Origin of the sequence: Streptomyces sp. NBC_01198, assembly GCF_036010485.1 — a bacterium.
Taxonomy (GTDB): Bacteria; Actinomycetota; Actinomycetes; order Streptomycetales; family Streptomycetaceae; genus Actinacidiphila.
In genome coordinates this window covers 6,710,435-6,767,177 of the sequence record NZ_CP108568.1, presented here as the reverse complement: position 1 = coordinate 6,767,177, position 56,743 = coordinate 6,710,435, and the positions used below count along the sequence as shown (strand labels likewise).

The window sequence follows — 56,743 nt, the reverse complement described above, 5'->3', positions numbered from 1 at the left end:
ACCATCGCCTCGCTGGCGTCGGCGTCGAGGCAGCGCACCGGGTCGGCGTCGAGCCTGGCCTGGTCGGCGGGCACCGGCAGCACGCCGTAGGGCGCCTTGGCGCCGGCCAGTTCCACCACGTGGGAGACGATCTCGATGCCCGCGGTCTCCTTGAGGTAGGAGCGGGCGACGGCGCCGAGCGCGACCCGGGCGGCGGTCTCGCGGGCGCTGGCCCGCTCCAGCACCGGGCGGGCCTCGTCCAGGTCGTACTTCTGCATGCCGGCCAGGTCGGCGTGCCCGGGGCGCGGTCGGGTCAGCGGCGCGTTGCGGGCGAGGCCGGCGAGGATCTCGGGGTCGACCGGGTCGGCGGCCATCACCTGTTCCCACTTGGGCCACTCGGTGTTGCCGACCATCACCGCCACCGGGCTGCCCATGGTCAGGCCGTGGCGTACGCCGCCGAGGAAGGTGACCTCGTCGCGCTCGAACTTCATCCGGGCGCCGCGTCCGTAGCCGAGCCGGCGGCGGGCGAGCGCGTCGGCCACCAGGTCGGTGGTGACGGGAATCCCGGAGGGCAGCCCCTCCAGCGTCGCCACGAGTGCGGGTCCGTGCGACTCCCCCGCGGTCAGCCAGCGCAACCTGCTCAACGGTGCTCCCTCGAAAACGCCCAGCCGTCTCTCGCCCCGATCCTCCCACGTTTCGCCGTCCCGCCAGGACCGGCGTCCAGGGTGCGGGACGGGTCCGCGGCGGGCCGCGGCTCAGTGCGCGCCGAGGGCCGCCTCGCCCGCAGAGCGCATCGCGGCCAGCGGTACGCCGTCGCGTCCGGTGTGCTGTTCGACCTGCAGGACGGCCTGGTGGACCAGCAGGTCGAGGCCGCTGACCACCGGGGCGCCCCGGCCGGACCAGGCGGCGGCCAGCGGGGTCGGCCAGGGGTGGTAGAGCACGTCGAAGAGGGCGCCGGGGTGGTCGGGTACGGCGGCGGCCAGGTGGTCGGTGGCGCCGGCCGGGGTGGTGGCGACGACCAGCGGCTCGGCCAGCGCCTTGGCGGCGTCGGCCCAGTCGGCGGCGCGTACGGTGACGCCGAGGCGCGTCCCCCACTGCCGCATCTCGGCGGCGCGCGCCGGACCGCGGACGTACGCCGTCACCTCGCCGGTGCAGATCCTGGCCAGCGCGGCCAGCGCGGAGGAGGCGGTGGCGCCGGCGCCAAGCACCGCGGCGGAGGGCACCGTGGTGATGCCGCGCTCCCGCAGGGCCGCGAGCATGCCGGGGATGTCGGTGTTGTCGCCGGCCCGGCGGCCGTCCGCGGCGAACACCACGGTGTTCACGGCCTCCACGGCGGCCGCGGTGTCGCTGACGGTGTCGAGCAGCGGGATCACCGCCCGCTTGAGCGGCATCGTCAGCGACAGGCCGGCCCACCCGGCCGGGTCGAGCCCGGCCAGGAAGCCGGGCAGCGCGGCCTCGTCGACCTCGAAGCGGTCGTAGTGCCAGCCGTCCAGGCCCATCGCGGCGTACGCGGCCCGGTGCAGCACCGGGGAGAGCGAGTGCGCGATGGGCGAGCCGAGGACGGCGGCGCGGCGGACCACCGTCACCCGCCGTGCTCCTTCTGGTAGTCGTTGAAGTCCTGCACGTTCTTCTGGTGCGTCGCGAAGTTGTTCGTGAAGCGGGTGTCACCGGGCTTGACCGTCACGAAGTACAGCCAGTTGCCGCTCGTCGGGTTGAGCGCCGCCTCGACGGCCTGGTGCCCGGGGCTGTCGATCGGGCCGGGCGGCAGCCCCTTGTTGTCGTAGGTGTTGTACGGCGACTTGTAGTGGATGTCGCTGTTGCTGGTGGTGAGGGTCGAGCGGCCCATCGCGTAGTTGATGGTCGAGTCGAACTGGAGCTTCATGCCCTGGTCGAGCCGGTTGTAGATGACCCGGGAGACCTTGCCGAAGTCGTCGGCCTCCTGTGCCTCGGCCTGGATGAGGCTGGCGATCTCGACGATCTCCAGGGGCGTCCTGCCCGCCTTCGACGCGGCGGCCTCGATGCCGTCCCTGGTGTACTCGGCCTGGGCCTGGTTGACCATCTGCTTGACGATGTCGACCGGCTTCATGCTCTTGCCCACGCTGTACTTGGCGGGAAAGAGGAAGCCCTCCAGGTTTCCCTTCGCCCACGCGGGCAGGCCGAGGTTGACCCCCTTGACCTGGGCGGCGGTGGTGCCCGTCTTCAGGCCGAGCTTGGAGTCGATCGCGGCGTATATCCGGGTCGCCCGCCACCCCTCGGGGATGATCATGGCGCTCTGCGACTTCGGGTCGAGCATCATCACGACGGCCGACTTGGCGGACATGTTCTTCTTCAGCGAGTAGACGCCGGCCTGGATGCTCTGGCCTTTGGGGTTGTTGCGGGCCGCGGCGGTGAAGGCGTCGACGCTCTTGACCACGCCGGCGTTCTTCAGCAGGTTGCCCATGATCACCAGGGTCGCGCCCTTGGGGACGTCGACCTGGACCGAGCCGGTGCCTTCGCCCGAGTAGTCGGGGGCCGGTCCGAAGTGGTCCTGATAGACGCCGTAGCCGTAGTAGACGGCGCCGCTGAGACCGCCGCCGAGCACCAGCAGCACGGTCAGGCAGGCGCAGCCACTGCGCCGCTTCTTGCCGCCCTTGGGCTGGTTGCGGCCGGCCCGCCGCCCGCCGGCCTCGCCGGTGGCCGGGACGTCGTCGTCATCGTCGTCGTCGTGGCCGGAGAAGAAGGCGTGCTCGCGCGGGTCGGCCTCGCCCTCCGGGTCCCACTCGCCGGTCTCGGCCGGGGCGGTCCGCAGCGGCCTGACGCCGGGCTCCTGCGGGCGGGCGCCGGGGGCGGGCTGCTGGAGTCGCCCCTGACCGGGCGCGGGCCTGCCGGGCTGGCCGGGCTGGCCGCCTTGCTGCGGCTGCTGCATGCCCGGGCCACCGGGCTGCTGCGGCTGCTGCATCCCGGGGCCGACCGGCTGCTGGCGGTACTGCTGCGGCTGCTGGGGCTGCTGCTGGTAGCCGCCGCCCTGGCCGTAGTAGTCGGGCTGCTGCTGGCCGGCGTAGGGGTCCTGGTTGCCGTAGCCGCCGGTGGAGTGCGAGCCGGTGTCGTTGCCGTAGCCGCCGGTGGAGTGCGAGCCGGTGTCGTTGCCGTAGCCGCCGGTGGAGTGCGAGCCGGTGTCGTTGCCGTAGCCGCCGGTGGAGTGCGAGCCGGTGTCGTACGTGCCGTGCGCGCCGTTGTCGTAGGGCTGCTGGGCGCCGGGATCGTAGCCGTAGCCGCCCTGCTGCGGGTACTGCTGCTGCGGGTACTGCCCCGTGCCCTGCTGCGGTTGCTGCGCCGGGTACTGCTGCTGCGGATACTGCTGCTGGTGCTGCTGGGGGTACTGGCCGGTGCCCTGCTGGGGGTACTGCTGCTGATGCTGACCGGTGGCGTACGGGTCCTGCCACTCGCCTCCCTGCGGCGGCGGAGGCTGCTGCTGCTGCGGCTGCTGGTAGCCCTGACCCCGGTCGTAGGCGTCGCCGAACAGCGGGTCGTCCGGGTGCCACGGTTCGGAGCCGGAGCCCCGGCCATAGTCAGTCATCGGTCCCCTTGCTACGCGGTCGGCATCGGGTCTGCCGACCTTGCGAAACGGGCGGCGCCAGGAGGCGCCGCCGTGCCGCGCGGAACGTTACCGTATCGCGATCAGATAGAGGATTGGACGCTCTCTCCGGGAGCTCTACCCGACACCCGTTCGGTCTCCAGCGCGCTCTGCAGGATGATGACGGCCGCTGCCTGGTCGACCACGGAGCGTCCCTTCTTCGCGTTCACGCCGGAAGCGCGCAGCCCCTGTGCGGCCGTCACGGTGGTCATCCGCTCGTCCACCAGGCGCACCGGCACCGGCGTGATGATTTTCGCCACACCCTGCGCGAAGGTCCGCACCTTGGCCGCGGCCGGTCCCTCCGAGCCGTTGAGCGACCGCGGCAGTCCCACGACGACCTCGATCGGCTCGTACTCGGTGACGATCTCGGCGAGCCTGCGCAGGGCCGCGGGGACGTCGCGGCCCGGCACCGTCTCGACCGGGGTCGCCAGGATGCCGTCGGGGTCGCAGGAGGCGACCCCGATCCTGGCGTCCCCGACGTCGACGCCGAGCCGCCGGCCCCGCCGTATGGCGGGGCGGACGGACCCGGCGCCGTCGCCTTCCGGCGTGTCGGGCACGTCAGGCCTTCCCGGTGACGAGCCGCTGCACGGCCTCGACGGCTTCCTGGACCGCGGCCGGATTCTGCCCGCCGCCCTGGGCGACGTCGTCCTTGCCGCCACCGCCGCCGCCGAGCGCCTTGGCTGCGGTGCGGACCAGCTCGCCGGCCTTGATGCCGCGCTCGCGGGCGGCCTCGTTGGTGGCGACCACGGTCAGCGGACGGCCGCCCGCCACCGTGAACAGCGCCACGACGGCCGGCCGCCCGCCGGTGACCCGCTGCCGGACGTCGAGCACCAGCCGGCGCAGGTCGTCGGCGCCGGTGCCGTCGGGCACCGAACCGGTGACCAGGGCGACGCCCTTGATGTCCTGGGCGGTCTCGGCCAGCCCGGCGGCGGCCTGCAGCACCTTCTCGGCGCGGAAGCGCTCGATCTCCTTCTCGGCGTCCTTGAGCTTGGCGAGCATGCCGGAGATCTTCTCCGGCAGCTCGTCGGGCCGGCCCTTGACCAGTTCGGTCAGCCGGGCGACGACGGTGTGCTCGCGGGCCAGGAAGTTGTAGGCGTCCACGCCGACCAGGGCCTCGACCCGGCGCACTCCTGAGCCGATCGAGGACTCGCCGAGCAGCTTGACCAGGCCGAGCTGCGCGGTGTTGTGCACGTGGGTGCCGCCGCACAGCTCCTTGGAGAAGTCGCCGATGGTGACCACCCGGACGTGCTCGCCGTACTTCTCGCCGAACTCGGCGATGGCGCCCTGCCGTTTGGCCTCGGCGATCGGCAGCACCTCGGCGGTGACGTCCAGTTCGCGGGCCAGCACCTCGTTGATCTTCTGCTCGACGTCGGTCAGCACCGTGCCGGGCACGGCGGTCGGCGAGCCGAAGTCGAAGCGGAAGCGGCCCGGGGAGTTCTCCGAGCCGGCCTGGGCGGCGGTCGGGCCGAGGGCGTCGCGCAGCGCCTGGTGGGTGAGGTGGGTGGCGCTGTGGGCGCGGGCGATGGCGCGGCGGCGTACGAGGTCGATCTGGGCGAGCGCGGTGGCGCCCACGGTGATCTCGCCGACCTGGACGACGCCCTTGTGGACGCTGACCCCGGGCACCGGCTGCTGGACGTCGCGGACCTCGACGACGGCGCCGCCCTCGACCCGGATCCGGCCGGTGTCGGCGAGCTGGCCGCCGCCCTCGGCGTAGAACGGGGTGCGGTCGAGCACGACCTCGACCTCGTCGCCCTCGGTGGCGGCCGGCGATGACAGGCCGTCGACCAGCAGGCCGACGACGGTGGCCTCGTTCTGGTCGTCGGTGTAGCCGGTGAAGAGCGTGCCGCCGGAGCGGTCGGCGACCTCGCGGTAGGCGGACAGGTCGGCGTGGCCGGTCTTCTTGGCGCGGGCGTCGGCCTTGGCGCGGTCGCGCTGCTCCTTCATCAGCCGGCGGAAGCCGTCCTCGTCCACCGACAGGCCCTGCTCGGAGGCCATCTCCAGGGTGAGGTCGATCGGGAAGCCCCAGGTGTCGTGCAGCAGGAAGGCCTGGTCGCCGGACAGCACGCTGCCGCCGGCCTGCTTGGTCTCGGTGACGGCGGTGTCGAGGATGTTGGTGCCGGCCCTGAGCGTCTTCAGGAAGGCGGCCTCCTCGGCGAGGGCGACGGTCTCGATCCGCTTGCGGTCGGTGAGCAGCTCCGGGTACTGCTCGCCCATCGACGTGAGCACCACGTCGATCAGGTCGGCGGCGACCGGGTCGTGGGCGCCGAGCAGCCGCATGTTGCGGATGGCGCGGCGCATGATCCGGCGCAGCACGTAGCCGCGGCCCTCGTTGCCGGGGGTGACGCCGTCGCCGATCAGCATCATGGAGGTGCGCATGTGGTCGGCGACGACCCGCAGGGCCACGTCGGTGTCGTGGGAGTGCCCGTAGCGGACGCCGGTCAGCTCGGTGGCCTTGTCGATCACCACCCGCAGGGTGTCGGTCTCGTACATGTTCTGCACGCCCTGCAGGATCATCGCGAGGCGTTCGAGGCCGAGGCCGGTGTCGATGTTCTTGGCGGGCAGGTCGCCGAGGATCGGGAAGTCCTCCTTGCCCTCGCCCGCGCCGCGCTCGTACTGCATGAAGACCAGGTTCCAGATCTCCACGTAGCGCTCGTCGTTGACGGCCGGGCCGCCCTCGGCGCCGAACTCGGGGCCGCGGTCGTAGTTGATCTCGGAGCAGGGGCCGCAGGGGCCGGGGACGCCCATGGACCAGAAGTTGGGGCCCATGCCGAGCCGCTGGATGCGCTCGGCGGGCACGCCGATGACGTCGCGCCAGATCTGCTCGGCCTCGTCGTCCTGCTCGTAGACGGTGATCCAGAGCTTCTCCGGCTCCAGGCCGTAACCGCCCTGGTCCTGGGGCGTGGTGAGCAGCTCCCAGGCGTAGCGGATGGCGCCTTCCTTGAAGTAGTCGCCGAAGGAGAAGTTGCCGCACATCTGGAAGAACGTGCCGTGCCTGGTGGTCTTGCCGACCTCTTCGATGTCCGGGGTGCGGACGCACTTCTGGACGCTGGTGGCGCGGGCGAAGGGCGGCTTGACCTCGCCGAGGAAGTACGGCTTGAAGGGCACCATGCCCGCCGGGACCAGCAGCAGCGTGGGGTCGTCGGCGATGAGGGACGCCGACGGCACAACGGTGTGCCCGCGCTCCTCGAAGAAGCGCAGCCAGCGGCGGCGGATTTCTGCCGACTCCATCAGTGTTCGTCCTTCCGGTCGTACGCGTTGTACGCAATGCCCCGGCGCGGTGCCGGGAGGTCGGTGTCCAGTTCCAGCGGGGCGGCGCGGCGGGTGTCGTCCGCGCCGGTCAGCCCGAGGGCGTCGTGCAGTTCCCCTTCGCGCTGTGCCATGCCGGCCTTCACGTCGTGGGCGAAGGTCCGCAGCCGCGCGCCGGTCTCCAGCGCCCGGTCCGCCGCGGTCGCGGCCAGGCTCTCCGGGCTGAGCCGGCGCAGCGCGCGGTTGACCTTGGTGGTCGCCCAGACTCCGGTGGCGGCACCGGTCAGGAACCAGAACATACGGCGGAACATGAGGCCTCAGTCCTTCGAGCGGTTGCGGCGGCGGCCGCCGCGCCGGGTGGCGGGCGCCGGCCCGGGCAGCACCTTGCCGGCGCCGCCGGCCTGCAGCCCGATCGCGCGCCGCACGCCGTAGCCGAAGGCGGCGACCTTCACCAGCGGGCCGCCGAAGGTGCTGGCGACGGTGGAGGACAGCGCGGAGGCGTTGGCGGTCACCTCTGCCATGTCCGCGGTGATCGTGTCGACCCGGTCGAGCTGGGTGTGCGCGGAGCGCAGCGCGTCGGTGGCCTCGCCGAGCAGCGGCACGGCCTGCTCGGTGATGCCGGCGACCAGCTCCGTGGTGCGCCGCAGGGTGCCTGCCAGGCGCGCGAGCACGACGGCGAGGAACGACACGAGGATCGCCCAGAACACCGCGACGACGAGGCCGGCCACGCCGGCCACTTCTCCACCGGACACCTTGCCGCGCTCCCTCTCGTCGCCAGGTCGGTTGTCTTCCGACCTTATCGCGCCCCGCGCTCGGCGCCGTACCGCTTTCCCGGGCGGCGCGCGTCCCGCGCGAGGGGCCCCGGGGGCCGGCGGCCCGCTGTACGTAGCGCTAGCGGTCAAGTACGCTCCGTGCACCATGGAGACTGCGGGTAACCTCCCGTCCGAGCTGACCGGTTTTGTCGGCAGGGTGTCGGAACTCGACCGGCTGGCACTGATGGTGACCGGTTCGCGGCTGGCGACGGTCACCGGCGCGGGCGGCGTGGGCAAGACCCGGCTCGCACTGCGCACGGCCCGGCTGTTGCAGGACCGTTTTTGCGACGGTGTCTGGCTCGTCGAGCTGATCGGTCTGCACGGCGCCGAGTTGGTGGACCACACCGTCGCCGAGGCGCTGCGGCTGCCCGACCACACCACCAGGGTGCCGCGCCAGGCGCTGGTCGAGCATCTGGCCGACCGCGAACTGCTGCTGGTGCTCGACGGGTTCGACGGTCTCGCGGAGCAGTGCGCGGGGCTGGTCGCCGATCTGCTGCGCCGGGCGCCGGGGCTGCGGGTGCTCGCGGTGGGCCGGCGGCCGCTGGGCATCACCGGTGAGCGGCTGCTGCCGCTGGAGCCGCTGCCCGCCGACTCCGAGGGGGTGCAGCTGTTCAGCGAGCGGGCCGCCGCGGTGCTGCCCGGTTTCGCCGTGACGGCGGCGAACTCCGCGGCGGTGGCCGAGCTGTGCACCCGGCTTGACGGTCTGCCGCTGGCACTGGAGCTGGCCGCGGTGCGGCTGCGCGCCCTGTCGGTGGAGCAGGTGCTCGAACGGCTCGACGACCGGTTCCGGCTGCTGACCGGCGGCGACCCGAGCGCGCCGGTGCGGCACCGGGCGCTGCGTACCGCGATCGGCTGGAGCCACGAGCTGTGCGGGCCGGCCGAGCGGCTGCTGTGGGCGCGGCTGTCGGTCTTCGCCGGGCGGTTCGACCTGGAGGCGGTCGAGTACGTGTGCGCGGGCAGCGGCCTGGCCGAGGACGAGGTTGTGGAGGCGGTCGCCGCGCTGGTCGACCAGTCGGTGCTGAGCCGGCAGGAGGGCGGCGGGGACGGGCCGGTGCGCTACCGGATGCTGGCCAGCGTCCGCGAGTACGGCGCCGGCTGGCTGGCGGCGCTGGGCGAGGAGGCCAGGGTCCGGCGCAGGCACCGGGACTGGTATCTGGGCGTCGCCACCTGGTGCGAGCTGGACTGGTTCAGCCCGCGGCAGGCGGAGGTCGCCGCGCGGGTCGCCGCGGACCTGCCGAACCTGCGGCTGGCGCTGGAGTTCAGCCTGGACGGGGTGCCGGGCGAGCCCGCGGAGGACCCGGCGGTCGGCCAGTACCTGGCGGGCACGCTGTGGTTCTGCTGGGTGGGCTGCGGGCGGCTCGCGGAGGGCAGGCACTGGCTGGGCCGGGCCCTGGAACTCCCCGCCGAGCCCTCGGAGGCCCGCGCCAAGGTGATGTGGGTGTACGGCTATGTGGCGCTGCTCCAGGGTGACTCGGCGGCGGCGCTCGCGGTGCTCCAGGAGTGCCGCGACGAGGCGCGGGCGGCGGGCAACGCGGTGGCGGAGGCCTACGCGCTGCACCGTCTCGGCTGCCTGGCGCTGGTCTCGGACGACATGCCGCGCGCCGAGCGGTTCATCGACGACGCGCTGCTGCGCTACCGCTCGATCGGCGAGCTGAACAGCAACGTGCTGATGGCGCAGGTGGAGTTGGCCATGTCGGTTGCCTTCCAGGGCGATCTGGACCAGGCGGTGCGGCTGGCCGAGGAGGTCAGGGACATCTGCCGGGACCACGGGGAGCGCTGGACGCTGGCGTACGCGCTGTACGTGCTGGGGTACGCGGCCTGGCTGGCCGGCGAGCCGGACCGGGCCAGGCGGCTGACCGAGGAGTCGCTGGCCATCGACCACGCCTTCGACGACCTGGTGGGCGCGGTGCTCGCGCTGGAACTGCTCGCGCTGATCACCGAGGCCGAGGGCGCCCCTTACGAGGCGGCGGTGTTGCAGGGCGCTGCGGGGCGGCTGTGGGAGTCGGTGGGCCTGCGGCTGTTCGGCTCGCGGTACTTCAACGCCCCGCACGCGGTGTGCGAGCAGCGGGTGCGGGCGGCGCTGGGCGAGGCGGGATACACCGCGGCGCTGGGCGAGGGCGGCCGGCTGGGCCTGGACGCGGCGGCCCGGCGGGCGCTGAACCGGCCCCGCGCCGCGGTGCGCGGCGAGCAGCGCGGCGCGGTACGGGCGCCGGCGGCGCGTACGCACAAGCCCGCCGCCTCTCCTGAGGCGGCGGGCTGAGGGAGCGGTGCGCGCGGGGTCAGCGGGGCCTCAGCGGGCGTAGAACTCCACGACCAGCTGCTCGTCGCAGATCACCGGGATCTCCTTGCGGTTCGGGTCGCGGTCCAGCCGGAAGGCCAGCGCCTGCAGGTTGACCTGCAGGTAGCGCGGCGACTCGCCGTCGCCGGCCCAGCCGCCCTCGCGGGCGACCAGGAACGGGGTCTTGTCCCGTGAGCGCTCGCGGACCTGGACGACGTCGTCGGGGCGGACCCGGAAGGAGGGCTTGTCGACCTTGCGGCCGTTGACCTCGATGTGGCCGTGGACGACCATCTGCCGGGACTGGTAGATGGTGCGGGCCAGGCCGGAGCGCAGCACGAGGGCGTCGAGGCGGCGTTCCAGCTCGATGATCAGCGCCTCGCCGGTGCGCAGGCCCGCGGCCTTCTTGGCCCGGTCGTAGGCGCGCAGCATCTGCCGCTCGCTGATGTCGTACTGCGCACGCAGCCGCTGCTTCTCCAGCAGGCGGGTCTTGTAGTCGCTGTTCTGCTTGCGACCACGGCCGTGCTCACCCGGCGGGTACGGGCGGGCCTCGAAGTACTTGACCGCCTTCGGGGTGAGCGCGATGCCCAGCGCCCTGGACTTCTTGACCTTGGGACGCGACTGATTCACGTGCGTCGAACCTCCGTGTAAATTAGGTAAGGCTTACCTTAACTGAGGAGTGCGCATGATTCGACCCGGGAACCCCGTACCCGACGTGTCCGGCCCGCAGGAGCAGGCGGAGCGGTCGCCGCACGGTCAGCCGCGTCCCGAAGTGGAGGAAGCGCCCCGGCAGCCCTCGGCCGCCGAACGCGCACGCACCCTGGTCGAGGGTAACTCGTCCCTCGCGCTGGTCGTTCCCGGTCTGGCCCCCGCCCCCACCGGCCCGCTGGTGCCGCTGCGTCACTCGGTCGGACCGGCCGGCGACGTCTTCCTGCTGTTCCCGCGCGATTCGCCCGCCGTCCGCGCGGTGCGCGCGGCGGCCGGCGACGAGGCGGCCGCTGTGCTGGAGATCACTGATGTGGCGCCCGTCGCGGTGCCGCAGCGGATCCGCGGCAGGGCGTCGGTGGCCGGCTGGCTGACGGCGGTGCCCGGCGGATCCTTCGAGGCGGGTTCCGAACTGCTGCGCCTGGAGGTCGGCGAGATCTCGCTGGACGACCTGTGGGGTGCGGCCCTGGTGGACCCCGACGAGTTCGCGGACGCCGCCGCGGACCCGCTGGCGGCGCATGAGACGGAGATCCTGCAGCACCTGGCGGCCGCGCACGCCGACGAGGTGGGAACACTGTGCACCCTGGTGTCCGGCGCGGGCCGCTGCACCACCGGGGCGGTGCCGGTCGCGCTGGACCGCTTCGGCCTGCGGGTGCGCTTCCGCGGCGAGGACGGCGCCTTCGACGCGCGCTTCGACTTCCCCGCCCCCGTCGACGGTCTCGAAGGCGCCCAGCGCGCGATGCGCGACCTCTTCGCGGCGGCCGGCCAGGACTGAGCCGGCCCCGCCGCGGTGTGCGGGCCGCGGCTATTCGCCCCGGCCCGCCAGGCGTTCGCGGACCCACTCCAGGACGTCGGCGTAGCGCGCCTCCGCCCCGTAGCGGGTCGGCTCGTAGTAGCGGCGGCCGGACAGCTCCTGCGGGAGATACTGCTGGGCGGCGACCGCGCCCGGCACGTCGTGCGGATACACGTAGCCCTGGGCGTGGCCGAGTTTGGCCGCGCCCTTGTAGTGCCCGTCGCGCAGGTGCGCCGGCACCGGGCCCGCCTTGCCGGTGCGGACGTCGGCGAGCGCGGCGCCGATCGCGGTGGTGGCGGCGTTGGACTTCGGGGCCAGCGCCAGCGCGATGGTGGCGTGCGAGAGGATCAGCGACGCCTCGGGGAAGCCGATCATCGCCACCGCCTGCGCGGCGGCGACCGCGGTGGGCAGCGCGGTGGAGTCGGCGAGCCCGATGTCCTCGCTGGCCGAGATCATCAGCCGGCGGGCGATGAAGCGCGGGTCCTCGCCGGCCTCGATCATCCGGGCCAGGTAGTGCAGCGCCGCGTCCACGTCGGAGCCGCGGATGGACTTGATCAGGGCACTGGCCACGTCGTAGTGCTGGTCGCCGTCGCGGTCGTAGCTCACCGCGGCCCGGTCGACGGACTCCTCCAGGGTGGCCAGCGTGAGGGTGTCCTCGCCCTTGGCGAGCGCCGAGCCCGCGCCGGCCTCCAGCGCGGTCAGCGCCCGGCGGGCGTCACCGCCGGCGATCCGCAGCAGGTGCTCCTCGGCGTCCTGCGGCAGGCTCACCGCCCCCGCCAGGCCCCGGTCGGAGTCCAGCGCCCGGCGCAGCACCCCGCGCAGGTCGTCGTCGGTGAGCGGTTCGAGGGTCAGCAGCAGCGAGCGGGACAGCAGCGGGGAGATCACCGAGAAGTACGGATTCTCGGTGGTCGCCGCGATCAGCGTCACCCAGCGGTTCTCCACCGCGGGCAGCAGCGAGTCCTGCTGCGCCTTGCTGAAGCGGTGGATCTCGTCGAGGAAGAGCACGGTCTCGCGCTGGTAGCCGCCGGACTGGCGCTTGGCGCTCTCGATGACCGTGCGGACCTCCTTGACGCCGGCGGTGATCGCCGAGAGCTCCACGAAGCGCTTGTTGGTGGCCTTGCTGACCACGTACGCCAGCGTGGTCTTGCCGGTGCCCGGCGGTCCCCACAGGATCACCGAGGAGGGGCCTGCCGGACCCCCGCCGCTCTCCCCCACCAGCCGGCGCAGCGGCGATCCGGCCCTGAGCAGGTGCTGCTGCCCGACGACCTCGTCCAGGACGCGCGGGCGCATCCGGACGGCGAGCGGGCTGGCCCCGGGGTCGCGCTCCCTGAGGTCCTCGGCTGCGGCGGTGAAAAGGTCTGGCTCCACAACTTGCAGCGTAGGTCACCGCTACGACAGCCGCGCCGGCCGGCCGCGGGCACCGGTCACCGGCGGGGCGCGGCAGGGGTCAGATGACGGTCTTCCAGTAGTACCAGAAGTGCACCAGGATCAGCATGGCGATCACGCCGTACCACAGCACCGGCACGACCCAGTGGAATTCGAGCACCAGGGCGCGGGCCTTGGCCGGGACCTTGATCAGGCCGTGCTTGATGTTGTGCACCGCCGTGTACCAGAACGCGGCGATCGTGACGACCCAGGCCAGGCAGCACCACAGGCAGACCGCGTTGATGTTGTAGATCGTCTGATACTGCAGCCAGGAGATGAAGCACACACCGAAAAGGCCGCCGGCCTGCAGGCCGTACCAGAACCACGGCTTGTAACGGGCGCCGGCGAACATGCCCATGGCCAGCGTCATCAGCACCGGGAAGGCGACCAGGCCGATGATCGGGTTCTGGAAGCCGAAGACGTGCGCCTGGTCGCTCTGCATGACGTCGCCGCAGGAGATCACCGGGTTGAGGCTGCAGGACAGGTGCAGCGTCTTGTGGTCGACCTTCGCCTGCAGCAGCCGGAACTTGTCGTCGGTGATGACGAAGGACGCGACCAGGCCCAGCGCACCGCAGATCAGCAGCAGCCAGCTGAAGGCCTTGCCCGCCGCGATGCCGTCGGCCGGGCGGTGCTCGCTCTCGCCGTCCGTTCGCGTCTCGTCCAGGGCGGTAGTGGTCATGATGGCCGATCTCTAGGTCCGTGGGGCGGGCACCCCTCATTGTGCACCAGGGCGGTCAGGTTGGAATAAGCCCGGACCGCCCTGATACACGGACGAGGGGTCTACGCCAGCCGCTCCTTGACGGCCGCCACGACCCCGCCGAGGGCCACCGGTTCCTGGTCCCCGCTCTCCAGGTTCTTGACCTGCACGACGCCCTCGGCCAGATCCCGGTCGCCGGCGACCAGCGCGAAGCGGGCGCCGGAGCGGTTCGCCGACTTCATCGCGTTCTTCATGCCCTTGCCGCCGTAGGCGAAGTCCGCCGCCACCCCCGCCCTGCGCAGCGCGGTGACCACGGTGAACAGCGCCCGCCTGGCCTCCTCGCCGAGCGGCACCGCGTAGACGTCGGTGACCGCGGGCAGCGCCAGGTCGACGCCCTCGGCCTTGAGCGCCAGCACGGTGCGGTCCACACCGACCGCCCAGCCCACCGACGGCAGCGACGGGCCGCCGATCATCTCCGACAGGCCGTCGTAGCGCCCGCCGCCGCCGATCGCGGCCTGCGAGCCGAGGCCGTCGTGGACGAACTCGAAGGTGGTGCGGGTGTAGTAGTCCAGGCCGCGCACCAGCCGCGGGTCGTCCTCGTACGCCACCCCGGCCGCGGCCAGCAGCTCGCGCACCTGCTCGTGGTAGGCCTTGCAGGCCTCGCACAGGTGATCGGCGATCAGCGGGGCGGCGGCGAGTTGACGCTGCACCGACTCGCGCTTGTCGTCCAGCACCCGCAGCGGGTTGATCTCGATCCGCCGGCGGGTCTCCTCGTCGAGGTCCAGGCCGCGCAGGAAGTCCTGCAGCGCGGTCCGGTAGGCGGGGCGGCACTCCCGGTCGCCGAGCGAGTTCAGCAGCAGCCGGTAGCCGCGCAGGCCGAGCGAGCGGTACGCCTCGTCGGCCAGGATGATCAGCTCGGCGTCCAGCAGGGGGTCCTCCGCGCCGATCGCCTCGGCGCCGACCTGCGAGAAGTGCCGGTAGCGGCCGGCCTGCGGGCGCTCGTAGCGGTAGTACGAGCCCGAGTACCAGAGCTTGACCGGCAGGTTGCCTGCCTTGTGCAGATTGGCCTCAAGGGCCGCGCGCAGCACCGACGCGGTGCCCTCGGGGCGCAGCGCGAGCTGGGTGCCGCCCTTGGTGGTGAGGGTGTACATCTCCTTGGTCACGATGTCGGTGGACTCGCCGACCCCGCGGGAGAACAGCTCGACGGTCTCGAAACCGGGGGTCTCGACATAGCCGTAGCCCGCGCGGCGGGCCGGGGCCGCGATCGCCTCGCGCACCGCGAGATAGACCGCGGAGTCCGGCGGCAGCAGGTCGTAGGTGCCCTTGGGGGCCTGGAACGTGCTCACGTCAGCAGTCGTCACAATCCTCGTCGTGGAGCCGCCGTGTGCGGGGCTCCTGAGCCGCGGGCCGCCTCGCCCAGGAAGGGGTTGGCGGCGCGCTCGCGGCCGATGGTCGTCTGGGGGCCGTGTCCCGACAGGACCACGGTGGAGTCGTCGAGCGGCAGGCACACCCGTGCCAGCGACTCGTACAGCTGCTCCATGGAGCCTCCGGGCAGGTCGGTGCGTCCGACGGAGCCGGCGAAGAGCAGGTCGCCGGAGAACAGCACGGACGGGATGTCCGCGGCCTCCGGCAGCCTGAAGGTCACCGACCCCCTGGTATGGCCGGGCGCGTGCGCGACGCCGAACTCCAGGCCGGCCAGCGGCAGGGTGCCGCCGTCGGCCAGCTCCCGCAGGTCGTCGGGTTCGCCGACGGTCAGCTCGCCCATCAGCGGCTCGCCGATGGCCCGGCCGAGTGCCTTCTCCGGGTCGCCGAGCATGTAGCGGTCCTCCGGGTGGATCCAGGCGGGCACGTCGTGCGCGCCGCACACCGGGATCACCGAGGCGACATGGTCGATGTGGCCGTGGCTGAGGATGACGGCGACCGGCTTGAGGCGGTGCTTGGCGAGCGCGTCCTCGACACCCTGGGTCGCGAGGTGGCCCGGGTCGATGATCACGCACTCCTCACCGGCGGCGGGGGCGACCACATAACAATTGGTCCCCCAGGCCCCGGCGGGGAACCCGGCAATGAGCACGTTCGTCCTTATGTCGTCCGCGGGCGGTGTCGGCGGTTCACGAGCCTACCGGCGAGCACATCGCGGTCGCGAACACGTATCGGGCGCGCATCGGCGCGTTGGCGGACTGGACTGGACCCGCCACCGGGCGCCAAGATTTGCGCACACACCGTGCCGCGACTCGCGACCACGACGTGCGAACACAGCGAACGCACAGCTCACATGGCCTGCGGCACAATACGCCACGGGGCGAGGGAAACCCCGCATCAGACGCATCAGACGGCAGACGACACGAGCGACCGGGAGACGGCGAAGTGGTCACCAAGGATCAGCGGCGGCGGCAGCTCGCCCGGGAGAAGTTCGAGCGGCAGCAGGCGCGCAGGGTGGATGTCCACCGCAGGTCGCGCCACCGGAACCTGTTGATCGCCGGGGTCGTCGTGGCGCTGCTCGCCGCGAGCGGCATCGCGGTGGCGGCCGGCGCCTTCGACGGCAGCAGCAAGAAGCAGGACGACGCGGCGGGCGCCACCCCCAGCGCCACGGCGCCCACCACGGCCCCGGCGGTCAAGGACCCGTGCGCCAAGCCGGCCGCGGGCAAGCCCGGCACCGCGTCGTGGAAGAAGGCACCGGCGACGACGATCGACAAGAGCGCGAAGTACACCTTCACGCTCCAGACGACCTGCGGCGCCATCCCGATCGCGCTGGACGCGGCCAAGGCGCCCGCGACGGTGAACTCCTTCAAGTTCCTCGCGGACAAGGGCTTCTTCGACCACACCCGCTGCCACCGGCTGACCACCAACGGCATCTACGTGCTCCAGTGCGGCGACCCGACCGCGACGGGCAGCGGCGGCCCCGGCTACAAGATCCCGGACGAGAACCTGACCGCGTTCGGCAAGGCCGACCCCAGCGGCAGCGTCACCTACCCGGCCGGGACGGTGGCGATGGCCAACAGCGGCCCCAACACCGGGGGCAGCCAGTTCTTCCTGGTCTACAAGGACAGCCCGCTGCAGCCCAACTACACTCCGTTCGGCACGATGAGCGCCGACGGTCTCAAGGTGCTGAACAAGATCGCCGCCGCGGGTGACAACAGCGGCGGGCAGGGCGACGGCGCTCCGAACGCCACCGCCGTGATCAACAAGGCGACCGTCACCAAATCCTGATTCCCCCCGCATCGGATGCGGACAGCCGGGGCGATGGTCGCCTATGTTGGCGTTGGACCGGCCAGTGCGCACAGCCCGGCCGGAGAGACACTGTGGACGATGCCCGCCGGCCGACGGCCGGCAGGGCATCACGTGGAGGAGGCGCTGTGAGCAGCGACCCGTGGGGCCGCGTCGATGAGACGGGGACCGTGTACGTGCGTACGGCCGACGGGGAGAGGGAGGTCGGTTCGTGGCAGGCGGGCTCTCCCGCGGAGGCGCTGGCCTACTTCGAGCGCAAGTACGAGGGGCTCGTGGTGGAGATCGGCCTCCTGGAGCGGCGGGTGCAGACCACCGACCTCGCCCCGAAGGACGCGCTGGCCGCGATCGAGCACCTGCGGGCCTCGGTGACCGAGGCGCACGCGGTGGGCGATCTCGCGGCGCTCGGCGTCCGGCTCGACGCGCTGGTCGCGCTGGTGGACTCGCGGCGCGAGGAGCGCCGGGCGGCCAAGGCCAGGCAGAGCGAGGAGGCCAAGGCGGCCAAGGAGCAACTGGTCGCCGAGGCCGAGCAGCTGGCCGAGAGCGAGCAGTGGCGCACCGCCGGCGAGCGGCTGCGGGCGCTGGTGGACACCTGGAAGGGTCTGCCGCGTCTGGACCGCAAGGCCGACGACGAGCTGTGGCACCGTTTCAGCCACGCGCGGTCGGTGTTCTCCAAGCGCCGCAAGGCGCACTTCGCGTCGCTCGACGCGCAGCGCGAGGACGCCAGGCGGGCCAAGGAGAAGCTGGTCACCGAGGCGCTGGCGCTGTCGGCTTCCACCGACTGGGGGCCGACCGCGGCCCGCTACCGGGAGCTGATGACGGAGTGGAAGGCGGCCGGGCGCGCGCAGCGCGAGGCCGAGGACGATCTGTGGAATCGTTTCCGCGGTGCCCAGGACGTCTTCTTCGCCGCCCGCGCCGAGGTGTTCGCCGAGCGCGACGGCGAGCAGCGGGACAACCTGGCGGCCAAGGAGCAGCTGGTCGTGGAGGCCGAGAAGCTGCTGCCGGTGACCGACCTCAAGGCGGCGCGTGCCGCCTTCCGCACGATCAACGAGCGCTGGGAGGCCATCGGCCACGTGCCGCGGGACGCCAGGCCGCGGATCGAGGGCCGTATGCACACCGTGGAGCGGGCGCTGGCGGACTCCGAGGAGTCCGAGTGGCGGCGCACCAACCCCGAGGTGCGGGCCAGGGCGGCGGGCCTGACCGGCCAGCTCCAGGCGGCGGTGGACAAGCTGCGCGACCAGGTCGACGCGGCACGCTCGGCGGGCAACACGGCGAAGGCCGACAAGCTCGCGGCCGAGCTGGAGGGCCGCCAGGCGCTGCTGGACCAGGCGCTCAAGGGCCTGCAGGAGTTCGGCGGCTAGTGTCGCACGCGGTGAACGGCCCCGGCACCTCTTGCGAGGTGCCGGGGCCGTTCAGCGTTGTGCGGACGCGGCTGGCGCGCCGGGGAGCTAGCGCTGGCGGCCCGAGGTGACGCGGTAGACGTCGTAGACGCCCTCCACGCCGCGGACGGCCTTCAGCACGTGGCCGAGGTGCTTGGGGTCGCCCATCTCGAAGGTGAAGCGCGAGGTGGCGACCCGGTCGCGGGAGGTCTGCACGGCCGCGGACAGGATGTTGACGTGCTGGTCGGAGAGCACCCGGGTGACGTCGGACAGCAGCCGCGACCGGTCAAGCGCCTCGACCTGGATGGCGACCAGGAAGACCGAGGACTGGGTCGGAGCCCACTCGACGTCGATGATCCGCTCGGGCTGCTGGGACAGCGAGTCGACGTTGACGCAGTCGGCGCGGTGCACCGAGACGCCGTTGCCCCGGGTGACGAAGCCGATGATCGGGTCGCCGGGCACCGGGGTGCAGCATCGCGAGAGCTTGACCCACACGTCGCTGGTGCCCTTGACCACGACCCCGGGGTCGGCGTTGGCCCGGCGCTTGCTGCGGCCGGGAGACGGGGCGGTGATCTCCTCGACGTCCTCGGTCGCGCCCTCCTCGCCGCCGAGCGCGTCGACCAGTTTCTGCACCACGGACTGCGCGGTGATGTGGCCCTCGCCGATCGCCGCGTACAGCGCGGAGATGTCGGGGTAGCGCATCTCGTGCGCCAGGGTGACCAGCGAGTCGCCGGTCAGCACCCGCTGGATCGGCAGGTTCTGCTTGCGCATGGCCCGCGCGATGGCGTCCTTGCCGTGCTCGACGGCCTCCTCGCGGCGCTCCTTGGAGAACCAGGCGCGGATCTTGTTGCGCGCCCGCGGCGACTTGACGAAGCCCAGCCAGTCGCGGGACGGGCCGGCGCCGGCCGCCTTGGAGGTGAACACCTCGACCAGGTCGCCGTTGTCCAGGGTGGACTCCAGCGGGACCAGCCGGCCGTTGACCCGCGCGCCTATGGTGCGGTGGCCGACCTCGGTGTGCACCGCGTAGGCGAAGTCCACCGGGGTGGCGCCGGCCGGCAGCGCTATGACGTCGCCCTTGGGCGTGAAGACGAAGACCTCGCTCTGCGACAGGTCGAAGCGCAGCGACTCCAGGAACTCGCCCGGGTCCTCGGTCTCCTTCTGCCAGTCGAGCAGCTGGCGCAGCCAGGCCATGTCGTTGACCGCGTCGTCCTTCTTGTCCGAGCGCGGGCTGTCGGTGCGCACCTTGGACGCCCCGGCGACGGCCTCCTGCTTGTACTTCCAGTGCGCAGCGATGCCGTACTCGGCGCGGCGGTGCATGTCGAACGTACGGATCTGCAGCTCGACGGGCTTGCCGCTGGGGCCGATCACGGTGGTGTGCAGCGACTGGTACATGTTGAACTTCGGCATCGCGATGTAGTCCTTGAACCGGCCGGGGACCGGATTCCATCGCGCGTGGATCGTGCCGAGCGCCGCGTAGCAGTCCCTGACCGTGTCGACCAGCACCCGGATGCCGACCAGGTCGTAGATCTCCGCGAAGTCCCGGCCGCGGACGATCATCTTCTGGTAGACGCTGTAGTAGTGCTTCGGTCGGCCGGTGACGGTGGCCTTGATCCTGGCGGCCCGTAGGTCCTGCTGGACCTGGTCGGTGACGACGGCCAGATACTCGTCCCGCTTGGGCGCGCGCTCGGCGACCAGCCGGACGATCTCGTCGTACATCTTGGGGTAGAGGATGGCGAAGGCCAGGTCCTCCAGCTCCCACTTGATGGTGTTCATGCCCAGCCGGTGGGCCAGCGGGGCGTAGATCTCCAGCGTCTCGCGGGCCTTCTTCTCCTGCTTGTCCCGCTTCAGGTAGCGCATCGTGCGCATGTTGTGCAGCCGGTCGGCGAGCTTGATGACCAGGACGCGCGGGTCCTTGGCCATGGCGACGACCATCTTGCGGACCGTCTCGGCCTGCGCGGCCTCGCCGAACTTGACCTTGTCCAGCTTGGTGACGCCGTCCACCAGCAGCGCGACCTGGTCACCGAAGTCCCTGCGCAGCTGGTCCAGGCCGTACTCGGTGTCCTCGACCGTGTCGTGCAGCAGTCCGGCCATCAGGGTGGCCGGGTCCATGCCCAGCTCGGCCAGGATGGTGGTGACGGCCAGCGGGTGCGTGATGTACGGGTCGCCGCTCTTGCGCTTCTGGCCGCGGTGCCACCGCTCGGCGACCTGGTACGCGCTCTCGATCTGCCGCAGCTGCGCGCTGTCGCCCTTGGGGTCGTTGCCCCTGACGACCCGCAGCAGCGGTTCGAGCACCGGGTTGTACGGGCTGGAGCGCTGCACGCCGAGCCGGGCCAGCCGGGCGCGGACCCGGCTGGAGGACGCGCCGGGGCGGGTCGGCGCGACACTGCCCGGGGTGCGCACCGGACGGACGGCGGGAGCGTCGGGCTGGGGCTCGGCCTCCGCGGTCGCGGCGTCAGCGGGCGTGTCCGTGCCGCGCGCGGCCGGTTCCGTACCGCCCGCGGCGTCGAGTGGCTGGGCCTGGTCTGGCAAGAGCACTCCTCACGCGGGGTAGAACTTCCATGGTATCGACCTGCGCCGACACCCGGGCGCGCGGAGCCCCCGGGCGCCCCGGACCCGGCCGGCGGCGTCCGGGCGGAGGGTGCGAGGGGCCGTACGGCGCTGTACGGCGTTGTACGGCCGCGTGGCGGGCCGCCGGGCCCCGGGGGCCGCGCAGGTCTCAGACGGTGACCAGCGCGTCCAGCGGGGCGTCCCCCAGGGCCGGCAGCAGCCGCTCGCGGCCGCCGAGGAAGGTCAGCTCAAGCAGCACGGCCACGCCGGCGATGGTGGCGCCGGTACGGCGGACCAGTTCCAGGCTGGCCTCCGCGGTGCCGCCGGTGGCCAGCACGTCGTCGATCACCAGCACCCGGTCGCCGGGGGCGAAGGCGTCGGTGTGGACCTCGATCTCCGCGGTGCCGTACTCCAGCTGGTAGGCCGTGCCGTGGGTGTCGCCGGGCAGCTTGCCGGCCTTGCGCACCGGTACGAAGCCCAGGCCCGCGCGGGCGGCCGCCGGGGCGGCAAGGATGAAGCCGCGTGCCTCCAGGCCGACGACCTTGGTGGCACCGCGCTCGGCGCACAGCGCGGCCAGTGCCTCCACCAGGGCGCCGAAGGCGGTCGCGTCGGCCAGCAGCGGGGTGATGTCCTTGAACGTCACTCCGGGCTCCGGGTAGTCCGGTACGTCCCTGATGTGGGCGAGCAGCAGCTCGCGCAACTCGGCGGACGCGGTCTGCGTGGTGGTCATCGCGCTGTTTTCCTCGGCTTCCTGATGGACGTCTCTCCCCGCATTGTGCCCCCTGCGGCACGCACGAGCCGCCCGGCCGTGACGGCCGGGCGGCTCGTGGTGACCGCTGGTGCTCCGTTCAGCGCCGCTTGCCGGAGGGGCGGTTCCGGCCGCGGCTGCCCCGGCTGCCCGGCTGGGTGCGCGGGCTGCGGGTGGTGCCGGCCTGCGAGCGGGGGCCGACCACGCCGGCCGCCGCGGAGGCGGTGGCCTCCTCGTCGCCGCCGTCCCGGTCGAGCACGTCGTCGTCCTCGGCCGCGGCCGCCGGGTCCTCGCCGCGGGCCACGGCCTCCTTGGCCTTCTGCACGTCGGACGCGCGCCTGGCGAGCACCCGCTTGTGCAGCGCGCGCATCTGCGGCTCGCGCTCCTTGAGGTCCGCCACGATCGGGGTCGCGATGAAGATCGAGGAGTAGGCGCCGGCGGTGAGGCCGACGAACAGCGCGAGCGCGATGTCGTTGAGCACGCCCGCCCCGAGCAGGCCACCGCCGATGAACAGCAGCGCGGCGACCGGCAGCAGCGCCACCACGGTGGTGTTGATCGACCGCACCAGCGTGCCGTTGAGGCTGCGGTTGGCGTACTCGCTGTAGGTGCGCTGGTTCTGCTTGGTGATGTTCCTGGTGGCTTCCTTGAGACCGTCGAAGACCACGACGGTGTCGTACAGGGAGTAACCGAGGATGGTCAGCAGACCGATCACCGTACCGGGACTGACCTCGAAGCCGACGATGGCGTAGACACCGGTGGTGATCGTGATGTCGTGCAGCAGCGCGACCAGCGCCGCCACCGCCATCCGCCACTCGAAGGCGACGGCCAGGTAGATGACCACCAGCACCAGGAAGATGATCAGACCCTTCAGGGCCTTCTGCGAGATCTCCTTGCCCCAGCTGGGGCCGACGATCTCGGCGTCGATCTTCGTGGTGTCGAGCTTGAGGTCGCCGGCGATCTTCTGCTGGACCTCCTTCGAGGTCGACGTCGAGATGTCGCTGACCTGGATACGCAGCTTGCCGGAGCCCAGCCGCTGGACGGTGGCGTGGTGGCCCGCGGTGTCGCCGGCGATCTTGTCCTGCGCCTCGGAGACGGAGAACGAGGTCTTGGGCGTGGTGAAGACCGCGCCGCCGGAGAACTCGATGCCGAGCTTGAGGCCGTTCACCACGAGTCCGACGACCGCGACGACCGTGATCAGCAGCGAGACCCCGTACCAGAGCTTGCGCTTGCCCACGAAGTCGTAACTGACCTCGCCCCGGTGCAGCCGGTGACCGAGAGTGCCGAGCTTGGACATCAGGCTTCCTTCGTCTCGGAGCTGTGAGTACGGCGGACGCGGCGCAGCGGCGCCTTGACTCCGAGGCTCTTCGGGTCGAGACCGGACCACTTGTGGCCCTGGGCGAAGAACTTGTGGCGAGCCAGGATCGTCATCAGCGGCATGGTGAACAGGAAGACCACGGCGACGTCGAGCAGCGTCGTCAGACCGAGGGTGAACGCGAACCCGCGGACCTTGCCGACGGTGACCACGTAGAGGACCGCGGCGGCCAGGAAGGACACGAAGTCCGACACCAGGATGGTGCGCCGGGCACGCGGCCAGCCGGTGGCCACGGCCGGCTGCAGCGACCGGCCCTCCCGCAACCCGTCTCTGATGCGTTCGAAGAACACGATGAAGGAGTCGGCGGTGATACCGATGGCCACGATGGCACCGGCGACCGCCGGCAGGTTCAGCGCGAAGCCGATGGCCCGGCCGAGCAGGCACATGATCGTGTACGTGAGGGCCGCCGACATCACCAGGCTCGCGATGGCGACGAAGCTCAGGCCGCGGTAGTAGGCGAACATGTAGATCACGACCAGGGCGAGGCCCACGGCGCCGGCGATCAGACCGCCGCGCAGCTGCTCGCCGCCGAGTGCGGCCGAGACCGTGGTGCGGTCCTGGGTCTGGAAGGTCAGCGGCAGCGAACCGTACTTCAGCACGTTGGCCAGGTCCTCGGCCTCGCCCTGCTTGAACCCGCCGGAGATCTGGGCGCTGCCGCCGGGCAGCGCCTCGTGCACGGAGGGCGCGGACTGGACGTTGCCGTCCAGGTCGATGGCGAAGCGGTTGTTCGGCTCGGCCTGGCTGGACAGGTCACCGGTGACCTTGGTGAACTGGCCGGCTCCCGCGGAGTCGAAGGTCAGGTTCACCACCCAGCCGTTGCCCTGCTGGGTGTCGAAGGAGGCGTTGGCGCCCGAGATGCGCTTGCCGTCGATCAGGGAGGGGCCGAGCACGTACTTCTCCCACTGGCCGCTCTGCTGGCCGCAGGCGATGACCTTCTCCTTCGGCGCGGCACCCTGGGTGATCGCGGTGCGCTGCTTGACGTTGGAGCAGTCGAGCGCGGCGAACTTGGCCTGCATGTCGGTCGGGATCGACACGTCCGTGCTGCCGCCCGTGGCGCCCGGGGTGGTGGTGCCGGGGACGGTGCCCGGGGCGGTGGCCGGCGGCGAGGTCGGCAGCGGGGTCGGCGCCTTGTTGACGCCGGAGGTCAGCGCGCCGGTGACGGCGCGGCCCTGGGCGCTGGAACTGGCGGACGGGCTGCCGGAGGCGCTGGACTTCGGGGTCGCCTTGCCGCTCGGCGTGGACGACGGCGAACCGGAGGGGGTCCCGGAGGGAGTACCGGAAGGGGTCGCACTGCCCGACGGGGTCGGGGTGGGCGCGGGCACACCGATGTCGGTGGCGAGCACCTGGCGGAAGAACAGCTGGGCCGTGGTGCCGACCTGCTTTTCCGCCTGGTCGGCGTTGGTGCCCTTCGGGATGTTGACGATGATGTTCTTCGATCCCTCGGTCTGCACCTCCGCCTCGGAGACGCCAAGACCGTTGACACGGTTGTTGATGATGCTGACCGCGGTGTCCATGTTCGACTTGTTCACCGCGCTGCCCTGGCCCTCCTTGGCGGTCAGCGTGATGCTGACGCCGCCCGCCAGGTCGATGCCGAGCCGGGGGGTGGTGTCACCGGAGAGAAAGATGCCTCCGGTCATCGCCACCAGGGCGATGAGGATCACGGCCAGAGCGCGCTCGGGGTATCCCTGACTCCCCGAGGACCTGCGGCCCTTCTTGGCTGCTGCCACCTTCTTGTTTCTCCCTGTCCGACCGCACCGGAGGCTGCGCGCTCACGGGCGGTGACGAGTGTTGCGCGTACCGGACCCTTACTTGGTGGCGTCGGAGCCGCCCAGCCCCGGCCCGCCCTCGGCCTTCTTCAGCTCCACGCGATCCTCGGCCGAGTCCTGCCCGTGCGCCTCGCCCGTCACCACGGTCTCCGCGGAGGCCACGGCGGGGGTCGGCTCGCCGGTCTCGACAGCCTCGTCCGCGTCGTCCACGGCTTCGACGTCGTCCTCCGGGTCCTCCGGCTCGATACCGTGCACGATCCGGTTGAACTCCTGCTCACTGAGGACGGTGGAGATGGCGCCCTTGGTGAAGTGCGCGTGCACCCCGTCCGTGAGCTCCAGCAGGACCGTCTCCTCGTTGACCTCCTTCACCACGGCGTACATACCGCCGATGGTGCGGATGCCGGAGCCGGGCTCCATCTTGTTGCGCATCTCCAGGGCCTGGCGCTGCTTGCTCTTCGCCGACCTGGTCATGAGCAGCATGCCGCCGATGAGGACGATGAAGACGAGGATCAGGGGATTCACGGTGGGGCGTTCCTTCGCACGGCCAACGTGGCTGGCCTGGGTTTCGGGATGTGAGTGCCGATCCGGAGGAAGGGCGTCGGCGGAGTCTAAGCGCTGGCTCGCCGCTGGAACAACGCCAAGCATGGCACCGAGGTTCCTGAAACGACGAGCGCGTCCGCGTCACGGACCGAACAGCCCGGTCTGTCCCGGTCCCGTCCCCGGGCCCGCTCCCCCGCTGTGCTGCGGGGGCACGAGACCCAGGTGCGTCCATGCCGCGGCGGTGGCCACCCGCCCCCGGGGGGTGCGGGCCAGCAGCCCCTCCCGTACCAGGAAGGGCTCGGCCACCTCCTCAACAGTCTCACGCTCCTCGCCGACCGCGACGGCGAGCGTGGACAGGCCGACCGGGCCGCCGCCGAAGAGTTTCAGCAGGGCGTGCAGGACCGCCCGGTCCAGCCGGTCCAGGCCGCGGACGTCGACCTCGTAGACCTCCAGCGCCTTGGCAGCGGTCTCCCTGTCGACCAGTCCGTCCGCCCTGACCTGCGCATAGTCCCTGACCCGGCGCAGCAGCCGGTTGGCGATCCGCGGGGTGCCGCGGGAGCGGCCGGCGATCTCGGCGGCGCCGGCCGTGTCGATCGTCACGTCCAGCAACCCGGCCGAGCGGTGAATCACCCTTTCCAGTTCGGCCGGGGCGTAGAACTCCATGTGCCCGGTGAAGCCGAAGCGGTCCCGCAGCGGTGGCGGCAGCAGTCCGGCCCGGGTGGTGGCCCCGACCAGGGTGAAGGGCGGCAGCTCCAGCGGGATCGCGGTGGCGCCCGGGCCCTTGCCGACGATCACGTCGACCCGGAAGTCCTCCATGGCCATGTAGAGCATCTCCTCGGCCGGGCGGGACATCCGGTGGATCTCGTCGAGGAAGAGCACCTCGCCCTCGGCGAGCGAGGACAGGATCGCCGCCAGGTCGCCGGCGTGCTGGATGGCGGGCCCCGAGGTGATCCTGATGGGGACGCCCATCTCGGCCGCGATGATCATCGACAGCGTCGTCTTGCCCAGGCCGGGGGCGCCGGAGAGCAGCACGTGGTCGGCGGTGCCGCCGCGCTTGCGGGCGGCCTGCAGGACGAGACCGAGCTGCTCGCGGACCCGCTCCTGGCCGACGAATTCGCCCAGGTCCTTGGGCCGCAGTGCGGCCTCGACGGCCTGGTCGTCGCTGTCCGCCGCCGCGTCGAGCAGGTGGTCGGGTGCGGCTTCTGCGGCGTCGTCCCAGTTCATGGATGGTCTCTCGGGTCAGCGGCGGTCGGTGGCGGGCTCGGGTCGCGGCGGTCTGATCGGGGGTCGTCCGGTTGTTCCTGCGGCGGTCCGAGGTGGTCGGGAGCGGTCGGGAGCGGTCGGGAGTGCGGTGCGGGTCAGCGGGTGCGGTTGAGCGACTGCAGGGCGCTGCGCAGCAGGGCGCCGACGTTCGGCTCGGCCGCCGCTTCGGCCTGCGGGGTGACGGTGGCCACGGCCTCGTCCGCCTCGCGGGTGGCGTAGCCGAGACCGAGCAGCGCCGCGTGCAGCTGCTCGCGCCAGGACGCGCCGACCGCCGTGCCCACGCCGGTGGCCGCGCCGGGGCCGAGCGGTGCGCCGAGCCGGTCCTTCAGTTCGAGCAGCAGTCGCTGCGCGCCCTTCTTGCCGATGCCGGGGACGGCGGTGAGCGCCTTCTCGTCGCCGCCGGCCACCGCCGACCGCAGCGCGTCGGGCGAGTGCACCGCCAGCATCGTCTGGGCGAGCCGCGGCCCCACCCCGCTCACGGTCTGCAGCAGCTCGAAGACCTGCCGCTCGTCGTCGTCGGCGAAGCCGTAGAGGGTGAGCGAGTCCTCCCTGACCACCAGCGAGGTGGACAGCCGGGCGGGCCTGCCGACCCGCAGCGCGGCGAGGGTGTTCGGCGCGCACTGCACGGCCATGCCGACGCCGCCGACCTCGATGACGGCGGTGTCGGGGGCGAGTGCGGCGACCTGGCCGCTGACGAAGGCGATCACGTGGCGGACTCCTGGTCGGATACGGCGGCGGTGCGGGCGGTTCGGGCCGCGACGGCCCGGGCGGCAGTGGTGCGGGCGGCGGCGTTGCGGGCGGCGGGCGCGGCCCCTGGGGCGCGGGTCGCGGTCCGGGCCGCGGCCGTCCGGGCGGCCGCGGTCTGGGCGGCGACGGCCTGGCGCAGCCGGTCGGTGGCCGGGCCGCGCCAGATGTGGCAGATGGCCAGCGCCAGGGCGTCGGCGGCGTCCGCCGGCTTCGGCGGCGCGTCCAGCCGGAGCAGCCGGGTGACCATGGCACCGACCTGGGCCTTGTCGGCCCGGCCGCTGCCGGTGACGGCGGCCTTGACCTCGCTGGGGGTGTGCAGGTGGACCGGCAGGCCGCGCCGGGCGGCGCACAGGATGGCGACCGCGCTGGCCTGGGCGGTGCCCATCACCGTGCGCACATTGTGCTGGCTGAACACCCGCTCCACGGCGACCGCTTCTGGCCGGTGCTCGTCCAGCCAGGCCTCGATGCCCTGCTCGATCAGCACCAGCCGGTCGCCGATCGGGGCGTCGGCCGGAGTCCTCACGACGCCGACGCCGGCCATCGTCAGCGGGCGGCCCGCGGTGCCGTCCACCACGCCGATCCCGCACCGGGTCAGACCCGGGTCCACGCCCAGCACCCGCACCGCGCCCCCTTCCTCGCACCACCGATCGCACCGCCGGTCGATGTGCCGTCGACGTGCCGGTCGCACTGCCGTCCGGTCCCACCTGGAGATTAGCCGGTCGCACCGACAACGAGGGCGGGCGCGACGGGGGATGTCCCGCCGGCCCGCCCTCGTACGGCGAGTTGACCGACCGTCAGGCGTCGACCTTCTCCATGACCTCGTCGGAGACGTCGAAGTTGGCGAAGACGTTCTGCACGTCGTCGCTGTCCTCCAGGGCGTCGATCAGCTTGAAGATCCTGCGTGCGCCGTCCTCGTCCAGCTCGACCTGCATGGTCGGCAGGAAGTTGGCGTCCGCCGAGTCGTAGTCGATGCCCGCGTCCTGCAGCGCCTTGCGTACCGGCACCAGGTCGGTGGCCTCGCTGATCACCTCGTAGGACTCACCGAGGTCGTTGACCTCCTCGGCGCCGGCGTCGAGGACCGCGCCGAGCACGTCGTCCTCGCCCAGCTCGCCCTTGGGGACGATCACCACGCCCTTGCGGTTGAAGAGGTACGACACCGAGCCCGGGTCGGCCATCGAGCCACCGTTGCGGGTCATGGCGACACGGACGTCGGAGGCGGCGCGGTTGCGGTTGTCGGTCAGGCACTCGATGAGGACCGCGACCCCGTTGGGGCCGTAGCCCTCGTACATGATCGTCTGGTAGTCGGCGCCGCCCGCCTCAAGACCGGCACCGCGCTTGACCGCGCTGTCGATGTTCTTGTTCGGGACCGAGCTCTTCTTCGCCTTCTGGATGGCGTCGAAGAGGGTGGGGTTGCCGTCCGGGTCGGCTCCGCCGGTCCTGGCCGCGACCTCGATGTTCTTGATCAGCTTCGCGAAGAGCTTGCCGCGCTTGGCATCGATCACGGCCTTCTTGTGCTTCGTCGTAGCCCATTTAGAGTGGCCGGACATCCGACAGTCTCCTTCGCGTCACCCATTGCTGTTCTTCGTCGCGCGGTCGATCCTACCGGGATCCCGTCAGCCCGCGGCGCGCACGGCGGCCACGAAGAGTTCATGCACCCGGTGGTCGCCGGTCAGCTCCGGGTGGAAGGACGTGGCCATCACATTGCCCTGCCGTACGGCGACGATGTGGCCGCCGTACTCGGCGAGCACCCGGGTCCGCGCGCCGACCGACTCGACCCAGGGCGCCCGGATGAAGACGCCGTCGACCGGGCCGCCCTGGACGCCGTCCACCTCGACGGACGCCTCGAAGGACTCGTTCTGCCGCCCGAAGGCGTTGCGGCGGACGATCATGTCGATGCCGCCGAAGGTCTCCTGGCCTGATCGGGGGTCGAGGATCTTGTCGGCCAGCATGATCAGCCCGGCGCAGCTGCCGTAGACCGGCAGCCCGGCGCGTATCGCGGCCCGCAGCGGCTCCATCACGCCGAAGAGCACCGCCAGCTTGGAGATGGTGGTGGACTCGCCCCCGGGGATGACCAGGCCGTCGAGGCCGGACAGTTCCTCGGGGCGGCGGACCTGGCCGGCCGCGGCGTCCGCCGCGGCCAGCGCCGAGAGGTGTTCGCGGACGTCGCCCTGCAGGGCCAGCACACCGATGGTGGGACGCGGCATCGGTGGTTACCAGCCGCGGTTGGCGTAGTGCTCGGAGTCGGGGAGTGTGTCGATGTTGATACCGACCATGGCCTCGCCCAGGTTGCGGGAGGCGTCCGCGATGACCTTCGGGTCGTCGAAGAAGGTGGTGGCGCGGACGATGGCCGCGGCCCGCTTGGCCGGGTCGCCGGACTTGAAGATGCCGGAGCCGACGAAGACGCCCTCGGCACCGAGCTGGCGCATCAGGGCCGCGTCCGCGGGGGTGGCCACGCCGCCGGCGGAGAACAGCACGACGGGCAGCTTGCCCAGCTCGGCGACCTCCCTGACCAGCTCGTAGGGGGCGCGCAGCTCCTTGGCGGCCGCGTACAGCTCGTTGTTGTCCAGGCCCTTGAGGCGGGCGATCTCGCCCTTGATCTGCCGCAGGTGGCGGACCGCCTCCACGACGTTGCCGGTGCCGGCCTCGCCCTTGGAGCGGATCATGGCCGCGCCCTCGGCGATCCGGCGCAGCGCCTCGCCGAGGTTGGTGGCGCCGCAGACGAAGGGGGTGGTGAAGGCCCACTTGTCGGAGTGGTTGACCTCGTCGGCCGGGGTGAGCACCTCGGACTCGTCGATGTAGTCCACGCCGAGCGCCTGCAGCACCTGGGCCTCGACGACATGGCCGATCCTGGACTTCGCCATCACCGGGATGGAGACCGCGGCGATGATGCCGTCGATCATGTCGGGGTCGGACATCCGGGCCACGCCGCCGTCCTTGCGGATGTCGGCGGGCACCCGCTCCAGCGCCATGACGGCGACGGCTCCGGCGTCCTCGGCGATCCTGGCCTGCTCCGGGGTGACGACGTCCATGATCACGCCGCCCTTGAGCTGCTCGGCCATACCGCGCTTGACACGTGCGGTGCCCGTCTCGGGGCTGCTTGCGGCGGACGGTGTGGTGGACACGGTGACCTCACTCGCTGGTGAACGGCAGTAGTCGCCCCGGCTCGCCACCAGGGCCACTGCCATCGTCGGTCGCCGGGCGGCGGCGGAAAAGGGCCAATTCGGCGCGGGTGGCTCCCGCCGCCGGGACCGTCAGTGCGCGCCCGCGCCCTCTGTGGTCAGCGGGGACGGTGGTTCGTCGTCCATCTCGAAAGCCAGCGGGAAGGGTGCGTGTCCGGCCAGCCGCAGCCAGCGCACCACCCGGTGCTCGCGGACTGCGCGGGCGGCGCGGACCGCGTCGTTGTGGAAGCGCCTGGCCATCGGCACCCGGCGTACCGCCTGGGTCAGCTCGCCGATCGCCGCGGTGCCGCCGGGGGCGCCGCTGACCTCGCCGACCGCGTCCGGGTCGGGGAAGACCGCGCGCAGCGCCTGGCTCAGCTCGCTCTCCGCCACCTCCCGCTGCTCCGGCTCGGCCTGCCGGGCGGCGTGCGCGGACTCGTAGAGCACGATGGACGCCGCCGGGTCGAGCACCCCCGCGGTCGCCAGCTCCTGGGCGACGGAGGCGCGCCGCAGCAGCTGGGCGTCCAGCGCCGCGCGGGCCGCGTCGATACGGGCGTGCAGCCGGTCAAGGCGCCCCGCGGTCCAGCTCAGGTACAGGCCGACCGCGACGAGCGCCACCGCGATCCAGATGATGGTGGTGGTCACGGGCGGCAAGGCTACCGGCGCGCGGGACCGAAGAACCCGCGCAGCCGGGTCCGCTCGTCGGTGGCCACGTGCGCGGCGCCGTCGGCGACCGTCTCGTAGACCGACAGGATGTCCGCGCCGACCGAGGACCAGTCGAAGCGGCGTACGTGCGCGCGGCCCCTGGCGCTCAGCGCGGTGCGCCGCCCGGGGTCGGCGAGCAGCCGCAGAGCGGCGGCGGCCAGCGCGTCGGCGTCCTCGTTGGCGAACAGCTCGCCCGCCGAGCCCTGGGCGAGCACCTGCGCGAAGGCGTCGAGGTCGCTGGCCAGCACCGCGGCGCCGGCCGACATCGCCTCGACCAGGATGATGCCGAAGGACTCGCCGCCGGTGTTCGGCGCCACGTAGAGGTCGACGCTGCGCAGCAGCCGCGCCTTGTCCTGGTCGCTGACCATGCCGAGGAATTCGACCCGGCCGCGCATCTGCTCGGGCAGCGTGGCGACGGCCTCCTCGGCGTCGCCACGGCCGGCGACCAGCAGCCGGGTGCCGGGGCGCTCGGCGAGGATGGCCGGCAGCGCCCGCATCAGCACCGGCAGCCCCTTGCGCGGCTCGTCGATCCGGCCCATGAAGCCGATGGTGTCGCCCTGCCACTCCTTGCGCGGCTCGGCGCGGGCGAAGAAGTCGACGTCGACGCCGTTGGGGATGACGACAGCGTCGCCGCCCAGGTGCTCGACCAGGGTGCGCCTGGCGTACTCGCTGACCGCGATGCGCGCCCTGATCTTCTCCAGCGCGGGCTGCAGGATCGGGTAGGCGGCGATCATCGCCCGCGAGCGCGGGTTGGAGGTGTGGAAGGTCGCCACGATCGGGCCCTGCGCGGCCCAGCAAGCGAGCAGGCCGAGCGAGGGCGAGGTGGGCTCGTGGATGTGGACGACGTCGAAGGCGCCGTCGTGCAGCCAGCGCCTGACCCGGGCCGCGGACAGGAAGCCGAAGTTCAGCCGGGCCACCGACCCGTTGTAGGGAACGGGGACCGCGCGCCCTGCCGAGACGACGTAGGGCGGCAGCGGGGTCTCGTCGTCGGCGGGCGCCAGGACCGAGACGTGGTGGCCGAGCGCGATCAGGTGCTCGGCGAGGTCCCTGATGTGGAACTGGACGCCGCCAGGGACGTCCCAGGAGTACGGGCAGACGATCCCGATCCTCACACGGTCCCCGTTCCGCTGCCGTCGGCGGCCGGCACGGGAGCGCCGGCGCGCGGTTCGAGGTCGGCCAGCCAGAGCCGTTGCAGCATGTGCCAGTCCTCCGGGTGCTCCGCGATACCGGAGGCGTACGCGTCGGCGAGCGCCTGGGTCATCACCGTGGTGCGGTGGGCGCGGTCCCCCTCGGCCGGCACCGGGACCGGCGGGTGCACCCTGCCCTGCATCACCGGCGAGTCGTCGTACCACAGGGTGACCGGCAACAGCAGCGCCCCGGTCTGCTGGGCGAGCAGCGCGGGGCCGGCCGGCATCCTGGTCTTCTCGCCGAAGAAGTCGACCTCGACGCCGGAGGTGGACAGGTCGCGGTCGGCGACCAGGCAGACCAGGCCGCCGTCGCGCAGGCGGCGGGCCAGGGTGCCGAACGCGCTGCCGCCGGTGTGCGGCAGCACCTCCATGCCCAGGCCCTCGCGGTAGGCGACGAAGCGGTCGTAGAGCGTCTCGGGCTTGAGGCGTTCCGCGACGGTGGCGAACGGCGTCTCCAGCTTGGTGGTGACCCAGGCGCCCGCGAGGTCCCAGTTGGCCATGTGCGGCAGCGCCAGGATCACGCCGCTGCCGGCCGCCAGGCCGCCGGTCAGGTAGTGCACGTCGGAGGGGTCGAAGCCGCCGCGTACCCGGTCCTTGCTCCAGGCGGGCAGCCGGAAGGACTCCATCCAGTACCGCAGGTAGGAGCGCATCCCGGCCCTGGACAGCTCGCGCAACCCCTCAGGGCCTGCGTCCGGCACCACCCGGGCCAGGTTGGACTCCAGGCGCAGCACGCCCTTGCCGCGCTGCCGCCAGGCGGCGTCGGCGACGGTACGTCCCAGCGCCCTGGCCGCCGGTTCCGGCAGCGTCTTGACCGCGGCCCAGCCCGCCCCGTACAGGCCGTCGATCACGCGTTCCTTCACACCCCGCTCCCCTGCTCGGCCAGCGCCGCGTCCGCCTCGGCGGACTCCCGGCGTACGGTCACCACCCGCTGGATGAGGGTGACCAGGCTGCCCGCGGCGACCGCCCACAGCGCGATCGGCAGCAGGTACTGGATGCCGGGCACGCCGAACTTGTGCAGGCCGGAGAAGCCGCACAGCGTCAGGGTGACGACCAGCCGCTCGGCCCTCTCGACCAGGCCGTTGACGTTGACCGGCAGGCCGATCGCCTCGCCGCGCGCCTTGGTGTAGGACACCACCTGGCCGCTGGCCAGGCAGAAGATGGTCACCGCGCACAGCGCGAGGTTGTCGCCCTTGCCCGCGTACCACATGGCCAGGCCGCCGAAGATGCCCGCGTCGGCGACCCGGTCCAGGGTGGAGTCCAGGAAGGCGCCCCAGCGGCTGGAGACGCCGGCCTGCCTGGCCATGTTGCCGTCGACCAGGTCGGAGAAGACGAACAGGGTGATGACCACGGTGCCCCAGAAGAACTCGCCTCTGGGATAGAAGACCAGCGCACCTGCCATCACTCCCCCGGTGCCGATCAGGGTCACCGTGTCGGGGCTGACCCCCTTGCGCAGGAGAAATGCGGCGAACGGCGTGAGAACACGCGTGAAGAACGCACGCGCGTACTTGTTCAGCATGGCCTTCCCGACGGGTCGGAGGATGTGGGCGCGGCGGCCCGAGGCCGCCACCGGATGGCCCATCGTAGCCAGCCGCCGGACGGCCGACGCGCGAGGCACCGCCGGGCCCGCCGCCGGCCGCCCGAACCGCCGACCGGACCGGCCGCCCCCGGTACGACGTATGGACGCGGCCTGACCGGCGTGGGAAGGTCGAAAGACCGCGGGCGTCGTCGAGGCCGCCTCGCCTGTACGCGGTCTCCCGTGGCGTCCCTGGCGCGCGCCCCCGACGAGGGCGCGGACCCCATGCGGGCAGGACCCGGGAGGCGAGTGCACGTGGGTGCAGCCGACAGGAGAGACGGACAACCAGGGGCCGCCGGAAGGGCGCCGGCGGCCGACCGCCCCGAGAAGGTGCGCAATGTGGTGCTGGTCGGCCACAGCGGAGCAGGGAAGACGACGCTGGTGGAGGCGCTCGCGCTGACCACCGGAGCGGTGAACCGGGCCGGCCGGGTCGAGGACGGCGGCTCGGTCTCCGACCACGACGAGATCGAGCAGCGCCAGCAGCGCTCGGTGCAGCTGTCACTGGTGCCGGTCGAGTGGGGCGGCATCAAGATCAACGTGCTGGACACCCCGGGGTACGCCGATTTCGTCGGGGAACTGCGGGCCGGTCTGCGCGCGGCGGACGCGGCCCTTTTCGTGGTCTCCGCCGCGCAGGACGGCGAGGGCATCTGCGGCCCGACCCGCATCGTGTGGGACGAGTGCGCCGCGGTGGGCATGCCGCGGGCGGTGGTCGTCACGCACCTGGAGTCGGCGCGGGCCGGCTTCGAGCAGACCGCCGCGCAGTTCGCCCGCGAGCTCGGCGGCGACGACCCCGACGCGGTGCTGCCGCTCTACCTGCCGGTGCACGGCCCGGAGGGACCCGACGGGCACGCCCCGGTGACGGGCCTGGCCGGGCTGCTGTCGCAGCGGGTGCACGACTACTCCTCGGGCGAGCGGGTGACGCGGGACCCGGACCCCGAGCTGCTGCCGCGGCTCACCGAGGCGCGCAACCGGCTCATCGAGGGGATCATCGCCGAGAGCGAGGACGAGACGCTGATGGACCGCTACCTCGGCGGTGCGGACATCGACGTGGACACGCTCGTCACCGACCTGGAGCGGGCTGTCGCCCGCGGCACCTTCCACCCGGTGGTGGCCGCGGCGCCCGCCGCCGACGGCGCCCGGCAGGGCATCGGCACGCTGGAGCTGCTCGAACTGATCACCGGCGGCTTCCCCACCCCGCTGGAGCGGGCGGTTCCGCCGGTGACCACGCTGGACGGCGGGCGCACCACGCTGTCCTGCGACCCGGAGGGGCCGCTGGCCGCCGAGGTGGTGAAGACCTCGTCCGACCCGTACGTGGGGCGGATCAGCCTGGTGCGGGTCTTCTCCGGCACGCTGCGTCCGGACGAGACCGTGCACGTGTCGGGGCACGGCATGGAGGACCGCGGGCACGAGGACCATGACGTCGACGAGCGGGTCGGCGCGCTGTCCTCGCCGTTCGGCAGGCACCAGCGGCCGGTGCCGTCCGCGGCGGCCGGCGACCTGGTGTGCGTGGCGAAACTGGCCCGCGCCGAGACCGGCGACACCCTGTCGGGCAAGGACCGGCCGCTGCTGATGGAACCCTGGCGGATGCCCGATCCGCTGCTGCCGGTCGCCATCGAGGCGCACAGCAAGGCCGACGAGGACAAGCTGTCGCAGGGCCTGTCCCGGCTGGTCGCCGAGGACCCGACGATGCGCCTTGAGCAGAACCCGGCCACCCGGCAGGTGGTGCTGTGGTGCCTGGGCGAGGCGCACGCCGACGTGGCCCTGGAGCGGCTGCGCGGCCGCTACGGCGTCCAGGTCGACGCCGTGCCCTACAAGGTGTCGCTGCGCGAGACCTTCGGCGAGGCCGCCACCGCCCGCGGCCGGCACGTCAAGCAGTCCGGCGGGCACGGGCAGTTCGCGATCTGCGACATCGAGGTGGAGCCGCTGCCGGTGGGCTCGGGCATCGAGTTCGTGGACAAGGTGATCGGCGGCTCCGTGCCGCGGCAGTTCATCGCGTCGGTGGAGAAGGGCGTACGCGCCCAGGCCGCCCGCGGGGTGGTGCTGGGCTTCCCGGTGGTCGACATCAGGGTGACGCTGTCCGACGGCAAGGCGCACTCGGTGGACTCCTCCGACGCGGCCTTCCAGACCGCGGGCGCGCTGGCGCTGCGGGAGGCGGCGGCCGGCTGCCGTATCCATCTGCTGGAACCGGTCGCCGAGGTCGGGGTGCTGGTGCCCGACGCCTACGTCGGCCCGGTGATGAGCGACCTGTCGGCGCGGCGCGGCCGGGTGCTGGGCACCGAACCCGCGGGTCCCGGGCGCACCCTGGTGCGCGCGGACGTGCCGGAGATCGAGATCGGGCGCTACGCGGTCGACCTGCGCTCGCTGTCGCACGGCACCGGGCGCTTCAGCCGGCGTTACGCCAGACACGAGCCTATGCCGGCGGCGCTCGCGGCGCGGATGCGGCAGCAGGAGGAGGCGGAGCGGGCCGGATAACGGGCCGTGCCCCACACGGTGCCGCCTCGGGTGTGCCACGCCGTGCCGTCGCCGCCAGGCAGCGGCGGGCGGCTCCCTGCGTGGCCTCAAACCGCCGCGCCGGCAGGTACGTTGTCGGCCGTTCGGCGGCTCGCGGGCCCCCGCGAGCCGCCGCGCCGCTAATCTGGTGACTGCTCCGAACGTGTGATGGGCGCCCCGGTGGGGAATGGGCCGGTCGGAGCCGCGTGGTGGCGGGCGTAACGGCGGACTGGGGGCTTCGGTGACGGACGGGTTCGATTTCAGGCCGGGAGCGCAGATCCCGCTGACGGGCACCGACGGCGAGACCGGCGCGACACAGGCGCTGGCCTCCGCGGCCTACCGCGACACGTCGGTCAAGGCGCTGGTCGACATCAACCCCGCCGCCGCCGTCTCGGCCCCCAGGCTCTCGCTCTTCGAACCGAACCTCGGCGAGGCCTTCGCCCGCGCCGTCCAGGTCCGGATGCTCGGCGCCGGCCGCAAGGAACTCGTCCAGTCCTTCGGGGTCGAGCCGCAGACGGTCGTGGAGCACTGCCTCGCCGCCAACCGCATCCGGCAGGAGCGCGACTCCCGGCTGACCCTGCTGATGGGCGTCTTCGGGATCCTCTTCCTGCCCGGAGTGCTGGTCTGGCTCGGCGCCTTCCAGCTGCGCAGGTCACTGGCCGGCCTCAAGGCGGGCGGCAACCGCTACGGGGCGCTCGGCGGCGCCGTCCTCGCCGTCGCGATCGGCCTCGCGCTGCTGCTGGCCATCAGGCCGCCCTTCTCCGGCTTCTGGCAGCAGTATTTTCGGGTGATCATGATCGCCCCGGTCATCGGCTGGTTCTGGGCCAAGCGGATCTGCGAGCGCACCGCGAGGGACCTGCGCGACCGGTGGGGCGGCCTGGTGGCCGGCACCGGGGTCGGCGCCAAGATCCCCGAGGCGGTGCCCCGCAACCCCAACCAGCTCCGTGCCGAGAGCCTGCGGCAGTCGCTGGCGAAGCTGTCAGCCGAGCAGGGCAGCAACGTGATCTTCTACGCCGGCCCGCAGGGGATACTGGGCATGGGCAGCCGCTGGGGCAGCTGGCACATGGCCGAGGAACTGATCCCCGCGGAGGGCGTCACCGACATCAACCCCTTCCGCAGCTGGGACGTGATCCGGGCGATCCACGACAAGCTGCGGATGCTGGAACGCGGCCCGCTGCACACCGGCGGCTTCAGCAAGCCGTCAATACGGCACTGGGTGGTGTCCCCGATCGGGGAGGGCGCCAAGAAGATCGTCCGCCCGACGGGGCCTGAGGTCGACTCCTTCTCCGTCAAGGACTTCGAGATCCAGCGGATCTGCAACACCCAGCAGTTCGGCAAGGGCAACCGGCACTACCTGGGCATCCAGTTCACCCTCTGGGACGGCAACCTCGTCATCACGCTGCTGGTGACGGTGACGGTGCTCGCCCACACCCTGCGGGTCGACGTCACCGCGCACGCGCTCGGCCCGATCAACTCGCTGTTCTCCGACGGGCCGCCGGCCAAGGAGAAGACGGTCACCAAGCCGGTCAAGTTCTGGGAGACCAGGACCGTCCAGCTGCCGCTGATCGAGTCAGGCGAGGTCGTCAGGCTCGCCGCCCGGGCGCCGCTGACCTGGTTCCCGCCGATCCTCGACTACTTCGGCGGCACCCTGACGCTGCCGGAGCCGTTCGGGCTGCGGCACACCTGGGTCGACAAGCCCTGGCAGCACCGCTTCATGGCCGACGACGCGCTGCGCGCGGCGACACCGGTGCTGCGGGCGGTGCACTCCGCCGCGATCCAGGTGATGGCGGAGAACGGCGTGGACACCTCGCACTTCACCAACCGCTCGTCGCTGCTCAGCGGCCTGGTCCAGGGCGCCGAGCCCAAGAAGGCCGACGCCTACGACGCCTGACGCCCGCCCCGGCCGCCCGTCGCGGGCGACCGGTGGCGCGACGGCGACGGAGCCGGCGGGCCGAGCCGGCGACCGCGGCCGGGGTCAGTGCGGCCAGGCGTCCGCGAGCATCTTGCGGGTGTCGGCGAGCAGTTGGGGCAGCACCTTGGTCTGGCCGACCACCGGCATGAAGTTGACGTCGCCGCCCCAGCGCGGCACCACGTGCTGGTGCAGATGCGCGGCGATCCCGGCGCCGGCCACCCCGCCCTGGTTCATCCCGATGTTGAAGCCCTGCGCCGCCGACGCGGTCCGCAGCGCGGTCATCGCCCGCTTGGTCAGGTCGGCCAGCTCGGTGGTCTCGGCCGCGTCCAGCTCGGTGTAGTCCGCGACATGGCGGTACGGCACCACCATCAGGTGGCCGCTGTTGTACGGGTAGAGGTTGAGCACCGCGTAGACCTGCTCGCCGCGGCTGATGATCAGGCCGTCCTCGTCCGACTCGGCCGGCAGCGCGCAGAAGGGACATCCGTCGTCGGCGCCGGGTCCGGTGGGCTTGTTCTCGCCCTGGATGTACGCCATGCGGTGCGGGGTCCACAGTCGCTGGAACGCGTCCGGTGTCCCCGCCCCCTGCCCCTGCTGCGGCTCACTCGTCATGCGGATCAGCATAGGACTTCGCCGGTGGCGCGCGTGTCGCCGGGCCTGCCAGCGGGTACGTACCGAGATCCTGGCCGGATGGACGACGACCGCGGCCGGCTGACCCGGTGGGAGAACCGCAGCGAGATCCCGCTGTTCCTCCTGTCGCTGATCTACCTCGGCGGCTACGCGGCCCTGGTGCTCGCCCACGGCCTGCCACCGGCCGCGCACTCCGCGCTGCTGGCCACGATCGCCTTCGCCTGGGCCGGCTTCTTCGTGGACTACGGGGTACGGCTGCGGCTCAGCGGCCGGCACTTCGGCCTGCGCTACATCGCCCACCACCTGCTCGACACGGTCGTCCTGGTGCTGCCGCTGCTGCGCCCGCTGCGGGCGGTCCAGATCTACCAGGTCATCCAGCGCCGCCACGAGCAGCCGCGGCTGAGCCTCTACGGCCGGGTGATCGCCTACGCGGGCATGGCCGCGCTGCTGATCGGCTTCACCGGGGCGCTGGCGGTCTACCAGCAGGAGCGGCACGCCCCCGGGGCGACGATCCGCACCTTCGGCGACGCGGTGTGGTGGACCTGCCAGACGCTCACCACGGTCGGCTACGGCGACGTCACCCCGGTCACCACGCTCGGCCGGGTGATCGCGGCCTTCCTGATGGTGATGGGCCTGGCCCTGCTCGGCGCGGTGACCGGCTCCTTCTCCTCCTGGCTCTACCAGATGTTCGCCCGGGAGGGCGAGCTGCCCCCGCCCCGCTGAGGCACGGGGGCAGCTCGCGCGGTCAGACCTGGACCCGGCGCTCCACCACGTCGACCAGCTTGGCCAGCGCCTGGTCGCGCGGGACGCCGTTCTCCTGCGAGCCGTCGCGGTAGCGGAAGGAGACCGTGCCGTTGGTCATGTCCTCGTCGCCGACGATGATCATGAAAGGCACCTTCAGCTTCTGGTGCGTCCGGATCTTCTTCTGCATCCGGTCCGAGGACGCGTCCACCTCGACCCGCAGGCCCTTGCGGCCCGCCTCCTCGGCGAACTCCTGCAGATACCGCACGTGGGCGTCGCCGACCGGGATGCCGACCGCCTGGACCGGGGCCAGCCAGGCCGGGAAGGCGCCCGCGTAGTGTTCGAGCAGCACCGCGAAGAAGCGCTCGATCGAGCCGAACAGCGCCCGGTGGATCATGACCGGCTGCTGCCGGCTGCCGTCCGCCGCGGTGTACTCCAGGCCGAAGCGGGCCGGCTGCTGGAAGTCGACCTGGATGGTCGACATCTGCCAGGTCCTGCCGATCGCGTCCCTGGCCTGGACGGAGATCTTCGGCCCGTAGAAGGCGGCGCCGCCCGGGTCCATCACCAGGTCGAGGCCCTGCTTGCCGGCGGCCTGCCGCAGCTGCTCGGTGGCCTCGGCCCACTCATCCGCCGAGCCGATGAACTTCTCGGACTCGCCGCGGGTGGACAGCTCCAGGTAGAAGTCGCTGAGGCCGTAGTCCCGCAGCAGGTTGAGCACGAAGGTCAGCAGCGAGTCCAGCTCGTCGGGGACCTGCTCCCGGGTGCAGTAGATGTGCGAGTCGTCCTGGGTGAAGCCGCGCGCCCGGGTCAGCCCGTGCACCACACCGGACTTCTCGAAGCGGTAGACGGTGCCGAACTCGAACAGCCGCAGCGGCAACTCGCGATACGACCGGCCGCGCGCCTTGAACACCAGATTGTGCATCGGGCAGTTCATGGCCTTGAGGTAGTAGTTCTGCCCCTCGAACTCCATGGGGGGGAACATGCCCTCGGCGTAGTGCGGCAGGTGGCCGGAGGTCTCGAAGAGCTTGGCCTTCGTGATGTGCGGGGTGTTGACGAACTCGTACCCCGACTCCTCGTGGCGCAGCCGGGAATACGCCTCCATCTCCTTGCGGATCGTGCCGCCCTTGGGATGGAAGACCGCCAGGCCCGAGCCGAGCTCGTCGGGGAAGGAGAACAGGTCGAGCTCGGCGCCGAGCTTGCGGTGGTCGCGCTTGGCGGCCTCCTCCAGGAACTCCAGATGCGCCTTGAGCTCCTCCCTGGTCGGCCACGCGGTGCCGTAGATCCGCTGCAGCATCGGGTTGCGCTCGCTGCCGCGCCAGTAGGCCGCCGCGTTCCGCATCAGCTTGAACGCCGGGATGTACCGGGTGGTGGGCAGGTGCGGGCCTCGGCACAGGTCCTTCCAGCACAGCTCGCCGGTCTTCGCGTCCAGGTTGTCGTAGATGGTCAGCTCGCCGCTGCCCACCTCGACGTCGGCGCCGTCCTCGCTGCCCGCCGAGGAGCCCTTGAGGCCGATCAGCTCCAGTTTGTACGGCTCGGCGGCGAGCTCCTCGCGCGCCTGCTCGTCGGTGACGACCCGGCGGGAGAAGCGCTGGCCGCGCTTTTGGATCTCCTGCATCTTCTTCTCGATGGCCTTGAGGTCATCGGGGTGGAAGGGCTTGTCGACGTCGAAGTCGTAGTAGAAGCCGTCCTTGACCGGCGGGCCGATGCCCAGCTTCGCCTCGGGGAACAGCTCCTGCACCGCCTGCGCCATCACATGCGCGGTCGAGTGCCGCAGGATGTTCAGCCCGTCCTCGCTGGTGATGTCGACCGGCTCGACCTCCTCGCCGTCGGCCACGGCGTGGGCGAGGTCCTTCAGCTCGCCGCCGACGCGGGCGGCGATCACCGAGCGCTCCCCCTCGAACAGCTCGGCCGCGGTCGTGCCCGTCGTGACCGTCCGCTCTTCCGGTTCGGCGGAATCGCGTCTGATGATCACACGGAGGTCTGGCACCGGTCTGCTCCTGACTGAGGTCGTACGAGTCAGCGCGGCGAGCGGTCGCCGCACCGCTGAATCGTACCGAGCCGGGAGGTCTCCCCGCGAAGCCGTTCTCCCGGCCTGTGGAAAACCCGCTACGCGCTCCTCGGCGGCGGGACGCCGTCGCCGGCCCGGCCGGCGGCGGAGCCGGCGGAACCCCAGCTCAGCAGGAGTACGGCGACGTCGTCGAGGTGCCGCCCGCCGTCCAGCCCGCGGGTGACGGCGGCCAGGTGGTCGATCAGCGCCTGGTCGTGCGGTGTCGGTGCCGCCTCTATGACGCGGATCAGGCCGTCCGTCCCCAGCCGCTCGGACCCGCTGCCCGCGTGGCCCTCGATCAGGCCGTCGGTGTGCAGCAGCAGCGCGCCCGCCTGCGGGAGCTTGATCCTGGTGGTGGTCCAGTCGTCGGCGCCCGGCAGCAGGCCGAGCGCGATGCCCGGCCGCGCGTCGACCGAGGCGGCCAGCCCGTTCTCGATGAGCAGGGGGGCGTCATGGCCGGCGAGGGTGATGTCGGCCCGGCCGACCGCCGGGTCGATCGACAGCGTCGCCACGGTGGCGAACATGGCGGAGTAGGTGCGCTCCGCGACCAGGATCCGCTCCATCAAGGAGAGCAGCTCGCCGTCCCGGTGGCCGCCCAGTATCAGGCTGCGCCAGGCGATGCGCAGGCACACCCCGATCGCGGCCTCGTCGGGGCCGTGGCCGCTGACGTCGCCGATGACGGCGTGGACGGTACCGTCCGCGGTCTCCACGACGTCCAGGAAGTCCCCCCCGAGCAGCGCCCCCACGCGCCCCGGCAGATAGCAGGACGTCGGCACGACCGGGGCGCCCGCGGTGAGCATCGGCACCGGCAGCAGGCCCCGCTCCAGCCGCTGGTTCTCCTGCGCCCGCTGCTGGTTGACGCGCAGCTCGGCGGCGGTGTGCTCGGCCTGCTTGCGGTGGACGGCGTAGCGGACCGCGCGGTCCAGCAGCTCGCCGGTGACCGACCGCTTGACCAGGTAGTCCTGCGCGCCCGCGGCGACCGCCTCCGGCCCCGCGCGGTCCTCCGAGAGCCCGGTCAGGACGATGACCGCCGCGGCGGGGCAGGCCGCCTGCATCCGGCTCACCGCTCCCAGCCCCATGGCGTCGGGCAGGTGCAGGTCGAGCAGCACGCAGTCCGGGGCGCTGCGGGCGGCCTCCGCCATGCCGTCGGCGAGGTTCTGCACCCACCGCATGTCGACGTCGAGCGTGGAGTCGGCGACGTACTCCTCGACCAGCAGGGCGTCCCCCGGGTCGTCCTCGATCAGCAGGATGCGGAATCTGCCGCCGGTCGGCGCTGCCGCCGTACCGGGTTCTGCCTGGGTCACTCCTGGCTCTCCTCAGCCGCTACGGGGACCGGGACCGGGGCGGGTCCGGGCAAGGTGAAGGTGATGCGCGTACCGGGTCCGTGGTCGGTGTCGACCGCGATGGTGCCGCCGTGGAACTCGACGATCTTCTTGCAGAGCGCCAGCCCGATGCCGTTGCCCGGATAGGTCTCGCGGGTGTGCAGCCGCTGGAAGATGACGAAGACCTGCTCGGCGAACTCCTTCTTGATCCCGATGCCGTTGTCGGTGAACGCGAAGTGCCACATCCCGTCGTCGCCGTGCTCGGCGGTGACCGCGACCCGCGGCGGCCGGTCGGGGCTGCGGAACTTGACCGCGTTGGACAGCAGGTTCTGCATCAGCACCCCCAGCTGGGTCGGGTCGCCGACGATCGTCGGCAGCGGGTCGTGGCTGACCTCGGTGCCCGACTCCTCGACGGCGATGCTCAGCGCGTCCGCGGTCCGGGTGAACAGCTGCTCCAGGTCCACCGGCGAGGTCTCGGTGTGCAGCCGGCCCACCCGGGAGAAGGCCAGCAGGTCGTTGATGAGGGTCTGCATGCGGTTGGCGCCGTCGACGGCGTAGCCGATGTACTGCCCGGCGCGGTCGTCCAGCTGGTCGGCGTAGCGGCGCTGCAGCAGCTGGCAGAAGCTGGCGACCTTCCGCAGCGGCTCCTGCAGGTCGTGCGAGGCGACGTAGGCGAACTGCTCCAGCTCCTCGTTGGACCGGCGCAGCTCGGTGGCCTGCTCGTCCAGCTGCGCCCGTGCGGTGTCGGTGAAGGCCAGCTCGTGGGCCAGCCGGCCGCGCATCTGCTCGACGTCGGCGGCGAGCCGGCGCAGGTCGGCCGGTCCCGTCGGGGTCAAAGGGTGCTCGAACGACCCATCGGCGACCTGCCGGGCGTCCCTCGACAGCTGTTCCAGGGGCAGCGTGACACCGCGGCGCAGGCCGGCGAAGATCACCACGGTCAGCGCCAGGATCACCGCGGCGATCAGCAGGAAGATCCGGTCGCGCAGCTGCCCCGCGACGCTCAGCTCGTGGCGGGAGTGGTCCCGGTGGCGCTGGAGCGTCTGCTGGAGGGTCCTGGTCGCGGTGCGGACGGTGTCGAAGGCGTGCTTGCCCGCGTCGGCGCGCTCCGCGGCCAGCGCGACCGGGGCGCCGGGCGGTGCCGCGGACACCGGGAGGGCTATCAGCTGCTGCCAGGCCCTGGCCTGCCGGGTGACCGTGTCGAGGTCGGCGACGGCGGCCGTGTTGCCGCCGACCAGCGCCCGCACCTGCGTGGTGTACGTCCGCTGGCTGTCGACGCCCGCGCGGTAGGGCTCGAGGAAGGCCTGCTGGCCGGTCAGCCCGTAGCCGCGGACACCGGTCTCCTGGTCGGTCAGGGCGGCTTCCAGCCGGACCGCGGCGACCAGCGCCGGAGTGTCCTTGTCGATCACCGTGCTGGACAGCGCCGAGGCGCGGTTCAGCGCCCAGCCGCCGACGATGCCGAGCACCAGCAGCACCGTCAGCGACACCGCCACACCGATGGACAGCCAGCGGCGCGTCGTCCACCGCTCCGCGGCCGGGACCGGAACCCGCGGTTCCCGCGTCCCCGCACCGGCCTCTGCCTCACGTTCGTCGGTCGCCACCGTCACCCGCCTCACCCCTCGCACCTGGCATGCCGAGTCGCGGGACCTGCCCGTCGACGACCCACAGCGGTCAGCGGCGGCGCCATCGTATCCGCAAGACAACTCCGGTTGTCAGGTGATCGGGCGGCTGCCTATAGTCCAGGGGTGCCCGGCAAGTCTCCTGTTCTCCATCTCGGCCACGACGAGCTCGTCTCACTCGCCGAGCGGGCGGTGGAGGATCTCGCGGACCAGCTTGCCGCCGGAGCCTCGCACAACCTCGACAGCCCTGGCGGAATGCCCGGAAAGGGTACCGCGCGTCCCGGTACGGCTGCGCCCGACCCGGGTGGCGCCACGGCGCTGGCCCGGCTCCAGGTGCTCTCCTACATCGTGCACGCGGCCGAGAACCGGGCCGCGGAGGCCGCCTCGGCCGCCGCTCTCGGCGGCGCCGGCTACCCCGACCTCGGCCGCGCCTGGGGCATCACCCGGCAGGGTGCCCGCCGCCGCTGGCCGGGGCTGGTCTTCACCGCGCGCCCGCAGTCCCGCCCGATCCCCGACCAGATCACCAGGAGCACCACTGTGAATGCCCTTGTCCCCCACCGCGCGTATCACGTGCTGCTCGTCGAGGACGACCCCGCCGACGCCCTGCTGATCGAGGAGGCCCTCACCCACGGCGGCGTCGCCCGCGCCATCGGCCGCGCCGACGACGGCATCGCGGCGCTGGAGTATCTGCGCGACCCGGCGAACCCGCGGCCCGACCTCATCGTGCTCGACCTCAACATGCCGCGGATGAACGGCCGCGAACTGCTCGGGGTGCTCAAGGAGGACGCCGACCTGTGCACCATCCCGGTCGTGGTGCTCACCACCTCCGCCACCCCCGGCGACGTGAGCGCCGCCTACCAGCGGCACGCCAACGCGTACGTGACCAAGCCGGTCAACCTCGACGACTTCCTGCAGTCGGTGCGCAGCATCGACCAGTTCTTCCTGGAGACCGCGACCATCCCGCTCCAGGAGGACTGACCAGCTCCGCCCACCTCCGCCGCACCTGGCATGCCCCGCCGATCTCCGGGCAGGCCGGTCCAGTGACAGCAAGCCCAGGGCCCCGGGCCCGCGGCTCGCGGCACGGCGGAAGGGGCGGCTTACATGACCACGGTTTCCGGACGTACGGAGAAGTCCCCCGACGAGCCGACGAAAGGGCCGCCCAGGCTGCGCAGGGACATGGGCCGGGTCAGCCTGCTCTTCGCGGGCGTCGGCTCGATCATCGGCTCCGGCTGGCTGTTCGGGGCGCTGAACGCGGCGAAGGTGGCCGGCCCCGCGTCGATCTTCTCGTGGGCGATCGCCGCGGTGATGATCCTGCTGATCGGCCTGTGCTTCGCCGAGCTGGGCACGATGTTCCCCGTGTCGGGCGGGGTGGTGCGCTTCCCGCACCTGTCCTTCGGGTCGTTCGCCAGCTACACGATGGGGTGGATCACCTGGGTCGCGGCGGCCACCGTGGCGCCCATCGAGGTCGAGGGCGCCCTGCAGTACGCCACCCGCTGGGCGCACTTCACCGACCACCACTCCTCCGGGGCGTACACGCTGACCGGCCTGGGGTACGCCGTCGCGGTCGTCGCGATGGCGTTCTTCGTGACGCTGAACTACTTCGGCATCCGCTGGTTCGCCCGCGTCAACAACGTGCTGGTGTGGTGGAAGCTGGCGATCATCCTGCTGGTGATCGCGGCCTTCCTGCTCACCGCCTTCCACGGCCACAACTTCGGCGCGCGGGAGTACGGCGGCTTCGCGCCGGGCGGCGCCAAGGGCGTGTTCACCGCCATCTCGACGGCCGGCATCACCTTCTCCTTCCTGGGCTTCCGGCAGGCGGTGGAGCTGGCCGGCGAGACCGACAACCCGCGGCGCAACGTGCCGTTCGCGATCATCGGCTCCGTGCTGCTCACCGGGGCGATCTACATCCTGCTCGAAGTCGCCTTCCTCGGCGCCGTCCCCGGGCACGACCTCGCGTCCTCCGGCGGCTGGCTGCAGTTGCAGTTCACCGACGACTTCGGCCCGCTGGCGGCGATCGCGAGCGCCATCGGCCTGGGCTGGCTGGCGTATCTGCTGTACGTCGACGCGGTGATCTCCCCGGCCGACACCGGCCTGGTCTACACGACGGTCACCGCGCGCATCTCCTACGCCATGGCGCGCAACGGGAACGCGCCCCAGGCCCTGTCAAGCACCACCAGCCGCGGCGCCCCGCTGGTCAGCCTGGTGGTGACCTTCGTGCTCGGCCTGGTGGTCTTCCTGCCCTTCCCCAGCTGGCAGCAGCTGGTCGGCTTCATCACCTCGGCGACGGTGCTGTCGTTCGGCTCCGGTCCGGTGGTGCTGGCTGCGATGCGCCGCCAGATCCCCGACCACGAGCGGCCGTTCCGCGTCCCCGGCGGCGACCTGATCCCCTTCCTGGGGCTCTACTCGGCGAATCTGATCGTCTACTGGGCCGGCTGGAACACCAACTGGAAGCTCTTCGCGACCATCGGTATCGGCTTCGTGCTGCTCGCGGTCCTCCAACTGACCGCCAGGGGCAGCAGCCCGCAGCTGGACTGGCGGGCGGGTGCGACCTGGGTGCTGCCCTGGCTCGCCGGCCTGGCCCTGACCAGCTGGGCGGGCGACTACGACGGCGGCCGCGGCTGGATAGGCCTCGGCTGGGGCTTCGTGGTCAACCTCGCACTGGCCGCGGTGGTCTACCTGCTGGCCCTGCGCACCCGCCTCCCCGAGGACCGGGTCCGGGCCCACATCGCCGAGGCCGTGGCGGAGGCCGGCCAGGAGCCCTGAGCCCGCCCGGCCTCGCACGCCAGCGTCGAGACCCGCGCCCGCTCCCGGCAGCCCGCCGCACACCAGCAGGGGCCGTCCGCTTCGGCGGACGGCCCCTGCTGGGTGTCGGTTTCTGACGCTCCGACGGTGGTGGGCGATACTGGGATCGAACCAGTGACCCCTTCGGTGTGAACGAAGTGCTCTCCCGCTGAGCTAATCGCCCGGGACGAGTGGAATGCTACAGGCGAACGCGCCCGGCGTTCAAACCACATCGCCGCGGTCGGCGGCGAGGCGGGCGAGCAGGCCGGTGCGGCCGCTGCGCATCATCAGGGCGTGGTTGGCGACGAAGAGCGGCCGGCCGGGGACGGCGAGGAGCCGCATCAGCGGCTTGCGGACGACGACCTCCTGCTCGAACAGCAGCCGCGTGCCAGGGCCGTTCGCGGTGACCGTCCAGCGGACCCGGCCCTCCAGGTCGCCGGTCATGGCGACTTCGAGGATCCGCTGGACGGGGTCCTGGCGGGTGGAGCGGGCGGTGACCACCAGGTCGTAGGGGAGGAGGGAGCGGAAGCGGAGCACCCCGCTCGTCTCGCAGGTCTGCCGGACCTCGCGGATCTGCGGCCACCACTGCGGGTAGCAGTCGGGGCGCTCCAGCAGCCGGTAGACCGCGTCCGGTTCGGCGTCGAGCCGCCACACGCTGCGGAACCGGTAGTGACTCCAGTCCATGGGCCCAGTGTGCGCGAACCGCCGGGCGGGCGGGGGGAAACGCCGAGGGTCCCGGAGACCGTCTGCACGGTCTCCGGGACCCTCGGTCCGGGTGGGCGATACTGGGATCGAACCAGTGACCCCTTCGGTGTGAACGAAGTGCTCTCCCGCTGAGCTAATCGCCCCGGCGTGCCGACCACTTTACCGCACCCCGGCGGGCCTCCCGACCAGGCAGGCGGCCGCCCGCGGTCAGCCGGCCCGCCACGGCGGCGTGAAGCCGTAGCTCGCCAGGTACCAGCTCGCCAGGCCGGCCAGCACGAGGACCACCGCCACGGTGATCAGCAGATTGCGCCGTCTGACCCGGGGGTCCATGGCGGACCTGGCGGCTTCGGTGACCTTGCGGCGGGTCCAGCGCAGCACCTTCTGCGCCCAGACGAACTCGGTCCCCCAGATCGCCATGCCGCCGAAGATGATCAGCCAGCCGGGCCCGGGCAGCGGCAGCAGGATCACCCCGCCGGCGATCACGGCGAGGCCGACCACGAAGATCCCGACCCGCCAGACGGCGTGCAGCGCGTGGGATCGCTGCACGAATCCGGGGGCCCGTGAACCGAGCCGTGAATCCTTGGCCACAGCTTGGTCGTCCTGGTCACTCTCCGCGATCATATATGCCAACGTACCGGACTTCACGGCGATCACCGAAATGGGCGTTCCGCCCTCCTCGCGACTAGTCCGGACGAGCTATCAGAAGCCGCACAAACTTCTCAGAGGGGTTTACAACGTCCTCGCAGGTGGCATGTCGATTTCGCCGACGTGCGAATCCCCGAGCGCACACTGAGCGAAAGGCCCTGGCGCTTATGAACACCACGGTCAGCTGCGAGCTGCACCTGCGCCTCGTTGTGTCGAGCGAATCCTCACTGCCTGTACCCGCAGGCTTGCGGTACGACACGGCCGATCCGTATGCCGTGCACGCCACCTTCCACACCGGAGCCGAAGAGACGGTCGAATGGGTGTTCGCCCGCGACCTGCTCGCCGAGGGTCTGCACCGGCCCACCGGCACCGGAGACGTCAGAGTCTGGCCGTCCCGCAGCCACGGTCAGGGCGTCGTGTGCATCGCCCTCAGCTCCCCGGAGGGCGAAGCACTGCTCGAAGCCCCGGCGCGGGCCCTGGAGTCCTTCCTCAAGCGGACGGACGCGGCGGTGCCGCCCGGCACCGAGCATCGTCACTTCGACCTCGACACCGAGCTCTCCCACATCCTCGCGGAGAGCTGAGCCCGGTCACCGACGTCCGGGGCCGTCCTACTCGGGGGGACAGCCCGGACACCCAAGGCAGCACAGGGCAGTGCCCGGCCGCCTGACACCGCAGGAACGAGAGCCGCCGCCATGGGACCCGCACCCCCACGGCGGCGGCTCCCGCGCGCTAGAGTCCTCGGAACGCAGCCGCTCGACGACGCCGGCAGGGAGCGTTCCGTGCTGATCAACCATGACACCAGGTGCGCGCTCGACAGTGTGGTCGACCTGATCAACACCGCACCCGCGATCGCGGGCCGCGAGGCGCTCGCCGAGGTCGCGGACCTGCGCGCCTTCGTGGAGCGCAACAAGGTGAGCGAGATAGGCAGGCTCGACCGGCACGACGTCACCGCGGTCCAGGCGGTACGCACCCGCTTCACCGAGGTCTTCGCCACCACCGACGACGCCACCGCCGCCACCCTGCTCAACGCGATGGTCGCCGAGGCCGGCACCACCCCCCGGCTCACCGACCACGACGGCTACGACTGGCACGTCCACTACTTCGCGCCGGGGGCGTCGCTGTCCGACCACCTCGCCGCCGACTGCGGGATGGCGCTGGCCTTCCTCATCGTGGCGGGCGAGCGGGAGCGGCTGCGGCGCTGCGACGCGCCGGACTGCCGGCACGCCTTCGTGGACCTGTCCAGGAACCGGTCGCGCCGCTACTGCGACAGCCGCACCTGCGGCAACCGGCTGCACGTCGCCGCCTACCGGGCCAGGCGCCGCGAAGCCGGTGAGACCGGCGAGACCGGCGCCGACGAGGCCGTCGCCGCTTCCTGACGGCTGCCGGCGAGGACCGGGCGGTCAGGACGGGGCGGTCAGACGAAGATCAGGTCGTAGGCCGCGCCCAGGCCCAGCAGGCTGCCGATCACCAGCAGGAAGAGCATCAGCGGGGGCTGGGACAGCGCGTAGAGGCATCCCTGCGGCTCGTCTGCCGGCGCGACGGCCGCCGGCGGCTCCAGGGCCTGCAGGGCCTCCAGCGGCACGGTGGCGGTCGTGGCGCGGGGCACCTCGGTGATCACCACCTCGGTGATCAGCACGCGGGCGGCGGCAGGCGCCGAGCGGGGGGCGGGGAGGACGTCGGAGGCGGTCGGTCCGGCACGGTCCGGCCGCGCAGCGGCGACACGGTCGCCGGTGGTGGGCAGCACACGATGATCTTCGCGCAGCGCGAGGGCGCCCGTGGCCCAACACGCGGACTCCCAACGGATCTTCCGCAATGCGGGCAGCACGCGTCCGACTGCTGGACAGCCGGGCCTGAGTGGCCCGGTGGATGTCCGATACGTGAGATGTGCCCCTTGGGTCCGGCACCTCTGCGGGGGCGGAGCCGACCGGTGTCCGACCTGTGGACGCGACGGTGGACGCGGAGTGCCGGCGGGCAAGGGTGTTCGAGCCGGCACCGGATCCGATGAGCCCGGCACCGGACCGCCCGGTCCTGCGCGTACCGCTGTCACACCCGGGGCTCAGATGCCGCGGCGCTTGAGGATCTCCTCGACGTCCGCGAAGTCCGACAGGCCGCTGTCCGAGCCGCCCCTGCGCTTGGCGGCCGCCGGGCGCCCCGCCGGTATCGCCGGGCTGGACGCGCCGGGCACCGCGGCGGGGGCCGCCCGGCGGCCGCCCTCGGGCAGCCGGGCCGAGATCAGCCGGGTGACGCCGTACAGCAGCGCGGCGACGGCGAGCACGCCGAAGCCCAGCCACACGGTGGGCTTCAGGACCAGGTCGGCGGCCCAGTGGCCGGTGGCGGTGCCGACCTTGCGGCCCAGCGTGACCAGGCCGGCCATCGCCAATCCGACCGGCACCAGGGAGAACGCGGCGATCCTGGTGGCCGCCAGGAAGCGCCGCCGGTAGGCGGTCAGCATCGCGATGGCCAGGCCGCCCGCGGACAGCGCGGCACATAGCGTGGTGGTCAGCATCCTGCGGCTCCCGTCGGTCGGTCCCCCTCATCGTGCCTCGGGCGGGGCGCGGAAAGCCATGGTGGGCGCGGAGGTTCAGGGGGATCTCGGGGGTGCCTCCTCCCCGGGTGGGAGACTGGGCCCATGGTTCCTCCCCCTCCCCCGGCCGCCAAGCGCGCCGTCCTCGACGTCTGGTGCGACCTCGAATGCCCCGACTGCCGCACCGCCCTCGACGACCTGCGGGCGCTGCGCGAACGCTACGGCGACGCGCTCGACATACAACTGCGGCACTTCCCGCTGCCCAAGCACGACTACGCCGTCGCGGCGGCGGAGGCGTATGAGGAGGCGTACGCGCAGGGCCGCGGGTGGGAGTACGGCGAGGCGGTCCTCGCCCGGGCCGAGGAGCTGAGCGCGGCGGGTGAGCCGCTGCTCGTCGACATCGCCCGCGAACTCGGCCTCGAAGCTGAGGAGTTCGACACCGCGCTGGTCGACGGGCGGCACTTGCTCGTCGTCGACGCGGACCTTGCCGAAGGCAAGGCGATCGGGGTGAGCGGTACGCCGACGTACGTCATCGGCGGCGAGCGCTTCGACGGCGGCCGCTCCCAGGAGGGCTTGCGCGCGCGCATCGAGTCGGCGGCGGACCAGCTCTTGGCTTAGCGCCGGCGGGGGTTGAGCGCGCGGTTCCCCGCGCCCCCGGGTGATTGCCACTTGCGGTGGCGCTGCTGCTTTCCCGCCGACCCGGCGGGGCGCGCAGTTCCCCGCGCCCCCGAAAAACGCTCACCCTCCGCGGCAGAAGGGCAGGCTCCTCCCCCTGGCGGAGGAGGAGCCGCGCCCGAAGGGGCGCGAGGAACCGCGCGACCGGCCCCCACCCAGCCGCGGACACAGCACGCCACCGCAGGTGGCAAGCCCCCTCGGGGGCGAGGTGGACAGCGCGGAAAGCCCGCCGCTAGGCGAGTGGCTTCCAGAGTTGGCGCATCGTCACCCGGTAGCCGAGGGAGGCGTAGAGGCGGAGGGCCACCGCGTTGGTGGTGAAGACGTTCAGGCCGACCGCGGTGGTGCCCGCCGCGTGGCAGGCGGCTTCGGCGGCGAGCATCAGGGTGCGGCCGTGTCCGTGGCCGCGGTGGGGGGCCGGGACCTCGACCGCCTGGACCCAGCCGGGGCCCGGGGCGGTGTGCAGCCAGAGGCGGCCGACGGTGCTGCCGTCGTGGTCGAGGGCGAGCAGCCGGCTGCCGGGGGCGGGGCTGCCGCCCGGGAGCGCCTGGGCGTAGGAGGCCGCCGCGTGGGACTCGGCGTGGGCGACGGGCACCCCCGCCGCGGTGAGGGCGGCGACGAAGTCGGCCCGCTGCCGGGCCAGCCACTCCGCCCTGTCCTGCGCACTGAGCTCGCGCAACGTGCTGCCGGGCGGCAGCTCGCGGGGGCCGGCGTCCGGCGGCAGGACCTTGTGCAGGGTGCGGTTGGTCTCGGTGTAGCCGAGCGCGGTGACCAGCCGCAACGCGTATTCCGCTTCGTCGGGCACCGACACGAGCACCCGGGTGCAGCCCCACTGCCGCAGCACTTCCTCGGCGGCGAGCGCCGCCACTGTGCCGCGGCCGCGGCGCCGGTCCGGCTCGTCGATGGTCAGCGTGTCGATCCGCCCGGGGCCGCCGTGCGGCTCCGCGTCGATCCGTACGCTGCCGACCGGCCGCCCGTTGACGCAGACCGTGTAGCCCCGCGTGCGCGCGCCGTCCTGCCCGCGCTGCTCGGGTCCCGCCGGTCTCAGGGTCGTCGTCATACGTCGCGCTCCCGGTTCGCCCCCCGCGGTGCCGTCGGCGGGGTGCGGCCGAGTCTACGGTTCCGCGCGCGTACCGCTACGGGTTCCGGTTCTCCGCGGAGCGGCCGGCGAAGACCTCCATGGCCTTGGCGGTCACCGGGCCCGGGGCGCCGGGCAGTTCACGGGCGTCGACCCGGGCGACGGCCTGCACGTCCCGCAGCGAGGAGGTCACGAAGACCTCCTCCGCTTCCGCCAGCACCTCGAAGGGCAGGTCCTCCTCCTCCGCGCCGGCCCATTCGACGACCAGCTCGCGGGTGATGCCGGCCAGGCAGCCGGACGACAGCGGCGGGGTGAGCAGCCGGCCGCCGAGGACGACGAAGATGTTGGAGCCGGTGCCCTCGCACAGCCGCCCCGTGGTGTTGGCGAAGATCGCCTCGGTGGCGCCCTGTTCGCGGGCGCGGGCGAGCGCGACGACGTTCTCGCCGTACGAGGTGGTCTTCAGGCCGGTGAGCGCGCCGCGCTCGTTGCGCGTCCACGGCACGGTGACGATCGCCGTGGGACCGGGGTGCGGGGTGGCCGTGCCGATCGCCACCACCAGCGTCGTACCGGCGTCGCCGCGGTCGGAGCCGAGCGGGGAGATGCCGCCGGTGTAGGTGATCCTGAGCCGGCCGTGCGGCATCGGGTTGGCCGCGAGCACCGCCTCGCAGGCGCGGGCCACCTCGTCCTGGTCGGGCTCCGGCAGGCCGAGGCCGAGCGCGGAGCGGGTCAGCCGCCTGAGGTGCCGGCTCAGCGCGAAAGCGTGCCCCCCGGTCGTCTTCAGCGTCTCGAAGACGCCGTCGCCGACGGTCAGCCCGTGGTCGAGCACCGACACCGTGGCGTCCGCGGTGTCCCGCAGTCCGCCGTCCACCCAGATCTTCACCGCAGTGTCCTTCCACTTGCCTCGTGTACGTCCGACGCTACCGCCAGCAGGCGCGCGGCCTTGAGTTCCGTCTCCGCCCATTCACCCGCGGGGTCGGAACCCCAGGTGATGCCGGCGCCGGTGCCGAACCGCAGTTCGGGGTCCCCGCCGGCGTCCCGGTCGATCCAGAAGGTGCGGATGCCGACCGCGAGGGCGGCGGTGCCGCGGTCGGCGTCGACCCAGCCGACGGCGCCGCAGTAGGGGCCGCGCGGCGCCGTCTCCAGTTCGCCGATGACGCGCAGGGCGGTGGATTTGGGCGCCCCGGTGACCGACCCCGGAGGGAAGGCGGCGGCGAGCAGCTGCGGCCAGCCGGCCTCGGGGCGCAGCTCGCCGCGGACGGTGGAGACCAGGTGCACCAGGCCGGGGTGCGCTTCGACCGCGCACAGCGCGGGCACGGTGACCGAGCCGGTGGCGCAGACCCGGCCGAGGTCGTTGCGCACCAGGTCGACGATCATCACGTTCTCGGCCTCGTCCTTGGGCAGGAAGGCGTCGACGGTCCGTGCGGTGCCCTTGATCGGGCGCGACTCGACGGTGCGGCCGTCCCGGCTGAGGAAGAGTTCGGGTGATGCGGTGGCGATCTCGACGCCGTGCGCGGGCAGCCGGATCGTTCCTGCGTAGGGCGCGGGGTTGCCGAGCGCGAGGGCCGCGCCGAGCGCGTCGATGTCGGGGTCGGTGCCGGCCGGCAGCGTTGCGGCCAGCACCCGGCAGAGGTTCACCTGGTAGACCTCGCCGGTGGCGATGCGCCGCCTGATCGTCCGGACCCCGGCTTCGTACGCCTGCCGGTCCATGGAGCTGGTCCAGGCGGCCGGGTGGGGTCCGCGCCAGCCGGCGGCCCTGGCCGCGGTCCCGGCGGCGTCCTGCGGCACACGGCGTACGTCGCCGAAGCGGGCGCAGACCGTACGGCCCTCGAAGTCCACAGCGACCGCCCAGAAGCCCGCCGAGTCGAGCGCTCCGGCGTCCGAGGTGACATCGCGCAGGTCGGAGGCGACAAGGGCGCCGAAACGGGCCATGGGGGCAAGATCGCGCACGGGGCTTCCCTGGACGGCTGGAGCGGGCAGGAGCCGAGTCTAGGCGGGGCAGGTCACGGGGGGTGGAGCGGCGCCCGGCACGTCAACTGCTCGTCATTGGCCCGGCACGCTGCGGAAACCGGTTTTTGAGCTGGCCCGGGGATCCGCTAGAGTTCAACCCGTCGCCCCGGAACGTGTTTCGAGGCACACCTGCGGACGTGGCTCAGTTGGTAGAGCATCACCTTGCCAAGGTGAGGGTCGCGAGTTCGAATCTCGTCGTCCGCTCGATGTGGGGGTTCCTCCGGGAGCCCGCGCTGTGTTGGTGGAGTGGCCGAGAGGCGAGGCAACGGCCTGCAAAGCCGTCTACACGGGTTCAAATCCCGTCTCCACCTCCAAGGACGATTAGCTCAGCGGGAGAGCGCTTCCCTGACACGGAAGAGGTCACTGGTTCAATCCCAGTATCGTCCACTGGATCCCACCGGATCCGAGTCCTGAGCAGGACGCCCGCGCGATTAGCTCAGCGGGAGAGCGCTTCCCTGACACGGAAGAGGTCACTGGTTCAATCCCAGTATCGCGCACGCATCACCGGCGCCCGGCGCGCCGCCCGAGGACGATTAGCTCAGCGGGAGAGCGCTTCCCTGACACGGAAGAGGTCACTGGTTCAATCCCAGTATCGTCCACGCAACCGGACACCCGAGGGCCGGAAGCTTCGCGCTTCCGGCCCTCGGCCGTGTCCGGAGTCAGGACGAGAAGAGCATGTGCCCGAAGCCGTGCCCGTGGCGCTTGTGGCCGTGGCCGTGCCCGTACTGCGGGGCGCCCCAGGCCGGGGCGGGCGACTGCGGGTAGCCGGGCTGGACGGGCGGGGCGGGGTAGGCCTGCGGCGGCGGGGCCGGCTGGCTCCACTTGCCTTCGAGCTGGGTCAGCGCCTCAAGCTCGCCGTAGTCGAGAAAGATGCCGCGGCAGTTGCCGCACTGCTCGATCTGGACGCCACTGCGGTTGTACGTCTGCATGTGGCCGTGACACTTGGGGCAGACCATCGTCGCCTCATCTCCTCGCGTTGGCAGATGAGTTCTACTCTAGTTGGGCGATCCGGGCGCAGGTGGCGACGAGTTCGGACTCCGCCTCGTCGAGCTCCCGGCCGTCCCTGGCCGCCTTGGCGACGCCGATCGCCGCGGTCTGCACGGCCAGCGCGCGGGCCGGGACGTCGAGTTGGGCCCACGGGTCGCCGCTCTCCGGTACGGCGGGCCCGCCGGCGGCGCGGTAGGCGGCCAGGAAGAGGGCCCAGGACTCCGGTGCGAGCAGCCCGGCGGCGAACCACATGGCAGGGCGGGCCAGGTCCCAGGCGGCCGGTCCGGTGCCCAGGTCGTCCACGTCGATCAGCAGCCAGTCGCCGTCCGGCGCGGGGTGCCTGACCAGCTGTCCCAGGTGCAGGTCGCCGTGGCAGAGCGCGGCGGGCCCGGGGTGGGGTGCCTCGTCCCTGGCCCAAGCGGGCAGCCGCCGCCAGGCCCGGCGCACGGTACGGGCCGCGGCCGAGTCGGCGACGCCGCGCAGCCGGGCGACGGCGAGGGCGGCCTTGGCCGGGCCGCGCATCGGCGGCAGCGGCCCGGGCAGCGCGGCCTCCGGCACGGTGTGCAGCCGGGCGAGCAGCACGGCCGCCTCGGCCCAGGGGGCGGCGGCCGGGTCGTGCCGGTCGACCGGCACGCCGTAGGGCCACGCGGTGACCGGCCGACCGCGCACCGCGGTGCCGTCCGCTGCGCCGTCCGGGGCCTGCGTGCCGTCCTCGGCGGCGGGCGCGGCGGGCGGCAGCGGCGCCAGCAGGATGCCGCGCAGCAGCGGATGGCCGGCCACCGCGATCCGTATGGCGAGCGCTGTGGCGTCCGTGCCGGGGGCGTGGGCCTTCGCGAC

The 56,743-nt window shown here is 72.4% G+C and carries 52 protein-coding genes and 7 tRNA genes (2 of these 59 cut by a window edge); 17 read left to right on the top strand and 42 right to left on the bottom strand.

What is annotated here, in order from left to right:
- From aroC to OG702_RS30105, 7 genes are all read right to left on the bottom strand, one after another.
- Positions 1–623: the 5' portion of a chorismate synthase gene (aroC, locus tag OG702_RS30135; protein ID WP_327292093.1), read on the bottom strand. It extends 562 nt beyond the left edge of the window; the window shows 623 of its 1,185 coding nt (coding positions 1–623); its start codon is at positions 621–623; the stop codon falls past the left edge of the window.
- A 111-nt stretch (positions 624–734) separates the two neighbouring features.
- Positions 735–1,565, bottom strand: a complete 831-nt coding sequence (locus OG702_RS30130) for a shikimate dehydrogenase (protein ID WP_327292092.1) — start codon at positions 1,563–1,565, stop codon at positions 735–737.
- Positions 1,562–3,535, bottom strand: a complete 1,974-nt coding sequence (gene mltG, locus OG702_RS30125) for an endolytic transglycosylase MltG (RefSeq protein WP_327292091.1) — start codon at positions 3,533–3,535, stop codon at positions 1,562–1,564. Before mltG ends, OG702_RS30130 begins: the two co-directional genes overlap by 4 nt.
- 101 nt (positions 3,536–3,636) lie before the next feature.
- Positions 3,637–4,149 carry a Holliday junction resolvase RuvX gene (ruvX, locus tag OG702_RS30120; protein ID WP_327292090.1) on the bottom strand — a complete coding sequence of 171 codons (513 nt, stop codon included), beginning with the start codon at positions 4,147–4,149 and terminating at the stop codon, positions 3,637–3,639.
- A 1-nt stretch (position 4,150) separates the two neighbouring features.
- Positions 4,151–6,820: an alanine--tRNA ligase gene (gene alaS, locus OG702_RS30115; protein ID WP_327292088.1), complete on the bottom strand. Its 2,670-nt coding sequence runs from the start codon at positions 6,818–6,820 to the stop codon at positions 4,151–4,153.
- Positions 6,820–7,149, bottom strand: a complete 330-nt coding sequence (locus OG702_RS30110) for a DUF6167 family protein (protein ID WP_327292087.1) — start codon at positions 7,147–7,149, stop codon at positions 6,820–6,822. Before OG702_RS30110 ends, alaS begins: the two co-directional genes overlap by 1 nt.
- A 6-nt stretch (positions 7,150–7,155) precedes the next feature.
- Positions 7,156–7,590 carry a DUF948 domain-containing protein gene (locus OG702_RS30105; RefSeq protein ID WP_327292086.1) on the bottom strand — a complete coding sequence of 145 codons (435 nt, stop codon included), beginning with the start codon at positions 7,588–7,590 and terminating at the stop codon, positions 7,156–7,158.
- A gap of 166 nt (positions 7,591–7,756) precedes the next feature.
- On the opposite strand from OG702_RS30105, the gene OG702_RS30100 reads away from it, so the two are divergent.
- Positions 7,757–9,910, top strand: a complete 2,154-nt coding sequence (locus OG702_RS30100) for an ATP-binding protein (protein WP_327292085.1) — start codon at positions 7,757–7,759, stop codon at positions 9,908–9,910.
- A gap of 30 nt (positions 9,911–9,940) precedes the next feature.
- Here OG702_RS30100 and rpsD read toward each other — a convergent pair whose 3' ends face one another.
- The gene (rpsD, locus tag OG702_RS30095; RefSeq protein ID WP_327292084.1) at positions 9,941–10,555 is read right to left on the bottom strand and encodes a 30S ribosomal protein S4; all 615 of its coding nucleotides are present in this window, start codon (positions 10,553–10,555) and stop codon (positions 9,941–9,943) included.
- Between the two features lie 55 nt (positions 10,556–10,610).
- Between rpsD and OG702_RS30090 the strand changes: the two genes are divergently transcribed.
- On the top strand, positions 10,611–11,405 hold the full coding sequence (locus OG702_RS30090) for a DUF2470 domain-containing protein (RefSeq protein WP_327292083.1): 795 nt from the start codon (positions 10,611–10,613) through the stop codon (positions 11,403–11,405).
- Positions 11,406–11,435: 30 nt separating this feature from the next.
- Here OG702_RS30090 and OG702_RS30085 read toward each other — a convergent pair whose 3' ends face one another.
- The 4 genes from OG702_RS30085 to OG702_RS30070 all read right to left on the bottom strand — a co-directional run bounded on the left by OG702_RS30085 (position 11,436) and on the right by OG702_RS30070 (position 15,616).
- The gene (locus tag OG702_RS30085; protein WP_327292082.1) at positions 11,436–12,791 is read right to left on the bottom strand and encodes a replication-associated recombination protein A; all 1,356 of its coding nucleotides are present in this window, start codon (positions 12,789–12,791) and stop codon (positions 11,436–11,438) included.
- A 79-nt stretch (positions 12,792–12,870) separates the two neighbouring features.
- Positions 12,871–13,527: a vitamin K epoxide reductase family protein gene (locus OG702_RS30080; protein ID WP_327292081.1), complete on the bottom strand. Its 657-nt coding sequence runs from the start codon at positions 13,525–13,527 to the stop codon at positions 12,871–12,873.
- Between the two features lie 101 nt (positions 13,528–13,628).
- Positions 13,629–14,891, bottom strand: a complete 1,263-nt coding sequence (gene hisS, locus OG702_RS30075) for a histidine--tRNA ligase (protein WP_327292080.1) — start codon at positions 14,889–14,891, stop codon at positions 13,629–13,631.
- Between the two features lie 11 nt (positions 14,892–14,902).
- On the bottom strand, positions 14,903–15,616 hold the full coding sequence (locus tag OG702_RS30070; RefSeq protein ID WP_327292079.1) for an MBL fold metallo-hydrolase: 714 nt from the start codon (positions 15,614–15,616) through the stop codon (positions 14,903–14,905).
- 293 nt (positions 15,617–15,909) lie between these two features.
- Between OG702_RS30070 and OG702_RS30065 the strand changes: the two genes are divergently transcribed.
- Together OG702_RS30065 and OG702_RS30060 are read left to right on the top strand one after the other, a co-directional pair.
- Positions 15,910–16,752, top strand: a complete 843-nt coding sequence (locus OG702_RS30065; protein WP_327292077.1) for a peptidylprolyl isomerase — start codon at positions 15,910–15,912, stop codon at positions 16,750–16,752.
- A gap of 146 nt (positions 16,753–16,898) precedes the next feature.
- Positions 16,899–18,128: a DUF349 domain-containing protein gene (locus OG702_RS30060; protein WP_327292076.1), complete on the top strand. Its 1,230-nt coding sequence runs from the start codon at positions 16,899–16,901 to the stop codon at positions 18,126–18,128.
- A gap of 87 nt (positions 18,129–18,215) precedes the next feature.
- On the opposite strand, the gene OG702_RS30055 is transcribed toward OG702_RS30060, so the two are convergent.
- The 15 genes from OG702_RS30055 to pgsA all read right to left on the bottom strand — a co-directional run bounded on the left by OG702_RS30055 (position 18,216) and on the right by pgsA (position 33,758).
- Positions 18,216–20,675, bottom strand: coding sequence for a RelA/SpoT family protein (locus tag OG702_RS30055; RefSeq protein ID WP_442814579.1), 2,460 nt, complete (start codon positions 20,673–20,675; stop codon positions 18,216–18,218).
- Positions 20,676–20,862: 187 nt separating this feature from the next.
- Positions 20,863–21,423, bottom strand: coding sequence for an adenine phosphoribosyltransferase (locus OG702_RS30050; RefSeq protein WP_327292075.1), 561 nt, complete (start codon positions 21,421–21,423; stop codon positions 20,863–20,865).
- A gap of 118 nt (positions 21,424–21,541) precedes the next feature.
- Entirely contained in the window at positions 21,542–22,735 is a 1,194-nt protein-coding gene (gene secF / locus OG702_RS30045) for a protein translocase subunit SecF (protein WP_327292074.1), read from the bottom strand.
- Positions 22,735–24,540 carry a protein translocase subunit SecD gene (gene secD, locus OG702_RS30040; RefSeq protein WP_327292073.1) on the bottom strand — a complete coding sequence of 602 codons (1,806 nt, stop codon included), beginning with the start codon at positions 24,538–24,540 and terminating at the stop codon, positions 22,735–22,737. Before secD ends, secF begins: the two co-directional genes overlap by 1 nt.
- A gap of 78 nt (positions 24,541–24,618) precedes the next feature.
- Complete coding sequence (gene yajC / locus OG702_RS30035; protein ID WP_327292072.1) at positions 24,619–25,101, bottom strand: preprotein translocase subunit YajC; 483 nt, start codon at positions 25,099–25,101, stop codon at positions 24,619–24,621.
- 159 nt (positions 25,102–25,260) lie between these two features.
- Entirely contained in the window at positions 25,261–26,343 is a 1,083-nt protein-coding gene (ruvB, locus tag OG702_RS30030) for a Holliday junction branch migration DNA helicase RuvB (RefSeq protein WP_327292071.1), read from the bottom strand.
- 134 nt (positions 26,344–26,477) lie between these two features.
- Entirely contained in the window at positions 26,478–27,089 is a 612-nt protein-coding gene (ruvA, locus tag OG702_RS30025; protein ID WP_327292070.1) for a Holliday junction branch migration protein RuvA, read from the bottom strand.
- Positions 27,086–27,751 carry a crossover junction endodeoxyribonuclease RuvC gene (gene ruvC, locus OG702_RS30020; protein WP_327292069.1) on the bottom strand — a complete coding sequence of 222 codons (666 nt, stop codon included), beginning with the start codon at positions 27,749–27,751 and terminating at the stop codon, positions 27,086–27,088. Before ruvC ends, ruvA begins: the two co-directional genes overlap by 4 nt.
- Positions 27,752–27,923: 172 nt before the next feature.
- Positions 27,924–28,676, bottom strand: a complete 753-nt coding sequence (locus tag OG702_RS30015; RefSeq protein ID WP_327292068.1) for a YebC/PmpR family DNA-binding transcriptional regulator — start codon at positions 28,674–28,676, stop codon at positions 27,924–27,926.
- A 66-nt stretch (positions 28,677–28,742) separates the two neighbouring features.
- On the bottom strand, positions 28,743–29,333 hold the full coding sequence (pdxT, locus tag OG702_RS30010; RefSeq protein ID WP_327292067.1) for a pyridoxal 5'-phosphate synthase glutaminase subunit PdxT: 591 nt from the start codon (positions 29,331–29,333) through the stop codon (positions 28,743–28,745).
- A 6-nt stretch (positions 29,334–29,339) separates the two neighbouring features.
- Entirely contained in the window at positions 29,340–30,251 is a 912-nt protein-coding gene (pdxS, locus tag OG702_RS30005; protein ID WP_327292066.1) for a pyridoxal 5'-phosphate synthase lyase subunit PdxS, read from the bottom strand.
- A gap of 129 nt (positions 30,252–30,380) precedes the next feature.
- The gene (locus tag OG702_RS30000; RefSeq protein ID WP_327292065.1) at positions 30,381–30,941 is read right to left on the bottom strand and encodes a hypothetical protein; all 561 of its coding nucleotides are present in this window, start codon (positions 30,939–30,941) and stop codon (positions 30,381–30,383) included.
- 2 nt (positions 30,942–30,943) lie between these two features.
- Entirely contained in the window at positions 30,944–32,104 is a 1,161-nt protein-coding gene (locus tag OG702_RS29995; protein WP_327292064.1) for a glycosyltransferase family 4 protein, read from the bottom strand.
- A complete protein-coding gene (locus OG702_RS29990; RefSeq protein ID WP_327292063.1) occupies positions 32,101–33,039 on the bottom strand; it encodes a phosphatidylinositol mannoside acyltransferase in 939 nt (312 codons plus the stop codon). The genes OG702_RS29995 and OG702_RS29990 overlap by 4 nt, the downstream gene beginning before the upstream one ends.
- Positions 33,036–33,758 carry a phosphatidylinositol phosphate synthase gene (pgsA, locus tag OG702_RS29985; RefSeq protein WP_327292062.1) on the bottom strand — a complete coding sequence of 241 codons (723 nt, stop codon included), beginning with the start codon at positions 33,756–33,758 and terminating at the stop codon, positions 33,036–33,038. The genes OG702_RS29990 and pgsA overlap by 4 nt, the downstream gene beginning before the upstream one ends.
- Before the next feature lie 219 nt (positions 33,759–33,977).
- Here pgsA and OG702_RS29980 point away from each other — a divergent pair, with 219 nt between their 5' ends.
- Both OG702_RS29980 and OG702_RS29975 read left to right on the top strand, forming a co-directional pair.
- Positions 33,978–36,224 (top strand): elongation factor G-like protein EF-G2, encoded by a 2,247-nt coding sequence (locus tag OG702_RS29980; protein ID WP_327293429.1) that lies wholly within the window; start codon positions 33,978–33,980, stop codon positions 36,222–36,224.
- 259 nt (positions 36,225–36,483) lie between these two features.
- Positions 36,484–38,133, top strand: coding sequence for a hypothetical protein (locus OG702_RS29975; protein ID WP_327292061.1), 1,650 nt, complete (start codon positions 36,484–36,486; stop codon positions 38,131–38,133).
- A gap of 84 nt (positions 38,134–38,217) precedes the next feature.
- Here OG702_RS29975 and OG702_RS29970 read toward each other — a convergent pair whose 3' ends face one another.
- The gene (locus tag OG702_RS29970) at positions 38,218–38,763 is read right to left on the bottom strand and encodes an HIT family protein (RefSeq protein ID WP_327292060.1); all 546 of its coding nucleotides are present in this window, start codon (positions 38,761–38,763) and stop codon (positions 38,218–38,220) included.
- Between the two features lie 78 nt (positions 38,764–38,841).
- Between OG702_RS29970 and OG702_RS29965 the strand changes: the two genes are divergently transcribed.
- The gene (locus OG702_RS29965) at positions 38,842–39,504 is read left to right on the top strand and encodes a potassium channel family protein (RefSeq protein WP_327292059.1); all 663 of its coding nucleotides are present in this window, start codon (positions 38,842–38,844) and stop codon (positions 39,502–39,504) included.
- A 22-nt stretch (positions 39,505–39,526) separates the two neighbouring features.
- On the opposite strand, the gene thrS is transcribed toward OG702_RS29965, so the two are convergent.
- The 3 genes from thrS to OG702_RS29950 form a co-directional block, all read right to left on the bottom strand.
- Positions 39,527–41,509 (bottom strand): threonine--tRNA ligase, encoded by a 1,983-nt coding sequence (gene thrS, locus OG702_RS29960; protein ID WP_327292058.1) that lies wholly within the window; start codon positions 41,507–41,509, stop codon positions 39,527–39,529.
- A 119-nt stretch (positions 41,510–41,628) separates the two neighbouring features.
- Entirely contained in the window at positions 41,629–42,873 is a 1,245-nt protein-coding gene (locus OG702_RS29955) for a PP2C family protein-serine/threonine phosphatase (RefSeq protein ID WP_327292057.1), read from the bottom strand.
- A complete protein-coding gene (locus tag OG702_RS29950) occupies positions 42,870–44,489 on the bottom strand; it encodes a sensor histidine kinase (RefSeq protein WP_327292056.1) in 1,620 nt (539 codons plus the stop codon). Before OG702_RS29950 ends, OG702_RS29955 begins: the two co-directional genes overlap by 4 nt.
- Before the next feature lie 144 nt (positions 44,490–44,633).
- On the opposite strand from OG702_RS29950, the gene OG702_RS29945 reads away from it, so the two are divergent.
- Together OG702_RS29945 and OG702_RS29940 are read left to right on the top strand one after the other, a co-directional pair.
- Positions 44,634–45,485: a response regulator gene (locus tag OG702_RS29945; protein WP_327292055.1), complete on the top strand. Its 852-nt coding sequence runs from the start codon at positions 44,634–44,636 to the stop codon at positions 45,483–45,485.
- Between the two features lie 123 nt (positions 45,486–45,608).
- Positions 45,609–47,270, top strand: a complete 1,662-nt coding sequence (locus OG702_RS29940; RefSeq protein ID WP_327292054.1) for an APC family permease — start codon at positions 45,609–45,611, stop codon at positions 47,268–47,270.
- A 127-nt stretch (positions 47,271–47,397) separates the two neighbouring features.
- Here the strand turns inward: OG702_RS29940 and OG702_RS29935 are convergent.
- The 4 genes from OG702_RS29935 to OG702_RS29920 form a co-directional block, all read right to left on the bottom strand.
- Positions 47,398–47,472: transfer RNA gene (locus OG702_RS29935), tRNA-Val, on the bottom strand.
- Positions 47,473–47,510: 38 nt separating this feature from the next.
- The gene (locus OG702_RS29930; protein WP_327292053.1) at positions 47,511–47,972 is read right to left on the bottom strand and encodes an SRPBCC family protein; all 462 of its coding nucleotides are present in this window, start codon (positions 47,970–47,972) and stop codon (positions 47,511–47,513) included.
- A gap of 92 nt (positions 47,973–48,064) precedes the next feature.
- Positions 48,065–48,136: transfer RNA gene (locus tag OG702_RS29925), tRNA-Val, on the bottom strand.
- A gap of 64 nt (positions 48,137–48,200) precedes the next feature.
- Complete coding sequence (locus OG702_RS29920; RefSeq protein WP_327292052.1) at positions 48,201–48,614, bottom strand: TIGR02611 family protein; 414 nt, start codon at positions 48,612–48,614, stop codon at positions 48,201–48,203.
- 191 nt (positions 48,615–48,805) lie between these two features.
- Between OG702_RS29920 and OG702_RS29915 the strand changes: the two genes are divergently transcribed.
- Together OG702_RS29915 and OG702_RS29910 are read left to right on the top strand one after the other, a co-directional pair.
- Positions 48,806–49,219 (top strand): SsgA family sporulation/cell division regulator, encoded by a 414-nt coding sequence (locus OG702_RS29915; RefSeq protein ID WP_003959770.1) that lies wholly within the window; start codon positions 48,806–48,808, stop codon positions 49,217–49,219.
- A gap of 198 nt (positions 49,220–49,417) precedes the next feature.
- A complete protein-coding gene (locus OG702_RS29910; RefSeq protein WP_327292051.1) occupies positions 49,418–50,014 on the top strand; it encodes a CGNR zinc finger domain-containing protein in 597 nt (198 codons plus the stop codon).
- A gap of 38 nt (positions 50,015–50,052) precedes the next feature.
- Here OG702_RS29910 and OG702_RS29905 read toward each other — a convergent pair whose 3' ends face one another.
- Positions 50,053–50,382, bottom strand: a complete 330-nt coding sequence (locus tag OG702_RS29905) for a hypothetical protein (protein WP_327293500.1) — start codon at positions 50,380–50,382, stop codon at positions 50,053–50,055.
- A 312-nt stretch (positions 50,383–50,694) separates the two neighbouring features.
- Entirely contained in the window at positions 50,695–51,144 is a 450-nt protein-coding gene (locus OG702_RS29900) for a hypothetical protein (RefSeq protein WP_327292050.1), read from the bottom strand.
- Positions 51,145–51,267: 123 nt separating this feature from the next.
- Between OG702_RS29900 and OG702_RS29895 the strand changes: the two genes are divergently transcribed.
- On the top strand, positions 51,268–51,780 hold the full coding sequence (locus OG702_RS29895) for a DsbA family protein (protein ID WP_327292049.1): 513 nt from the start codon (positions 51,268–51,270) through the stop codon (positions 51,778–51,780).
- Positions 51,781–52,069: 289 nt separating this feature from the next.
- On the opposite strand, the gene OG702_RS29890 is transcribed toward OG702_RS29895, so the two are convergent.
- The 3 genes from OG702_RS29890 to OG702_RS29880 form a co-directional block, all read right to left on the bottom strand.
- Positions 52,070–52,894: a GNAT family N-acetyltransferase gene (locus tag OG702_RS29890; protein WP_327292048.1), complete on the bottom strand. Its 825-nt coding sequence runs from the start codon at positions 52,892–52,894 to the stop codon at positions 52,070–52,072.
- 76 nt (positions 52,895–52,970) lie between these two features.
- Positions 52,971–53,792, bottom strand: coding sequence for an aminotransferase class IV (locus OG702_RS29885; protein WP_327292047.1), 822 nt, complete (start codon positions 53,790–53,792; stop codon positions 52,971–52,973).
- The gene (locus tag OG702_RS29880; protein ID WP_327292046.1) at positions 53,789–54,859 is read right to left on the bottom strand and encodes a chorismate-binding protein; all 1,071 of its coding nucleotides are present in this window, start codon (positions 54,857–54,859) and stop codon (positions 53,789–53,791) included. The genes OG702_RS29885 and OG702_RS29880 overlap by 4 nt, the downstream gene beginning before the upstream one ends.
- 191 nt (positions 54,860–55,050) lie before the next feature.
- Here OG702_RS29880 and OG702_RS29875 point away from each other — a divergent pair.
- From OG702_RS29875 to OG702_RS29855, 5 genes are all read left to right on the top strand, one after another.
- Positions 55,051–55,123: transfer RNA gene (locus OG702_RS29875), tRNA-Gly, on the top strand.
- 36 nt (positions 55,124–55,159) lie between these two features.
- A tRNA-Cys gene (locus OG702_RS29870) sits at positions 55,160–55,233 on the top strand.
- Position 55,234: 1 nt separating this feature from the next.
- Positions 55,235–55,306: transfer RNA gene (locus OG702_RS29865), tRNA-Val, on the top strand.
- A gap of 38 nt (positions 55,307–55,344) precedes the next feature.
- Positions 55,345–55,416, top strand: a tRNA-Val gene (locus tag OG702_RS29860).
- A 30-nt stretch (positions 55,417–55,446) separates the two neighbouring features.
- Positions 55,447–55,518, top strand: a tRNA-Val gene (locus OG702_RS29855).
- Positions 55,519–55,578: 60 nt separating this feature from the next.
- On the opposite strand, the gene OG702_RS29850 is transcribed toward OG702_RS29855, so the two are convergent.
- Both OG702_RS29850 and OG702_RS29845 read right to left on the bottom strand, forming a co-directional pair.
- Positions 55,579–55,875 carry a TFIIB-type zinc ribbon-containing protein gene (locus OG702_RS29850; RefSeq protein ID WP_327292045.1) on the bottom strand — a complete coding sequence of 99 codons (297 nt, stop codon included), beginning with the start codon at positions 55,873–55,875 and terminating at the stop codon, positions 55,579–55,581.
- Positions 55,876–55,909: 34 nt separating this feature from the next.
- Positions 55,910–56,743, bottom strand: the 3' portion of a protein-coding gene (locus tag OG702_RS29845) for a phosphotransferase family protein (RefSeq protein WP_442814748.1). It continues 48 nt past the right edge of the window; only the last 834 of its 882 coding nucleotides appear in the window; its start codon lies beyond the right edge, outside the window — the gene reads right to left on this strand; the stop codon is at positions 55,910–55,912.

Bases quoted from the DNA above. Each gene is read 5' to 3' on its own strand.
- mltG (WP_327292091.1), bottom strand. From the start codon at position 3,535: ATGACTGACTATGGCCGGGGCTCCGGCTCCGAACCGTGGCACCCGGAC.
- alaS (WP_327292088.1), bottom strand. From the start codon at position 6,820: ATGGAGTCGGCAGAAATCCGCCGCCGCTGGCTGCGCTTCTTCGAGGAG.
- OG702_RS30110 (WP_327292087.1), bottom strand. From the start codon at position 7,149: ATGTTCCGCCGTATGTTCTGGTTCCTGACCGGTGCCGCCACCGGAGTC.
- OG702_RS30100 (WP_327292085.1), top strand. From the start codon at position 7,757: ATGGAGACTGCGGGTAACCTCCCGTCCGAGCTGACCGGTTTTGTCGGC.
- OG702_RS30090 (WP_327292083.1), top strand. From the start codon at position 10,611: ATGATTCGACCCGGGAACCCCGTACCCGACGTGTCCGGCCCGCAGGAG.
- OG702_RS30080 (WP_327292081.1), bottom strand. From the start codon at position 13,527: ATGACCACTACCGCCCTGGACGAGACGCGAACGGACGGCGAGAGCGAG.
- OG702_RS30050 (WP_327292075.1), bottom strand. From the start codon at position 21,423: ATGACCACCACGCAGACCGCGTCCGCCGAGTTGCGCGAGCTGCTGCTC.
- secF (WP_327292074.1), bottom strand. From the start codon at position 22,735: ATGTCCAAGCTCGGCACTCTCGGTCACCGGCTGCACCGGGGCGAGGTC.
- ruvB (WP_327292071.1), bottom strand. From the start codon at position 26,343: ATGAACTGGGACGACGCCGCAGAAGCCGCACCCGACCACCTGCTCGAC.
- OG702_RS30015 (WP_327292068.1), bottom strand. From the start codon at position 28,676: ATGTCCGGCCACTCTAAATGGGCTACGACGAAGCACAAGAAGGCCGTG.
- pdxT (WP_327292067.1), bottom strand. From the start codon at position 29,333: ATGCCGCGTCCCACCATCGGTGTGCTGGCCCTGCAGGGCGACGTCCGC.
- pgsA (WP_327292062.1), bottom strand. From the start codon at position 33,758: ATGGGCCATCCGGTGGCGGCCTCGGGCCGCCGCGCCCACATCCTCCGA.
- OG702_RS29980 (WP_327293429.1), top strand. From the start codon at position 33,978: ATGCGGGCAGGACCCGGGAGGCGAGTGCACGTGGGTGCAGCCGACAGG.
- OG702_RS29970 (WP_327292060.1), bottom strand. From the start codon at position 38,763: ATGACGAGTGAGCCGCAGCAGGGGCAGGGGGCGGGGACACCGGACGCG.
- OG702_RS29965 (WP_327292059.1), top strand. From the start codon at position 38,842: ATGGACGACGACCGCGGCCGGCTGACCCGGTGGGAGAACCGCAGCGAG.
- OG702_RS29940 (WP_327292054.1), top strand. From the start codon at position 45,609: ATGACCACGGTTTCCGGACGTACGGAGAAGTCCCCCGACGAGCCGACG.
- OG702_RS29930 (WP_327292053.1), bottom strand. From the start codon at position 47,972: ATGGACTGGAGTCACTACCGGTTCCGCAGCGTGTGGCGGCTCGACGCC.
- OG702_RS29920 (WP_327292052.1), bottom strand. From the start codon at position 48,614: ATGATCGCGGAGAGTGACCAGGACGACCAAGCTGTGGCCAAGGATTCA.
- OG702_RS29915 (WP_003959770.1), top strand. From the start codon at position 48,806: ATGAACACCACGGTCAGCTGCGAGCTGCACCTGCGCCTCGTTGTGTCG.
- OG702_RS29900 (WP_327292050.1), bottom strand. From the start codon at position 51,144: ATGCTGACCACCACGCTATGTGCCGCGCTGTCCGCGGGCGGCCTGGCC.
- OG702_RS29895 (WP_327292049.1), top strand. From the start codon at position 51,268: ATGGTTCCTCCCCCTCCCCCGGCCGCCAAGCGCGCCGTCCTCGACGTC.
- OG702_RS29890 (WP_327292048.1), bottom strand. From the start codon at position 52,894: ATGACGACGACCCTGAGACCGGCGGGACCCGAGCAGCGCGGGCAGGAC.
- OG702_RS29850 (WP_327292045.1), bottom strand. From the start codon at position 55,875: ATGGTCTGCCCCAAGTGTCACGGCCACATGCAGACGTACAACCGCAGT.